Genomic DNA, 57,671 nt, shown 5'->3' with positions numbered 1-57,671 from the left:
CGTTTATCGAGTTTATGAAGGGTGACCCGGAAGGCTATGGAGAATTCTTCTCACAGCCGGTGCTGGTTACAACGGAGGAAGTTTATCCGATTCCAAATTATGGTTCAGCAATGACACCGTTTTACTCAATTCTTGCAATCTGGGTTGGAGGAACAATCCTTGTTGCCCTGATCAAGGTAAAAGCAGAACCAAAAGATTTAGAGAATGTAAAATCATATCAGCTCTTTTTCGGAAGATATCTGTTGTTTTTTGTGATGGGACAGTTACAGGCGTTGATCATAGTATTAGGAGATATCTATATCCTGCACTGTCAGATTTTGTATCCGGGATGGTTCTGGCTGGTGGCATCACTTGCCAGTGTTACGTTTACATTACTGATCTATTCCCTTGCACTTTCGTTTGGTGATGTGGGAAAAGCCCTTGCGGTTGTGATCATGGTAATCCAGATCGCGGGTTCAGGAGGAACATTCCCAATTGAACTTTTGCCGGCGGTTTACCGGAATATATACATATTTTTCCCGTTCCCGTATGCAATCAATGCGATGCGTGAAACGATCGGTGGTATGTATGGCAGCGACTATATGAAGAATCTGTCAGAATTGATGATCTTTGCCGTCGTAGGTCTCTTGATCGGACTGGTGATCCGTATTCCATTTGTGAAACTGAATCATTTTGTGGAAAAACGAATGGAAGATACAAAAATGATGTAACAGAAGCATAACGAAAAATAATTTTGTTATAGATAGCAGAATTGGAGAAAAAAGAATGGAAGAAAAAAGCAGATACGAGGAAATGTACGGAAAACTCGTTGCGTACGAACAGAATATCCATTTACAGAATCAAAAACGGATCAAGATCGGTCTTAAATGTATTGCAATCATTCCGCCTATATTTTTGATCCTTTTATTCTGGACAGACAGTAACAAGGTAGTTTTCCTGATCTTATGGATCGTATCATTATTTGCACTTGCAACTTATCTGATCCTTGTCGAGTATGTAGATTATAACCTGCAGGAAAAATTAAATGAGCTGCGGGATGAAGAGGATAAATCTGTGGATGTTCTTATGGGAAAACAGCTTGATGAAGTTGAGGAAAATATTAAAAATGCCATTCAGAAATTGGACGAAAAGTTTAATTCTGACGCAGAGATTCAGAAGATAGCAGAGAACGAGGAGAAAACGGAATGAAAAATATATTTAAAATCTTTATCTCCGATATGAAAAGGATCTTTCAGAACGTGGTTGCTGTTGTGGTTATCATGGGACTTTGTGTGATTCCATGCCTTTATGCATGGTTTAATATACTTTCAAACTGGGATCCATACGGACCAAGTGCAACTTCAAACCTGAAAGTTGCAGTGGTATCCGAAGATGAAGGTGTGAGTGTGGCTGGTATTTCTGTCAACATTGGTTCATCTGTTGTCGAAGCGTTACAGGAAAACAAAGCTATGGGCTGGGTATTTACCGACACATCTGATGAGGCGGTAGATGGCGTTTACAGTGGCGAATATTATGCAGCTCTTGTTATCCCGGACGACTTTACTGAGGAAATGATCAGTTTTCTTGGCGGGCAGATTGAACATCCAGACATCATCTATTATGAAAATGAAAAGAAAAATGCAATAGCTCCTAAAATTACATCAAAAGCAAAAACTTCGGTTCAGGAACAGGTGAATTCAAGTTTTGTGAGCACACTTGCAGAGGCAATGATGCAGGTTGGGGATGCAGTTGCAGGGACGGATGTTGACGGAGGTTCTCTTGCAGATACGATTACGCAGCGGCTGAATGACGTAAGTGGTGATCTGCAGAGTTACATTAATATCCTGAATTCATTTGCAAGTATTTTAAATTCTGCACAGAGTATAGTTGCGACCAGTCAGGTCATGCTTCCGGGACTTGATTCAATGGTTTCCACCGGTCAGGATACAGTAAACAGCATGGAAAGTCTGATCCTTGCCGGAAATGCGACGACAGATACGGTGACGCAGATGGTTACATACAGTTTTGATCTGGTTGAGAACAGCTTAAACAATGTGTCAATGGTTGTGTTAAATGACATGGAAAAACTGCAAAAATACGAGGATGCAGCAGGAAACGGACTGAATGCAACAATATCTGTGGTACCTTATCTGGAAAAAATGTTTAATGATTCAGTTTCGAGCTGGGAAGGCACAGCCGATGATGAAACAAGGATGCAGATTCAGAATGTCCGTGACAGGTTAAAGATGATCGAACTTGAACTGAACGGACTTGCAGAAAATGGAACTGCAACAGCGGAAGATATCAGTACCTTAAAGAGTCAGATAACAACAGAGATCGAAAACTGTAAGACAGCGCTGGATGCATTGCAGCATGCATTTGAGTATTCTGTAAAACCGCAGCTTGACTCTACAATGAATGCAATGCAGAATTCCATGATTGCGACAACATCGATTTTAAATGGTATCAATGCAGATTTTGGTGATGTGGAAAAAGTACTTTCAAAATACGAAGATACACTTGCAAACGGAAGTGCAGATTTGTATGAATCACTGGAAATGGCACAGGAATTATTTAATAAACTTACGCAGATCATCACAGATTTTACGACACTGCGTCAGGATGAACAGTACAAACAGTTTATGGAGATACTCGAGACAGATCCGCAGCAGCTTGGAAACTTTATCTCATCTCCGGTAAACCTTGATACGGTTGGAATTTATGAGATTGAAAATTATGGATCTGCCATGGCTCCATTTTATACGATACTGGCACTGTGGGTAGGGGCTCTGATCCTGGTGGCGATCATTCATGTAAAAGTAGAACCAGAAGAAGGAATCACAGATATCAAACCATACCAGGCATATTTCGGGCGTTATATTCTCTTTTTCCTGGTAGGGCAGGTGCAGACGCTGATCACAGTACTTGGAGATCTGTTTTATGTAAGGATACAGTGTCATAATCCGTTTTTATTCTGGGTTGCTGCCGCAGTCAGCAGTTTTGTTTTCACACTGTTTATCTATTCACTCACGGTTGCATTTGGAAATGTCGGTGAGGCACTTGCGATTGTTGTCATGGTTATTCAGGTAGCCGGTGCGGGTGGAACATTCCCGATTGAGACGCTGCCGCAGGTTTACCAGTCGCTTTATAAATACCTGCCGTTCCCATATGGAATGAATGCCATGAGAGAGACAATTGGCGGAATCTATCAGATGAATTACTGGATCTATGTCGGAAAACTTGCAATTTATCTGGTTATTTCACTGGTCATTGGACTTCTTGTAGCGATACCGTTCCGCAAATTGAACCATATCATTGAGAAGAGCAAAGAAAATACAGAGATTATGATATGAGTAAGCAATGAGCAGTGCCACATGAAAGTAAAGCAAAAAATGGCTGCTTGCAGACATTTTTTTGCTTTATTTTCATGTGATAGGGCAAATGCCCGTCAGTCCGGAAAATCATTGATTTTTCGGACGTGCACTGCAATCTAAAGTTTTGTGATATAAGATATAGGGAGTAAAAAATGTTATTGATTCGGATGGTATTACTTTTTACAGGACTTCTTATGGCAATCGTGCCAGGAGTATGTACAAGAAAAGACCAGAGGGGTGATCTGAATGCCGAAAAGCGGATCAGACAGATTGGTGTCTGGTTTGTTGCTGCTGCGGTTATATGGATCATTACCGCAAAATTTATCTGAAAATGAGACTATGTTTTTGACTGGACAAAAAAATTGTTTATTGACAAAAAATTTCGATGTGATATCATAGCTTTAGTGTGATGTGTGATTAAAGTATTAAACTATTGGAGATGCAGAATGAGAAAACAGGTATTATCTCTATTAGTGGAGAATAACCCGGGTGTGACAAGTCATATTTCAGGACTTTTCAGCAGAAGAGGTTACAACATTGACAGTTTTTCTTCCGGTGTGACCGCAGATCCGAGATATACAAGGATTACGATCGTTGCGACCGGTGATGAGCAGATCTTAGAGCAGATTGAGAAACAGCTTGCAAAGTTGGAAGATGTTGTTGATATCAAAAAACTTGAAAATGGCTCGTCAGTGACAAGAGAACTGATCTTGGTTAAGGTTCGTGCGAAAGATACAGAACGCCAGCCAATCTTAAATGTAACAGAGATCTTTCATGGGAAAGTTGTAGATGTGACCCATGATTCGATGGTAATCGAGCTGACAGGACATCAGGATAAGTTAGATGCTTTCCTTGATCTTTTGTCCGGATATGAGATATTAGAGCTTGCACGTACCGGACTGACCGGATTGTCGAGAGGCATTTCCGATGTCGTTATGTTAGACGAAGACGGCAAAAGAGTATCATTATAACAAAATAAGCAGATAAGAATATGCAAATGCATATTTTTTATTAAGAAACCAAAACTGGAGGAAATTAATTATGGCAGCAAAAATATTTTATCAGGAAGACTGTAACCTTTCACTTTTAGACGGAAAGACGATCGCAATTATCGGCTACGGCAGTCAGGGACATGCACATGCATTGAACTTAAAAGATTCCGGATGCCATGTTATCATTGGTCTTTATGAAGGAAGCAAATCCTGGGCAAAAGCTGAGAAGCAGGGATTTGAAGTATATACAACAGCAGAGGCAGCAAAGAAAGCTGATATCATCATGATACTGATTAACGATGAAAAACAGGCAGATATGTACAAAAAAGATATCGAGCCAAACCTTGAGGCAGGCAATATGTTAATGTTTGCACATGGTTTCAATATCCATTTCGGATGTATCGTACCTCCAAAGGATGTAGATGTTACTATGATCGCTCCGAAAGCTCCGGGACATACCGTACGTTCTGAGTATCAGGCTGGAAAAGGAACACCTTGTCTGATCGCTGTTGAGCAGGATGCAACAGGAAAAGCACAGGATCTTGCATTAGCATATGCACTTGGTATCGGTGGAGCAAGAGCCGGTGTTCTTGAGACAACATTCCGTACCGAGACAGAGACAGACCTTTTTGGTGAGCAGGCAGTTCTTTGCGGTGGTGTCTGTGCATTAATGCAGGCAGGTTTCGAGACATTATGCGAAGCTGGTTATGATCCAAGAAATGCATACTTCGAGTGTATCCATGAGATGAAACTGATCGTAGACTTAATCTACCAGTCAGGTTTCGAGGGAATGAGATATTCTATCTCCAACACAGCAGAGTATGGTGATTATATTACAGGACCGAAGATCATCACAGAAGATACAAAGAAGGCAATGAAACAGATCCTTTCCGATATTCAGGATGGTACATTTGCAAAAGACTTCTTACTGGATATGTCTCCGGCAGGACGTCAGGTTCACTTCAAAGCTATGAGAAAGAAAGCTGCAGAGCATCCATCAGAGCAGGTTGGTAAAGAGATCCGTAAACTGTATAGCTGGAACAATGAAGAAGATAAATTAATCAACAACTAATTTTGAATCGATTGAAAGAGTCATCACATAGTTACTGTTTGTGGTGGCTCTTTTTTGTTTCAATACTTGACAAAAACAGGGTATATGATAAAATAAATCATGTTGTGAATAAAATACATCAGACTTTGATAAGGAATAGTAAGAATTTTTTGCTTTCTCAGAGAGCTGCCGGATGCTGTGAGGCAGTAAAGTGAAATTCCCAACTCACCTTTGAGTCCTTTTGCCCAAGCTGCCAGTTACAGTGAGTAAGCAAAAGCGTGTTGTCCGCGTTAAGGATCATAAGAGCGTATTTTTATTTTCTATGAAATCATAAGAATACGAATTAGAGTGGTACCACGGAGTAAGACAGACTTCGTCTCTAAAGATATTTTTATTTGAAAATGTCTTCCGAGACGAAGTTTTTTTTCGCAAAACAAGGAGGAAAATCCTCTGCTCGTCAGAGGAAAATTTTACATGGTAAAATTGCATTTTCCTTCGGAAAACAAGGAGGAAAATCCTCTGCTCCTGCAAAGGCAGTCGCATTTTGCTCCGCAAAACAAGGAGGAAAATCCTCTGCTCGTCAGAGGACTCGCATTTTCCTTCGGAAAACAAGGAGGATTATATGTCAGAACTTTACAATCACAAAGTCGTAGAGAAAAAATGGCAGAAAGTCTGGGATGATAATAAGGCTTTTGCTGCGACAGACGACTACAGCAAACCAAAATATTACGCATTGGTAGAATTTCCGTATCCGTCAGGACAGGGACTTCATGTAGGTCATCCGAGACCTTATACAGCACTTGATATTGTTGCAAGAAAGCGCAGAATGCAGGGCTATAACGTACTTTATCCGATGGGATGGGACGCATTCGGACTTCCGACTGAGAACTATGCGATCAAAAATAAGATTCATCCGAAGATCGTAACTGAAAACAATGTAAAACGTTTCAAAGAGCAGCTTCATTCTTTAGGCTATTCATTCGACTGGGACAGAGAGATCAACACTACAGATCCGAGTTATTACAAATGGACACAGTGGATTTTCTTAAAACTGTTTAAAGCAGGACTTGCTTACAAAAAAGAGATGCCGATCAACTGGTGTACTTCCTGTAAAGTAGGCCTGGCAAACGAGGAAGTTGTGAACGGTGTCTGCGAGCGTTGTGGTGCTCCGGTTGTCCGCAAGGTAAAGAGCGAGTGGATGTTAAAGATCACTGATTATGCTGAGAAACTGTTAGAGGGCTTAAATGATGTAGATTATATCGAGCGTGTCAAGGTTTCCCAGAAAAACTGGATCGGTAAATCACAGGGTGCAGAGGTAGATTTTGCGATCGCCGGAAAAGAGGACAAACTTCGTGTTTATACGACACGTTGTGATACATTATTTGGTGCTACTTACATGGTTGTATCCCCGGAGCATCCGATCATTGATAAATATAAAGACGAGTTAAAGAACTGGGATGCGATTGCTGCATACCGTGAGGAAGCTGCAAAGAAATCCGATTTTGAACGTTCAGAACTTGCAAAAGATAAGACGGGTGTGGAGATTGACGGTCTTATGGCAGTCAATCCGGTAACCGGAAAGGAAATCCCGATCTGGATTTCCGATTATGTATTAATGTCTTACGGAACAGGCGCGATCATGGCAGTACCGGCACATGATGAGAGAGACTGGGAATTTGCCAAAAAGTTCAATATTCCAATGGTACAGGTTGTTGCAAAAAATGGTGAGGAAGTTGACATCAACGAAGCGGCATTTACAGATGTTGCAACCGGTGTTCTGATCAATTCTGAGTTCTTAAACGGACTGGAAGTAAAAGATGCAAAGGCAAAAATGATTGCGTTTTTAGAGGAAAAAGGTATTGGTACAGCAAAGACCAACTATAAATTAAGAGACTGGGTATTCTCACGTCAGCGTTACTGGGGTGAGCCGATTCCGATCGTTCACTGTGATAAATGTGGTTATGTGCCGATCGATGAGAGTGAACTGCCATTGATGCTTCCAGAGGTAGAAAGTTATATGCCGACGGATAATGGAGAGTCTCCACTTGCTGCGATGACAGACTGGGTAAATACAACCTGTCCTTGCTGTGGTGGTCCTGCAAAGAGAGAGACAGATACCATGCCGCAGTGGGCTGGATCTTCCTGGTATTTCTTAAGATATACCGATCCGCACAATGATGAGGCGCTTGCAAGTCCGGAAGCATTAAAATACTGGATGCCGGTTGACTGGTACAATGGAGGCATGGAGCATACAACACTTCATCTGTTATATTCCAGATTCTGGCACAAATTCCTGTATGATGAGAAAGTAGTTCCATGTCCGGAGCCTTACCAGAAACGTACATCCCATGGTATGATCCTTGGTGAGAACGGAGAGAAGATGTCAAAATCCAGAGGAAATGTCGTAAATCCGGATGATATCGTAAGAGAGTATGGTGCAGATACATTAAGAACATATGAAATGTTTATCGGAGCATTTGATTTAAGTGCATCCTGGTCTGAGGATGGTGTAAAAGGCTGCCGTCGTTTCTTAGAGCGTGTATGGAAGTTACAGGACATCATGACAGATGAAACCGGATATTCCAAAGAACTTGAGACAAAGATGCATCAGACCATCAAGAAAGTCAGCAGCGATTATGAGAATCTGAAATACAATACCGCGATCGCGGCAATGATGGCTTTGATTAACGAGTTCTATAAGAAAAATGCTGTGACTAAGGGCGAGTATGAGACACTCTTAATTCTGTTAAACCCGGTTGCTCCGCATATCACAGAGGAACTCTGGCAGATCATTGGCGGAACAGGTTATGTATACCAGCAGAAATGGCCGGAATTTGACGAGGCAAAAACAGTTGAAAATACGGTTGAGATCGCAGTACAGATCAATGGAAAAACGAAAGGAACATTGGCAATCGGCAGAAATGACGCAAAAGATGATGTTATTGCAAAAGCAAAAGAATCAATTGCAGATAAGCTGACTGGAAACATTGTAAAAGAGATTTACGTTCCGGGAAGAATTGTCAATATTGTAATGAAATAAGATGAAAAAAGGAACAAACTTATTAGAGGGTTCCATCTGGAAGGGGATTGTGTCATTTGCAATCCCCCTCTTTTTAGGAAACCTGTTTCAGCAGTTATATAATACCGCCGATTCTCTGATCGTCGGTAATTTTCTTGGCAGTGATGCTCTTGCAGCTGTCAGTTCTTCCGGTAGTCTGATATTTCTGATGGTCGGTTTTTTTAATGGAATTGCAGTTGGTGCCGGCGTTGTCATTTCGAAATATTTTGGAGCAGCAGATTATGAAGGATTGAAAAAAGCGGTACATACCAATATTGCATTTGGTCTGGTGTCCGGCTGTATTCTGACCGCGATCGGGATGATCCTAGCTCCCCAGATCCTTGTTCTGATGGGAACGCCGGAGTCGGTACTGCCAAATTCTATTGTATACTTCAGGGTATATTTTGCCGGATCGATCGCTTTTGTTATGTACAATATCGTGATGGGGATTTTGCAGGCAGTCGGAGACAGCAGACATCCGCTTTATTATCTGATTTTTTCATCCATCGTTAATATTATACTGGATTTATTATTTGTCGGATTGTTAGGATTTGGTGTCGGTGCTGCAGCACTTGCAACGATTATTTCACAGTTTTCCAGTGCATTTTTATGTATGATGCGTCTGATGCGGACCAAAGATGTTTATCAGGTGCAGATCTCGCAGATACGTTTTCATAAGGGAATGTTAGGACAGATCATAGGGATCGGACTGCCGTCCGGTATGCAGAATTCCATCATTTCATTTGCAAATATTATTGTACAGACGAATATTAACAAATTTGGAGTGATGGCGGTTGCAGGATGTGGTGTTTATTCAAAAATAGAAGGCTTTGCATTTCTGCCGATCACCTGTTTTGCTATGTCACTTACAACATTCATCGGACAGAATCTTGGCGCGAGGCAGTACGACAGAGCAAAAAAAGGTGCGTATTTTGGCATTACCTGTTCGACACTGCTTGCGGAAGTGGTTGGTGTGATCGTATTTTTTACGATACCGCAGCTTGCTGCAGCGTTCAACAGTGAAACACAGGTCGTTGAATTTGCAACCAAACAGGCACATATAGAGGCTTTTTTCTATTGTTTCCTAGCATTTTCCCACTGCATTGCAGGTATCATGCGCGGTGCGGGAAAATCTGCCGTGCCGATGTTCGTCATGCTTGCATCCTGGTGCATCATAAGGATCACATACATCACGGTTACTGTGCATTTTATTCCGAAGATCCAGGTCATCTTCTGGGCATACCCATTGACCTGGTCAATCAGTTCGGTGATCTTTTTGATTTACTTCTTAAAAGCCAACTGGCTGTATAGTTTTGAGAAAAAGTAAAGTTTGTTGCGCCAATTCGCTTTGCGAATATGGCTGTATAGTTTTGAGAAAAAGTAGAGTTTGTTGTGCCAATTCGCTTTGCCAACCTGGCTGTATAGTTCATGATAATAGAATGTTCGCGGAGCGTGCATTCTATTATATTGTATCTGTTAAAAGTTTTTATAAAACCGGATAAATTCGGCGAGTGTTTTGGAAGGTTTTGTTGTTGTCTTATAGGCAAAACCGACCTCACGCTTATGGATCGGGATTCCAAGAGGAATCTCCACTAAGGCGCCGGAGGCAAGATCCTCTTTTACAAAACTTTTGATGACGCATGCAACGCCGACTCCGATACGGGCAAAGTCGATCAAAAGATCCATGCTGGAGATATCGATGGATTCTTTGACCTGAATCTGGTTGTCGGAAAGATAGTCGTCGATATACTGGCGTGTCATATTGTTTTTATCGAGCAGCATCAGTGTTGAGTTTGTCAGAATCTGATCCTTGTGGACGCCGCGCGCACGCAAATTCCGCAGATAGTCTTTGGTGCAGACAAAGATATCTTCGATCTCCTCGAGAAAATCAAAATTGATATTTTTTAAATTATCCGGTTTTCCTACCAGACCGATATCGATCTTATTGTCATCGAGCAGTTCGAGTGTCTCGTTGGTCGACTGGCAGGTGATGGAGATAGAGACATGCGGGTTCTGTCTTATAAATTCCTGCAAATAAGGAAGCAGCAGATATTTACAGAGGGTTGCGCTGACACCGATCTTTAAGTGGCCGACACCGAGTTCAATGGAGCGTTTTAATTTTTCCTCACCGAGGGTTAAAGTCTCAAAGGCGCTGCTCACATGGTCGTAGAGCAGTTTTCCCTCATCGGTTAAGACAACGCCGCGGGAACTTCTAGAAAACAGCTTGCAGCCGACACCTTCCTCTAATTTCTGGATGGATTTACTGATGGCAGGCTGGCTGATGTAGAGTTCTTTTGCAGCCTTTGAAATGTTGCCGGTATTTGCAACGGTATAAAAAATCCGGTAAGATGATAAATTCTGGTTCATGATAAAATTCCTTTCTGATACTGGATACATCAATAATTTTTCTTATTATACCATGAAGTTTAGTTATGGCAAATATATTTATTATGTATTTTTATTATAGTAATACCTGTGTTAGAATAACATACAGATAGGACAGCGAGTGTTGTTCTACACACACATCACACAAAAAAGGAACGGGCACACACCATTCCTGACACAGATTTTAATTTTTTAGGAGGATATACCCATGGGGATGACGATGACACAGAAAATCCTTGCAGCACATGCAGGACTTCCATCAGTCAGTGCCGGACAGCTTATTGAGGCAGATTTGGATCTGGTTTTAGGCAATGACATTACTTCACCGGTGGCGATTCATGAAATGGATAAAATGAAGGTGGACGGTGTCTTTGATAAGGATAAGATCGCACTTGTGTTAGATCATTTTGTGCCAAATAAAGATATCAAATCTGCACAGCATTGCAAATGCGTCAGAGAGTTTGCCTGCCGGCATGATATTACAAATTATTTTGATGTAGGAGAGATGGGAATAGAGCATGCACTGCTGCCGGAGAAAGGTCTTACCGTGGCAGGCGATGTCATTATCGGTGCGGATTCCCACACCTGTACCTACGGTGCGCTGGGTGCATTTTCCACCGGAGTCGGCAGTACCGATATGGCGGCTGGTATGGCAACCGGAAAAGCATGGTTTAAAGTACCTGCAGCGATCAAATTTGTCCTGACCGGCAAACCGGCAAAATGGATCAGCGGAAAAGACATCATTTTACATATCATTGGAATGATCGGTGTGGACGGTGCACTCTACAAATCAATGGAATTTGTTGGAGATGGCATTTCCTACCTTTCAATGGATGATCGTTTTACGATTGCAAATATGGCAATCGAAGCAGGTGGAAAAAATGGTATTTTCCCGGTAGATGATCTTGCAAAAGAATATATGGAGGCACATTCCAAACGTCCATATGTTGTCTACGAGGCAGATGAGGATGCAGAGTATGAGGAGACTTATACAATCGACCTTAGTACTTTAAAACCTACTGTTGCATTCCCACACCTTCCGGAGAACACAAAGACGATCGACGAGGTCGGCGACATCAAGATCGACCAGGTAGTGATCGGTTCCTGTACAAACGGAAGAATGGATGACCTGCGTGTGGCAGCTTCTATCTTAAAAGGCAAAAAAGTAGCAAAAGGACTGCGTGTGATCGTAATCCCGGCAACACAGCAGATTTACCTTGATGCGATGGAAGAAGGGCTGCTTAAGATCTTTATCGAGGCTGGTGCAGTTGTGAGCACACCGACCTGCGGACCTTGCCTTGGTGGTTATATGGGAATCCTTGCAGAGCATGAGCGCTGCGTTTCCACCACAAATCGTAACTTCGTAGGAAGAATGGGACATGTGGAGTCTGAGATTTATCTTGCCAGCCCGGCAGTAGCGGCAGCAAGTGCGATCACCGGAAAACTTTCCGGACCGGATGAAGTAGCATAGGTTTAAGAAAAAGGAGAGTAAACATGAAAGCAGCAAAAGGTCATGTATTCAAATACGGAGACAACGTAGATACCGATGTCATCATTCCGGCAAGATACTTAAATTCTTCTGATCCAAAGGAACTGGCATTGCATTGTATGGAGGATATCGATAAAGATTTCATCAAAAATGTCAAAGCCGGAGATATCATGGTGGCAAATAAAAACTTTGGATGCGGTTCATCCAGAGAGCATGCTCCGATTTCTATAAAGGCAGCCGGAGTAAGCTGTGTTATTGCAGAGACATTTGCACGTATTTTTTACCGTAATGCGATCAATATCGGACTTCCGATCATTGAATGTCCGCAGGCAGCAAAAGAGATCGAAGCCGGAGACGAAGTGGAAGTCAACTTTGACACAGGAGTGATCACGGATGTGACAAAGGGTACCTCATATCGGGGCCAGGCGTTCCCGCCGTTCATGCAGAAAATTATTGACTGTGAGGGACTGGTCAACTATATTAACCAGAAATAAAATGAAAATCAATGAATAAGAAAATCCGTCAAAGACTGGGACTGCATTTCTATGCAGTGGGGCTTTGGCGGATTTTTTTGTTTTGTCGTAATAAAGAAAATGTGTATCATTTTGTGCATGAAATGATCAATTAAGTCTATATGTTTCTATAAAATTTTCAAATATAATAGGAATCATCCTGCATGGTTTTCGAATCTGTTTGTTTCAGTTTACGGTATTGTAGGGGTGACATACCTGTATTCTTTCGGAAAATCTGCGAAAAATACGACTGTGATGAAAAACCTGTGCTGGATGCAACTTCTGCAATCGAGCGACTGGAGCTGAGCAATAGTTCTTTGCTTGCAGCGAGTCTGGTTTCCATCAGGTAATTGATGGGGGATGTTCCAACATACTCCGTAAAAGAATGTGATAAATAAAATTTGTTGATATGGGTGATTTCAGCGAGCAGATCTAAAGTAATATTTTTTGCATAATTAGCATCAATATATTTTTTCGCAACAAAACATTCCTTTGATATTTGCAAAGTGGTATCAGATATGACAGAAAGATGCTGTTCGCGTGTAATATAAACAAGCAAAACCTGTAGGAGACCATGACAGATTGCTTCAAAACCTGGCTTTCTTGCATTAAATTCTTTTATCATAATCTGGGAAAAATTAATAAAGTGTGTTTTGGCGGAACCATAATTATAGTAGCTGTATCCTTTTGGGTTAGCAGCGTTTTGGGAATTAAAATAGAAAGCGAGCCCTTCTACACCAAATACAATATAGGTCATAGGATCGTTTGACATCGTTTTTTCCGTATGTTCAATATGTGGATTTATGATTATCAGATCGTCTGCACATACAGAAACCGTATCATTTTCAATGTAAAATACACCTTTTCCACTGATAACATAGAAAAGTTCAGAAAACTGATGGGTGTGAGGGTGGCTTTGCCAATCCCCTTCGTATTTAGAAATAGAAATATAACGAAGTTTAAAATCCGGATCGGGTACTCCTTTGTACTCAAAATTAATTAATTCATTACTCATTTGTATTATCTTCCTGTTGTATCAAATTTTATATCTTATAGATTAAAACCGCAATATTACTAAAATAATGTTGTGAAACTGATGAATAAAATAGCAATTAAATAGGGTTTCTTATTGCAAGTATACAGTAATTTATGATAAATGCAAATATTTTATTGAGCATAAAGCAAGATATATAAAAATTAGAGCAACATAAAAATTGAAGCAGTTGATGCAGACAGATATACTTAAAACATCAGGTGATGAGACAAGAAAGGAGAAGACGGGAATGACAAAACAAACAGGCAGACTGACATTGCCGACCGATGCAGACATTGTCGAGGAAACAATACGATTGAAAAATCTTCTTGGAGCAGATGCATTGCGTGACTGTGACGGAACGGAGATGCCGGATGCGTTATTGAATGAGCCGGTAAAGAAATATGCAACGTATTATACGACCAGAAAGGATAATGCCTGGGCCGAGCAAAATCCAGAAGAGATTCAACAGGAATACCTGATCAGCAATCGTGTAACTGCAAGAAGTGAAAAACTATGTATAAGATTGATGGAAGGATTTCATACACAGCAGTTAAAAGTCAATACGTTGGATGATCCCAAAAGATGGTGGGAAGTAATTGATCGCACAACGGGTGAAGTGGTTTCTGTCGATGACTGGGAATTTAAAAAAGAACGGGAAGAAGTTGAAATAAAAACCATTCCTTATCATGAATATACGGTAAGTTTTCTGGCGTTTTTAATATGGGATCCTGTACATATGTATAACTTTATTACAAATGATTGGAAAGATACACCACATCAACTGACATATGATGTGCGGCAGCCGAAAACCCAGAAGTACGTAAAAGAAAAATTAAAACGCTGGTGTGAAGAAAACCCGCAGATCGACGTGGTAAGATTTACGACTTTTTTTCACCAGTTTACACTTACCTTTGATGATAAAAAACGTGAAAAATTTGTAGAATGGTTTGGATATAGTGCAAGTGTAAGTCCATACATATTAGAGAAATTTGAAAAGTGGGCAGGGTATAAATTCAGACCGGAATTTATTGTGGATCAGGGATATCACAACAGCATGTTCCGTGTGCCAAGTCGTGAGTTTAAGGATTTTATTGAATTCCAGCAGCAGGAAGTTTGTGCGCTTGCCAAGGAACTTGTAGATATTGTTCATTCCTATGGAAAAGAAGCGATGATGTTTTTGGGAGATCATTGGATAGGGACGGAACCATACGGAAAATATTTTGCAGAAATTGGTCTGGATGCAGTAGTTGGTTCTGTTGGCAGTGGTGTGACACTCCGTATGATTTCAGATATAAAAGGGGTTAAATATACAGAAGGAAGGCTTTTGCCATATTTTTTCCCCGACGTGTTTGGAGAAGGCGGAGATCCCATAGGGGAGGCAAAGGACAACTGGATGAAAGCGAGAAGGGCAATTTTACGTTCTCCGCTTGACCGCATCGGATATGGCGGATATTTAAAATTGGCCAGTGAATGGCCGGGATTTATAGAAGAGATTCAAAGTGTTGTCGGGGAATTCAGACAGATACATGAAAATATGAACGGGACGAAATCTTATGTTGCACCATTTAAAGTAGCAGTTTTAAACTGTTGGGGAGGTTTGCGGAAATGGATGTCAAACCAGGTGCATCATGCAATATGGCACAGAGAAACTTATTCTGCAGAGGGAGTGCTGGAATGTCTGAGTGGAATGCCGTTTGATGTGGAATTTATCTCTTTTGATGATGTGAAAAAAGGAATCCCAAAAGATATCAGGGTGATCATCAATGTTGGAGATGCATATACGTCATTCAGTGGAGCTGAAAATTGGATTGATGAAGCAGTTGTAACAACGTTAAGACAGTTTGTGGATGAAGGTGGTGGATTTATCGGAGTAGGAGAACCGACAGCATATCAGCATCAGGGAAGATTTTTCCAGCTGGCGGATGTGCTTGGTGTAGATCGTGAGATGGGTTTTTCACTAAGTACAGATAAATATAACGAGAAAAATCCGCAGCATTTTATCTTGGAAGATATTGAAGGGGATATTGATTTCGGAGAAGGTACGACCCGCATTTATGCGCAGGGAGATCATTATCAGATTCTTGCAATGGATGGAGAATACAGCCAGCTGGTTGTTAATCAATACGGAAAAGGTCACGGTGTTTACTTTGCAGGACTGCCGTATTCCCCTCAGAACTGCCGTATTCTGCTTCGTGCAATTTATTATGCAGCGGGAATGGAACAGGAGATGAAACGATATTACGTAACAAATGTAGATACTGAGGTCACTGTTTTTCAGAAAACGCAAAAAATAGCTGTCATAAATAATTCAGGAAAAGAATGTCAGACAGATCTGTATATCAATGGCGATTTTATCGTAAGGTTGACACTAGAACCAGGAGAAATGCGGTGGTTGAATGAGACAATGTAACTATTGATAATTTATGAGTGGTATCATACCGTCATATTTTATAAAATAAAAAAATAATAATTTTTGCAGGGAGGTATTTTTTATGAAGAAAAAAGCATTGGGATTCATGTTGGCAGCAACTATGACAGTATCTGTGCTTGCCGGATGTGGTGGGAACCAAAATGAAGGAAACACGAACGAAAAAGAAAATGTTACGAACAGTAATGAGGATACGCAGAGTGTTTCCGCAGAAACAAATGAAAATGGAGATGAAACACTTACGGTATGGTGCTGGGATCCCACTTTTAATATTTATGCCATGGAACAGGCAGAAAAGATTTATCAGAAAGACCATCCAGATTTTAAACTGGATATTCAGGAAAATATTTATAATGATATTGAGACAAAGCTGATTACAGCTGCAACGTCAGGAGATTACAGTACTTTACCGGATATTTTTCTGATGCAGGACTATTCGTTCCATAAAAATATTGCCAATTTTCCTGGAATTTTTACAGAATTAACAGATTCCGGAATTGATTTTTCACAGTTTACAGAGGGAAAACTTGCAGATTCCACGGCAGAGGGAAAAAATTATGGACTTCCTTTTGATAATGGTGCAACGATTATGGCAATTCGTTCGGATATGGTAGAGGCGGCAGGTCTTACGGTTGACGATTTTAAGGATACTACATGGTCACAGTTTGAGGAACTTGCAAAAAAAGTAGTAGAGGCGAATGGAGTGCCAATGATCGCTTCCTCCGGGGGATCCGAATTACTTATGGAAATGCTGCAGTCGGCAGGAGCCTCACCAATTGTTGACGGAAAGGTTCATATTGCAGACAATGAAGCGTTAAAAAAGACAATGGAAGTTTATAAAAAATTAGTTGATGAGGGTATTATTGCCGAGTATACGGACTGGGATCAGTATATTGCCTCTATGAATGACGGAAAAACAGCAGGAGTGATCAATGGATGCTGGATCATGTCATCCATTCAGGCGGCAGAGGATCAGTCAGGAAAATGGGCAATTGTAAACATGCCAAAACTGGATGGAGTTGATGGAGCCACAAATTATGCAAATTGTGGTGGTGCAAGCTGGGCAGTATCTTCTAACTGTAAGAATACAGAACTTGCATTTGATTTCTTAAAATCTACATTTGGAAGCAGTGTGGAATTATATGATGATCTGTTGCCGAATGCAGGTGCGATTGCAAGCTACATTCCGGCTGCACAGTCTGATGTATATAATCAGGCATCAGATTTTTATGGTGGACAGGCAGTATATAAAGATATCGTTGGATATGCAGGTTCGGTTCCAGCATTTGACTGTGGTGCATACTATTCGGACATAAGAAGTGCATTGACAGATGCAATCACAAATGTTGTTCAGAATAATGCTGATATTGACGGTGAAATGAATAATGCACAGGAAACATTAGAATTTAATATTGAAAATTAAATATGTAAAGTGGTTTGTACCGGGAACAAATTTTATGTTCCCGGTATTACATTAGGAGAAAATATATGGAGAAAAAAAGAAAATTAAGTCTGGAAAGAAAACATAACCTCACTGGTTGGGCGTTTTTGCTTCCGGCAGCTATATTGATTTTTGTATTTTGTTTTTATCCCATGATACAGGCGCTTATGCTGTCATTTAAGAATGGTATGGGAGATTCTGTAAGGTGGGTTGGCTTTGCAAACTATGTCAGGATACTGAAGGACAAAACATTTTTGCAGTGCCTTTTCAATACAGTATTTTATTTTATCATACAGGTTCCAGTCATGTTGATCATTGCCCTTGTTCTTGCTCAATTACTGAACAATCCGAATATAAAGGGAAAAGGAATCTATCGAACTATGATTTTCCTGCCATGTGCAACATCACTGGTATCGTATTCTATGATTTTTAAGTCACTGTTTGCGCAGGATGGTCTGGTAAATCACGTTATTTCTGCGGTTGGACTTCCGACCGTAGACTGGTTTCAGAATGCATGGGCTGCAAGATTTGTAATTATAATCGCGTTGGTCTGGAGATGGACCGGTTACAATATGGTGTTTTATCTTGCAGGGCTGCAGAATATTGATTATTCCGTCTATGAGGCGAGTCGTATTGATGGGGCATCACCGTTTCAACAGTTTACAAAGATCACCATTCCACTGTTAAAGCCTACCATATTACTGACGGCTATTATGTCAACGTCTGGAACACTGCAGTTGTTTGACGAGTCTGTAAATTTAACGGCTGGTGGACCGGGAAAGTCAACAATGACATTGACGCATTATATTTATAACATTTCTTTTGTGGAGACACCAAAATTTAATTATGCGGCAGCACTTTCAGTGTTTATCCTTATTATAGTGGCAATTTTGTCTGCAATTCAAATGAAAGTAGGTGACAAACGTGAGTAAAGGAAAATTATGTATATCACATATTGTATTGATTTTTGCAAGTTTTTTGTCTGTATTTCCACTATATTACATGGTTTGTGGTGCAACCAATCAAAGTATTGATGTGGTCAGGGGAAAACTGTTTCCTGGAACATATTTAGTCGAAAATTTTAAGGCATTGATTGCCAATCAGAATCTGGGGCTGGCAATGATCAATTCATTTCGAAATGCGATTCTTATGACGATTATCACATTATTGGTCTGTTCAATTGCAGGTTATGGATTTGAAATTTATCATGATAAGGGAAAAGACATATTGATGAGTGTATTGTTGTTAGCTATGATGCTGCCATTTGTTGCAATCATGATCCCGCTTTTTAAAATGATCTCTTCCTGGAATCTGGTCAATAGCTGGATTGCATTTGTTTTGCCGTCTATTTCAACGCCATTTATGATTATGATGTTCCGTCAGGCGGCGCGGTCTTTCCCTCATGATATTATAGAGGCGGCTCGTCTGGAGGGGCTAAGTGAAATACAGATTTTTTTCCGGATGTTTGTGCCTGTTATGAAATCAACATATGGAGCTGCAATGACGGTTACTTTTATGAACGCATGGAATAGTTATCTGTGGCCAAAGATTGTCTTTCAAAATAATGATTCCATCACAATGCCAATGCTTGTGGCAAACTTAAAAAGCGGCTACAGTGTTGATTATGGGATGTTGATGCTCGGTGTACTGATCTGTACACTTCCGACGGCGATTATTTTCTTATGTCTGCAGAAAAGTTTTGCAAATGGAATTACGGGGGCTGTTAAATGATAGAAAAAAGATACTGCCTTACACCAGAAGAGTGGGCATATGCGAAAGCCGAACTTGTTCTTGCAGAAAAGCTGGGGTTGATTGAAAACGCCGATATAGAGGCGTTGGAAAAAAGATGTGCAGAAAAAAATGAAGAGAATGCCAGGCTTGAAATGGAGAAAAAGGTATTTTACGGACCGCGCAGATATTCATTGCCGATGTATCTACAGTATGAATTGACGCGTTTCCGGTTGGATTTCGTACAGCCGACAGAAAATATTAGAAAATCAGGAATCAGTCCGGAGATTACAGAAAATCAGAAAAAAGCTTTCTATGAGCGGAATAAAGATTTATTTGGAAGATATTTTGGAGATCTTTTTTCTTATGAAGAGGTAGAGCAGATCATTGAAAAAAGATTGCGGGAGGAAGTGTATGACAGACTTGTGCAGGAAATATTATGTCGATTCGATAAACGGAAATGATACCAATGACGGTTTGAGTGAAAACAGTGCATTCGCAAGTCTTTTTGCCGTCAATAGGCTTGCACTAAAACCGGGGGATCACATATTGCTTGCGTGTGGAAGTGTTTTTGAAAAACAGTTTTTACAGATTCGTGACAGCGGAACAAAGCAGATGCCGATTGTAATTGGAAGTTATGGATGTGGTGAAGATCCTCTGATAAAGACAGACGGACAGGGAATCTGGTATCAGGATTATGGAAAAGAACTGGATTCGCCGACGCATGTTTACCATGGTTATGTTTCCTCGGCAGTACTTCTATTTGATGCCGAGTATATTATCATACAGGATATTGAGATTACAAACAGTGCGGATAAAGTGATCGGCGAAAATTATTCACAGGCAGATAAAATGGAGCGTACAGGTGTTGCAGTCGTTGCAAAAGAGAAAGGTTTAAGATGTGGAATCACACTTCGAAATCTTAAAATCCATGATGTTCATGGAAATGTTTATGACAAGCATATGAATAATGGCGGCATCTATATGACAGCATTACAGCCAGCGGAAGAAGCAATGACAGGAGTGGCAAGATTTTCAGATATCCTGGTGGAGGGATGCTATGTATATCGTGTGAGCCGTTGGGGGATCGCAGTCGGGTATAGTTATGCACATGAGAAATTTGCGGGTGCAGAACTGGATAAAAAAAGGTTTTTGAAATATGGTCATGAGAATATTGTGATACGGGATAATTATGTGAAAATGGCAGGTGGAGATGGAATAACGGTCATGTATGCACTGCGCCCGTTTGTGGAACATAATATGACCGATTCTGTGGCATGTGAGATCAATGACCGTATTTATTGCAATCCGGGCAACCGTGGTGGAAAGGTTGCTGCGGCAATCTGGCCATGGAAATGTAAAGATGCGTTGTTTTGTTATAATGAAGTGGCAGACACGCGGCTGAATCAGGACGGGATGGCTTACGATGCAGATTCCGGGGATGGAACGGTGTATGAGTATAATTACAGCAGGCAAAATGAAGGCGGTTGTGTGATGTTTTGTATGCAGGAGGCCATTCATAACACATTTCGTAATAACGTCAGTTATGATGATTTAGGTGGAACCATCAGTCCGTCCGAAAACCCGGATGCACTGCTTACAGATAATATATTTTATGTTCGCAAGGGAGTTCCTTTTGTGAGAAAGAATATGGATGGTGGAAACTTTACGGAAGAAAATAATCAGATCATACAGTTATAAAATCCATACCATGGCAGATCATCACTCCATCACCTGATACGGAATTTTAGTCCCCATCCCCGAACTAAAATGCAATTCATAATCCTCCGTAATAAAAACGGCTTCTGTATTATCCAGACTTTCCACAAGCGCCATCCCGTCAGCTAAACCCAGTGCAAAACAGGTGGTGGAGAGTCCATCACCGTCCACGGATTCGTCCGTGATGATCGAAACACCCAGCAGTCCGTTATCATAGGGATATCCGGTAGCAGTATCTAAAATGTGATGATAGCGTTTGCCGTCCACCTCAAAATAGCGCTCATAAACACCGGAAGACACAACGGTCTGGTCGGTCACGGATACAGCGAGCATTGCAGCGCCCTCATCGTCAAACGGACGCTGGATGCCAATATTATAGGAAGAACCGTCCGGTTTTGCACCAAGACAGAGCACATTGCCGCCGAGGTTGATATAGCCGCAGGCGGCTCCTTTTTGATTCAGGTAATCTTTCATGCGGTCTGCAATATATCCTTTGGCAATTCCGCCGAGATCAATTTTAGCGGACGGATCTTTTAAGGTGACGGTATTGCCATCTACAACTACATTCTGATAGTCTACTGTCGTTAAAGCCTTTTTGATCTCATCATCAGATGGAATCATAGAGGCATCTGTTTTCTCTAATAAAGCCTTGGTAGAAACATCCCACAGATCCGATAATTTTCCAATCGTAATATCAAATTTTCCATTGCTCAGATCTCCGTAATAAAGCCCTTTTTTGATCAGTTCTGCGGTCTCTTCATGCACGGTGACAGGTGCACCGCCTGCTGCATTGATTTTTGACACATCGCTGTCTGCGATCGTGTTGGAAAAATAATTTTCATAAGTGTCTGCCAGAGAAAAACAGTCATCGAGCAGGGTTTCGTCTTTTGTTCCATATAAGGTGACGGTAATGACGGTATTAAAATAAAAACCCGATTTGGAGATCGATTCGCCGGAGCCGGAAGTTTTGCCAAAATTGAGCCGGGATGGCAGATCACAGCCGGATAGCAGTAAAACCGGCATAGACAGCAGTATACATAAAAATAATCGATAGTTTCGTTTCATAAAATTCTCCATTTTTACCTGATTTTCAAGGAAAACAACTTGAGTTGTCCGAACAACACTTTAGCATAAAAATAAAAATGCCACAAGTATACCATAATATATTATTTTTACTGCAATTCGTTGTAGATGTGCCAATGCAGAACAGATATTCTCTTTTTTTTCTTTGATATTTTGCATCAGATATGATAGAGTATAATACAGTGCATATGTTCGAAAAAGAATAATCAGAAATAAAGGGGATTCAATGGGAAAATGGACCAGAAAAGTTTTCACTTTCATGAGAAAAAAAGAGTTGTTGTTAAGATCGGTTCTTCTTCATTAAATTATGAGGAGACCGGCAGTCTGAATTTTACAAAACTAGAGCACTTAGTGCGCGAGCTTTGCAACTTAAGAAACAGAGGGATGGATGTCTGCTTAGTCAGTTCCGGTGCGATCGCAGTTGGAAGACAGTCGCTTGGCATGACAGAGCGGCCACGGGAACTTTCTACAAAACAGGCATGTGCAGCAGTCGGACAGGCAAGACTGATGATGATCTACCAGAAGCTGTTTGCAGAATATAACCAGGTGGCAGGTCAGGTGCTTATGACCAAAAATACCATGGTCAACCCAGTTTCCAGAGAAAATGCCAAAAATACATTTGATGAATTGTTCCGTTTAGGTGCGATCCCGATTGTCAATGAAAATGACACGGTATCTACCTATGAGATGCAGTTTGGTGACAATGACACGCTTTCTGCGATCGTTGCTTCCCTGATTGGAGCAGATCTTTTGATTTTGTTATCCGATATTGACGGATTATTTACGGATGATCCGCATAAGAATCCGGATGCAAAATTGATCGAAGTGGTCGAAAAGATGGATTCAGACATTCTTGGAATGGCAAAGAGTACGACCGGAAGCGATGTCGGAACCGGCGGCATGGCGACCAAGCTGACCGCGGCAAAGATCGCGACACTTTCCGGGACAGATATGATCATTGCAAACGGAGCAGATGTCTGTGTACTGCATCATATTTTTGATGACAGCTTTAGGGGAACCATTTTTAAGGCACAGAAGAAAGAAACATTCCGTATTGAAGATTTCATATTAGAAACAATCGGATAGAAAAAGATTTGTGTGAATAATAAATTTTTCATGCGCAGGAATGGAGATTTTAATGAAACAGGAACAGATTGACAGAATCAACGCACTTTACCGCAAATCACAGGCAGAAGGGCTTACCGCAGCAGAAAAAGAAGAGCAGGCAATGTTGCGCAAAGCCTATGTTGCAGATGTAAAACGCAATCTCGTAGCACAGTTAAATAACATTGATATGCAAAATCCGGACGGTACGGTCACAAATCTCGGAGAAGAATATGGAAACAAGAAAAAGCTCTCCTGACAAAAAAGAGATCCGGAAAAAGCATCTTGCCATCCGGGACGCAATGTCAGAATCTGAAAAACATGAAAAGAGCAGAAAAATCTGTGATAATCTGTTAAAATCGGACTGGTATGCCAAAACAGACTGGATTTTTGGATATTATCCGCTTGGAAAAGAAGCAGACTGCCTAACGTTTCTCAGACAGGCGTTACATGATGGAAAACATGTCGCGCTGCCACGGACAGGAACAGACTGTACCATGGAATTTTACGAGATCACATCTTTCGCACAGACATCGGAGGGTGCATTTCATGTCATGGAACCAACTGTGGAATGCCGCCGTATAAATCCCATGGATTTATACGACCAACAGGTTGCAGTCTTAGTTCCAGGAGTCGTCTTTACCCCCACTGGCAGCCGCTACGGCTACGGTAAGGGCTTTTACGACCGCTATTTTGCAAGATTTGCAAAGCTAAACCGCTATGCATTAGCTTACGAGAACCAGCTTGAACCAGAGTTGGAAGTACTTGATACAGATATAAAAATGTATCGTATCTATACCGAAGAAAGTGAATATAAGATAATCTGAGGCAATTCAAAGCGAAACTCTCCCAAAACCTTCGACTGTTGTTAAACAGGTGCCCGTTTTACAACAACCACAGCCTATCGCAGAGTTTCGCCCCAAGTATCGCCGCAACACCGTATAAACATTTCACAGAAAGGAAAGGTATCATCATGGAACTAGAACAAATATGCCAGAGAGCCAAAGCTGCATCCCGCACCCTTGCCACGTTAGGCACCAATGAGAAAAATCAGGCTCTTATCGCAGTGGCAGATGCACTTATTGCTGCATCTGCTGATATCATTGCCGCAAATGAAAAAGATCTTGAAAATGGCAGGAATAATCATATGCCGGAAGGACTCTTAGACCGTCTGATGCTAAATGAAGCGAGAATCGCACAGATTGCGGAAGGTCTGCAGCAGGTAGCAGCTTTAGATGATCCGATCGGGGAAGTCCTTTCCATGAAAAAACGTCCGAACGGTCTGATGATCGGAAAAAAACGTGTACCGCTTGGTGTGGTCGGCATGATCTATGAGGCAAGGCCGAATGTGACCGTTGATGCCTTCGGGCTTTGTTTTAAGACCGGGAATGCTGTGATCTTAAAGGGGGGAAGTGATGCGATCTATTCGAATATCGCGATCGTTTCGGTTATCCAGAAGACGTTAGAGCAGCTTGGTATTCCAGAAGAAGCAGCATCTCTGATCGAAGATACGTCAAGGGATACTGCGACAGCATTCATGAAAATGAACCAGTATGTCGACGTTCTGATTCCACGTGGTGGAGCAGGACTGATCCGTGCAGTTGTGAATCAGGCAACGATACCTGTGATCGAGACAGGAACCGGAAACTGTCATATTTTTGTGGATGAGTCTGCTGATTTTGACATGGCGGTAAATATCATTCTGAATGCCAAAACCCAGAGGATCGGTGTCTGTAATGCCTGCGAGTCGCTTGTCATTCATGAAAAGATCGTGGATGCGTTTATGCCGAAACTGACAGAGGCACTTCAGAAAAAAAACGTGGAGGTGCATGCAGATGAGAAAAGTTTTGCGGCAGCAGAAGCCGACGCTGCATTGAATAAAGAACTGATCAAACCGGCGGTGGAAGAGGACTGGGGCAGGGAATATTTAGATTATACGATCTCTGCAAAGACGGTAACTTCCGTGGATGAGGCGATCGCCCATATTAACCGCTATAATACAGGACATTCCGAGGCAATTATTACGGAAAATTATACCAATGCACAGAAGTTTTTAGATGAAGTGGATGCTGCCTGTGTCTATGTCAATGCATCCACACGGTTTTCGGATGGTTTTGAGTTTGGTTTTGGCGCGGAGATCGGTATCAGCACGCAGAAACTTCATGCGAGAGGCCCGATGGGCTTAGAAGCATTAACCAGCACAAAATATATCATTTATGGAAATGGTCAGGTAAGACCATAAGAAAAAGCAATAGAAATAGTGAGGATTTAACAGTTTTATGAGTCAGAAAGTTACAACGGGAGTGCGCCCGACATTGCGCATCGCAGATAAAAACCAGATTCCGGCAACGGAACCGGAACGTCAGTATTACTTTATGGATATTGCAAAAGAGTATTTAAGACAGCTTTCCGAGGAAAAAGGAAGTCCGCTGACTTTTCATGTATCCACATTCGGATGCCAGATGAATGCAAGGGACTCCGAAAAATTAGTCGGTATTCTGGAAAAGATCGGCTATGTGCAGGAAGATTCCGAGGAAGCAGATTTTGTTATTTATAACACCTGTACAGTTCGTGAGAATGCAAACAATAAAGTATACGGACGACTGGGATACTTAAACGGCTTTCAGAAGAAAAATCCATTTATGATGATCGGACTGTGCGGTTGTATGATGCAGGAACCGACAGTAGTAGAAAAGATTAAACAGAGTTACCGTTTTGTAAACCTGATCTTTGGAACACATAATATCTATAAATTTGCAGAGCTGATCGTTACCGCATTGGAAAACAGCTATTCAGAGCATGCGGCAGGTCATGGTACATCCATGACGATCGATATCTGGAAAGATACCGATAAGATCGTTGAGGATCTTCCGGTTGAAAGAAAATACTCCTTTAAATCAGGTGTTAATATTATGTTTGGATGCAACAACTTCTGTAGTTATTGTATCGTACCGTATGTGCGCGGCAGGGAGCGGAGCAGAGAACCCAAAGAAATCATCCGTGAGGTGGAGCGCCTTGCGGCTGACGGAGTTGTGGAAATTATGCTCCTAGGACAGAATGTCAATTCTTATGGCAAAAATTTAGAGCAGCCAATGACGTTTGCACAGCTTTTGCAGGAGATCGAAAAGGTGGATGGCATTGAGCGTATCCGTTTTATGACTTCCCATCCAAAGGACCTTTCCGATGATCTGATCGAAGTTATGAAAAATTCCAAAAAGATCTGTAAACATCTGCATCTTCCATTACAGTCAGGAAGCAGCCGTATTTTAAAACTGATGAACCGCCGCTATGACAAGGAACATTATTTAGAACTGGTAGATAAGATCCGTGCCGCAGTGCCTGATATTGCACTTACAACGGATATTATTGTCGGATTCCCTGGAGAGACAGAGGAAGATTTTGAGGAAACCATGGACGTGGTACGTAAAGTGCGTTATGACAGCGCATTTACATTTATTTATTCAAAACGTACCGGCACCCCGGCAGCTGTGATGGACGATCAGATCCCGGATGACGTGATCAAAGCACGTTTTGACCGTTTGTTAAAAGAAGTGCAGACTATTTCCGCAGAAAAAGCCGGAGCGCTGACCGGACAGACACTTCCGGTTCTGATCGAAGAAAAAAATGAGCAGGATGCAGCTCTTGTGACTGGCAGACTTAGCAATAACTCGGTAGTACATCTGCCGGGAACAGAGGATATGATAGGAAAAATCGTGGATGTGAAACTTCTGGAATGCAAAGGCTTCTACTATATGGGGGAGTGTGTGTAAAATCCTGAGAAGAAGCCTTCGGCTTCTACTATATGGGGGAGTGTGTATAAAATTCTGAGAAGAAGCCTTTGGCTTCTACTATATGGGGGAGACAGTGTAAGTGTAAAATTTTATGAAGAAAAGAGATATCATTTTTTTAAGTGTTATTTTTATTTGTCTGGCAGGGTTTGCGGCAGGTTTTTACCTGACACATCAGAATACCGGTGCAAGTGTGGAGGTTACGGTAGATGGAAAGGTTTATGGTACTTACCCGCTTGATGAGGATGATGAGATTCCAATCCGGAAAGATGGGAAAACAACGAATCTGCTTGTGATAAAGGATGGAAAAGCTGATGTGACGGAAGCTGACTGCCCGGACAAACTCTGTGTGCATCAGAAAGCTATTTCAAAAACAAATGAGACGATCGTCTGTCTCCCGAACAAAGTAGTGGTGCAGGTGATCGGTGCCGGAGAAAGTGAGTTGGATTCCATTGCGAGATAAGAAAAAAACAGCATATTTAGGTGTTTACCTGGCACTGGCACTCATCTGCAGTTATGTGGAATCACTGATTCCGTTTTATTTTGGAATACCAGGTGTAAAACTTGGACTAACAAATATAGTTGTGGTTCTGATGCTTTACTGCGTGGGAACGAAAGAAGCACTGGCAGTGTCTGCACTGCGTATTGTACTTTCCGGTTTCCTGTTTGGAAATATGTTCAGTATTTTATATAGTCTTGCAGGCGGACTGCTTAGTTTTCTTGTGATGTATCTGCTGAAAAAAACAAAATGGTTTGGTGTTCTGCCTGTCAGTGTGAGTGGCGGAATCTTTCACAATGTAGGTCAGCTTGTTGTGGCTGCTTATGTTGTGGAAAATTATAATATTTTTTATTATATGCCGGTGCTGCTGATCGCCGGTGCACTGACTGGATTTTTGGTCGGTATTGCGGCACAGGAAATGATAAAACGGATCGGAAAACGGATGGTGTAACAGGAGGATTTTAGCATGTATTCATACATCAAAGGTGTTTTGACGGATATGGACGAGGAGAGTATCGTGGTGGAGACCGGTGGGATCGGTTATCATATTTACACGACAGGACAGACATTCCGGTATCTTCCTTCTGTCGGGGAAGAAGTAAAAGTATATACTTATCTGCATGTCAGGGAAGATGCCATGCTGCTTTTTGGATTTCTGACAAAGGACGAATTAAAGATTTATAAGTTACTGTTAGGTGTCAGTGGAATCGGACCGAAAGGAGCACTTGCGATCTTATCCGTGATGACGACGGATGATCTCAGGTTTGCAGTTCTCGGTGATGATGCGAAAGCAATCGCTAAGGCACCGGGAGTAGGTGCAAAGACAGCCCAGAGACTGATTCTTGAATTAAAAGACAAACTGAGTCTGGAAGATGCATTTGAACAGAAATTTGAAAAGACAGGTGAGTCCACAGAAAATCATGCCAGTGGCACTAAGAATGAGGCGATACAGGCTCTGGTCGCGCTTGGCTATTCGTCTTCCGAAGCTCTTCGGGCATTAAACGGTATTGAGATCACGGAAGAGACGGATGTGGAAGAAATATTAAAGATGGCATTGAAGAAGATGGCATTTTTATAGAAATGTGGTGAAAATTTAAATGGAAAAAAGAGTCATTTCCACGCAGGTGCAGGAAGAGGATATCAAAATTGAAAAAAGCCTGCGTCCGCAGACGCTTGATGATTATATCGGACAGCAGAAAGCAAAGGAAAATTTAAAAATATATATTGAGGCGGCAAAACAAAGGGGAGAGTCCTTAGATCATGTGCTTTTTTACGGTCCTCCCGGACTTGGAAAAACGACGCTTGCAGGGATCATTGCAAATGAGATGGGAACACATCTTAAGGTGACAAGTGGCCCTGCAATCGGAAAACCGGGAGAGATGGCAGCTATCTTAAGCAATCTGCAGGAGGGGGATGTCCTGTTTGTGGATGAGATACACAGGTTAAACCGCCAGGTGGAAGAAGTTCTTTATCCGGCAATGGAAGACTATGTGATCGATATTATGATCGGAAAAGGGGCAACTGCGCGTGCAATCCGTCTGGATCTGCCGAAATTTACGCTGGTCGGTGCAACTACGAGAGCGGGGCTTTTGTCAGCACCGCTCCGTGACCGTTTTGGCGTGGTGCATCATCTGGAATTTTATACGGTGGAGGAACTAAAGACGATCATTCTTCATTCTGCAAAAACACTGGGTGTTGAAATTGATGAGGAAGGTGCATTTGAGCTTGCAAGACGTTCGCGTGGAACACCACGACTGGCAAACCGTCTGTTAAAGCGTGTCAGGGATTTCGCAGAGGTGAAATATGACGGAAAGATATCAAAGGAAGTTGCTGCCTTTGCGCTGGATCTCTTAGAGGTTGATAAGATGGGACTCGATCAGAACGACCGTAATATTTTAAAGATCATGATTGAAAAGTTCTCCGGTGGACCGGTGGGACTTGATACGTTAGCGGCGGCGATCGGTGAGGATTCCGGAACGATCGAAGATGTATATGAGCCGTATCTGGTGAAAAACGGATTTATCAACCGCACACCCAAAGGACGTGTGGTAACTGATTTTACGTATCAGCATTTCGGATTGACAAAATAGTTGATTTTAGCATTGAATGTCATTATAATATACCATATATTGTACAGCAGACCGGAGGAGAAGATAAATGGCAGAGAAAACAAGTGCAGAAGTTGTGATCGGCGGAAAAGTGTACACATTAAGCGGATACGAAAGCGAAGAATATCTTCAGAAGGTTGCAGTCTATATCAATGGAAAGTTAAATGAATTTGACAGTATAGAAGGATATCAGAGATTTCCGGCCGACATGAAAGCAACCTTGTTAGAGCTTAATATTGCAGATGATTATTTTAAAGCAAAAACTCAGGCTGAGAAGTTAGAACGTGAGATTGAGGCAAAAGAAAAAGAGATTTATGATCTGAAACACGATCTGATCGCAGAACAGATCCAGTCAGAAAATGATAAGAAAGAGATTAAGCGTTTAGATACAGAAAACCGTGAATTGCTATTGAATAAGGCGCGTTTAGAATCGTCATTAGAGGAGTCTCTTCTTGGAAAGATCGAAGAAGATGCGTCAGATGAAGATGAAACAGAACAGGAAGATACAACTGATTAATAACAGATGGATGCCTGCAGCAGAAATCTGTCATACAGGAAAAAGTGAGGGGACGGAGAGATTATTTTCGTCCTTTTATGTTTTTGATGGAGAGAATCAGAATGAACAGTAATAAACGATATCAGAATATAGAATTGTTAGCACCGGCAGGCTCCATGGAAACCTTTCGTGCAGTAATAAATGCCGGTGCAGATGCAGTATATCTCGGTGGAGGAAGATTCGGGGCACGTGCCTATGCTGATAATTTTACCGAGGAAGAACTGCTTTCGGCAATCGATTATGCGCATATCCATGGGAGAAAAGTATACCTCACGGTAAATACCCTGTTTAAGGAACGTGAATTGACCGAAGACTTATATTCATATCTGCTGCCTTATTATAAACAGGGACTGGATGCGGTTATCATCCAGGATATGGGAGCTTTTCAGATGGTGAGAGAGGCTTTCCCTGGATTATCCATACATACGAGTACACAGATGACAGTGACAAACCGCTACGGTGCCGCAATGATGAAGGAGATGGGGGCTGACCGTGTAGTGACAGCGCGTGAGATGTCGCTTACGGAAATACGTGATATCAGAGATCATGTGGATATTGAAATCGAAAGCTTTGTTCATGGGGCACTTTGTTACTGTTATTCCGGTCAGTGTCTGCTCAGCAGTATGCTGGGAGGACGAAGCGGAAACCGTGGCAGATGTGCCCAGCCGTGCCGCCTTTCCTATGAGGTTTTTGATGAAAAGAAGCATCCGGTAAAGACAGGGAAAAAAGAGCGTGATATCTATATTTTAAGCCCGAAGGATCTCTGTACCGTATCAATGATCCCGGATCTGATCGAAAATGGTGTTGATTCCTTTAAAATCGAGGGAAGAATGAAAAAGGCAGAATATGCTGCTGGTGTGGTATCTGTTTACCGTAAATACATAGATCGTTATATCAATGCATGTCTGCGCACGGATGAGGTGACTGCAAAGAAAGACTTTAAAGTAACGAAAGAAGATATGCAGCATCTTTATGATTTTGGAAACCGTAGTGGATTTACAGATGGGTATTATAAAAGACATAATGGCAGAGAGATGATCACATTTGATAAGCCATCGCATACAAAAGGAAATGAAGCACTCTGGGAAGAAATAAAAGAGCGTTATGTCCGGTCTGAAAAAAAAGAAAAAATCAATGGAACTTTAAGATTAAAAAAAGATTTTCCTGCTAAACTGGAAATTACATGGAATGATGTCCGGATCTCTGCGGATGGAGATGTGGTACAGGCTGCATTAAAACAGCCGCTTACAGAAGAAAAAGTGTCTGCAAGCATAAAAAAGACCGGGAATACGCCGTATGAGTTTGAAAAACTTGATATAGATATGGATGATGATATTTTCCTCCCGGTGCAGGCCTTAAATGTATTGCGGAGAAATGCATTGGAATTGCTGAGTGAAACACTGACTGCACCTGCACGAAGGGATAAAGCCGGGGCAGATGAAAAAATATCGGGTGAAGATCGACCAGTGAAATTGGTATCTGTACAAAATGAGAAAAATGCAGCATCCGGGAATGGAAAATCACAGCTTTCGGTTTCCATTGAAAACCGGGGTTTTATAAAAAAACTGCTTGATGAGTCCTGTGTGGATTCCATATATCTTGACAGCAGTTGTTATACAAGAGAAAACCTGTTTGCAGCATTAAAAGAAGATACAGTCCGTATTCATTTGTCAGGGAAAAAAGTTTATTATATTATGCCGGCAGTATTTCGTTTTCCTACGCTTTCTTTCTATGAAAAAAATCTGTCGGAAATGAAACAGACCGGGATAGATGGATTTGTAGTAAAAAGTTATGATGAACTTGCATTTATCAGGAAAAATCTTCCGGATACGGATATTATTTTAGATCACAATCTTTATATCTGGAATTCTTATGCAAAAAGGCAGCTCTGGGATATGCAGCCGGTTCGTGATACGGTTCCATTTGAACTTAACCGGAAAGAATTACAAAACAGGGATAATACACAGAGTGAAATAGTTCTTTATGGCAATCTGCCGCTGATGATATCTGCGCAGTGTGTACATGCCAATGCCGGGGCAGACCGGGGGTGTGATAAGGTTCGGACTGTCACCTATCTGAAAGATCGTTATGGGAAATATTTTCCGGTAAAAAATAATTGTACGGAATGTTACAATACGATTTATAATACAGCTCCGCTGATTTTATTCCCTTATCGTGATGAACTGGAAAAAATGGGAATCCATGCATACAGGATCAGCTTTACAACGGAGCAGGAATCACAGGTAAAACAGATATTAAATTTATATAAAACAGTCTTTTTAAATGGGAAAAACAGTCTGCAGGAACTGTATATGGGAGAATATACCGGTGGACATTATAAACGAGGAGTAGAATAACGGTATGGAAAATCTTATCGTAGAAGTTTCAAAATATCTGATGATCATATTGTTTGCGTGTTATGCGTATGAGTGTTTTTCGGCATTCCGCAGCAGAATCAGTACAGAAAAGAGAAATCATATATTTGACCGGCAGATATTTTTTATGTATCTGATCCATCTGGACGCGTTTTTAGTGCTCTATACAGTTACCGATGAAATTAATCTTATCATTCTTTATTTCCTTCAGGTAATTTTAGTGACGATCGTGATCGTTAATTATCAGTTATTGTATCCTAAGGCATCCAGGCTTGTGACAAATAATATGTGCATGCTTTTAATGATTGGTTTTATCATGCTGACAAGGCTTTCTTATGAGAAGGCGATAAGACAGTATGCGATCGCGATCTGTGCGTCGGTCATTACGATCGTGATACCGGTACTGATACGGAAAGTGCAGTCATTACGAAGACTGACGTGGCTGTATGCAATGATCGGTATTATTGGACTTGCTGCAGTTACCATATTTGGTTCTACCAGTTATGGTGCGAAGATATCGGTTACGATCGGTGGACTGTTTTCGATACAGCCATCTGAGTTCGTGAAAATTCTATTCGTGTTTTTTGTGGCAGGAATGCTTTATAAAAACACAGATTTTAAAACCGTCTGTATCACAACGATCGTGGCGGCAGTACATGTGTTGATCCTAGTGGCATCAAGAGATCTTGGAGGTGCATTGATCTTTTTTGTTACCTATCTGGTTATGCTTTATGTTGCGACCAGAAAATTGTTTTATTTTGCCGGCGGTCTTCTGGCCGGATGCATCGCCGCTGTTGCTGCCTATGGATTATTTTCACATGTCCGCGTCAGGGTTGTGGCATGGCGCGATCCGCTCAGTGTTATTGATAATGAGGGGTATCAGATATGCCAGTCCCTGTTTGCGATCGGAACCGGTGGATGGTTTGGCACAGGATTGTATCAGGGAACACCAAATAAAATACCGGTTGTTGAGCAGGATTTTATTTTTTCTGCAATATCAGAAGAATTAGGAGGTATTTTTGCAATCTGCCTGATCATGGTGTGCATCAGCTGCTTTCTGATGTTTTTAAATATTGCAATGCAGATGAAAGAACAGTTTTATAAACTTGTAGCGTTAGGACTTGGAACAGTGTATGCGTTTCAGGTATTCCTTACCATTGGCGGTGTGACAAAATTTATTCCGTCAACCGGAGTAACACTGCCGTTAGTAAGCTATGGAGGAAGTTCTCTGCTGGCAACCATGATGCTGTTTGCGGTGATTCAGGGATTGTATATTTTGAGGCAGGATGAAGGAGAGAACAATGCGAGAAAAAAACAGCGAAAGACCGGATATGAAAGACAACAGGTCGAAGAACTCTATTAAGACAGGTAAAAAGAAAAAAAATACAAAAAACCGGGAATTTGCGGTTATCACGTATTCGTTTCTGGCATTGTTTATCTGCCTGATGGGGTATTTTTCTTACTTTCAATTTTTTAAGAGTGAGGAATTTATCAATAATCCTTACAATACCAGACAGGAGACATTTGCCCAGAAAATCGTACGCGGTCAGATCCTGACAAATGATGGTCAGGTGCTTGCGGAGACGGTGACGGACAATGAGGGAAATGAGACAAGGAGATATCCATACGGCAGTATATTTTCACACATAGTCGGGTATTCTACCAAGGGAAAGTCAGGAATTGAGTCACTTGCGAACTTTAACCTGCTGCGTTCCAATACAGCTTTTTTAGATAAGGTCGGAGATGAGATGCAGGGTGAGAAAAGTCCGGGAGATAATGTAGTCACGACGTTAGATTATGGACTGCAGGCAACGGCATATGATGCGTTAGGATACTATAAGGGAGCAATCGTTGTATTAGAGCCTTCTACCGGCAAGATTCTTGCAATGGTATCAAAACCGGATTTTGATCCAAACACGATCGCTGCAGACTGGGATAACCTGACGGCGGACGATAACACAGATGCAGCACTGTTAAACCGTGCAACACAGGGACTTTATCCGCCGGGATCGACATTTAAGATCCTGACAACTTTAGAGTATATCCAGGAACATGCGGACTATGAAAATTACAGTTATACCTGTACAGGCAGCTATACAGTGGGAGATCATACGATTCACTGTTATGGAAATAAGAGCCACGGAACCCAGAATCTGCGTCAGGCATTTGCCAACTCCTGTAATGCATTTTATGCATCACTCGGAATGGAGCTTGATGTAGACAGGTTTGGACAGTTGTGTGATAAAATGTTGTTTAATACCAGTCTGCCGACGGATCTGCAGGCATCTAAGAGCAGTTTTGTATTAGAAAAGACAGATGGAGCTTCTGCAATTATGGCAACTTCCATTGGACAGGGACAGACGCTTGTGACACCGTTTCATATGGCGCTGATCGTAAGTGCAATCAACAATGACGGCATTCTGATGAAACCGTATGTGTTAGATCATGTAGAAAGCAGCGACGGAGTTTTAGTGGAGCAATACGAGCCGGAAGAATATGGCACGCTTATGTCAACGGATGAAGCTGCGATTTTAAAGGATTATATGAGTTATGTGGTCGAGACCGGTACCGGTAAGAAATTGAGCGGTCAAAATTACGAGGCGGCAGGAAAGACAGGATCAGCAGAGTATTCTACCGGAGCAGATTCTTCACATTCCTGGTTTGTAGGATATGCACACAGAGAAGATAAATCTGATATTGCGATTGCCGTAATCGTGGAAAAAGCAGGTGTCGGAAGTGAATATGCCGTACCGATTGCAAAAGAGGTCTTTGATGCATATTATAATGAATGAAATGTTGCATGTGCTTTTGAAAAGTATTATACTTATAAACATGATAGTATTATAAATGACCACATCAGGAGGTATTGCGATGATCGAGGCAACAAGTTGTGGTGGTGTGGTAATATTTCGCGGCAAAATATTGCTCTTGTACAAAAATTACAAAAATAAATACGAGGGATGGGTACTTCCAAAAGGAACTGTGGAAGCAGGAGAAGAATATAAAGATACAGCGATGAGGGAAGTATATGAAGAGACTGGTGTGAAAGCGACTCTGATGAAATATATCGGAAAAAGCCAGTATTCATTTACAGTACCGGAGGATGTTGTAGAAAAGACGGTGCACTGGTATCTGATGATGGCAGACAGTTATTACAGCAAACCGCAGCGTGAAGAGTATTTTGTCGATTCCGGTTATTACAAATACCATGAGGCGTATCATCTTTTGAAGTTTCCGAATGAGAAACAGATGTTAGAGAGAGCGTATGAGGAATATCAGGAATTAAAGAAGAATAATCTGTGGGGCAGCCACAGGTATGAATAAACAAAACACATCAGAAAGATGGAGCAGGATGTATGATATGGTATAAGGATTTGTATGTGGGGGAGAGTATTGTACATAAGACAAAGAAAGTCAAGTGGAAGATTATGCACAATGCCGGACAGATCGGGATTTATGTGATCACATTGGCCTCTAACAGACAGAATCTGCTTGATATCATACCATCATATGAACTGATGCAAAAGGAATATCCTAAAAAAGATATGGTAATCGTGGGATTGGCAAAGGGTTACGATGAAGCAGTTGAGGTCGCAGCATCCATTATAGATGAGGTGTACCGTAGCACAGGTACATTTGCCGTCCGCACATATCTTGCAGAAAAACAGGGTTAAGGAGCTTGAAATGTCGGTTGTATTGCTCATATTAAAAATAATCGGATGGATTCTGCTGACACTGCTTACGTTTTTTCTACTGATCGTTCTTCTCGTGCTTTTGGTGCCGGTTCGTTACCGGATGGAGGGAATCATTGAAGAAAATGTCCGGATAGAGGGAAAAGTACACTGGATGCTTCATATTTTATCCTTTATGTATTCCTATAATGAAGAAGGACTTTCTTATAAGCTGAAGTTGTTTGGAAGGAATATTTCTCTGGGTGAGAAACTGGAGGACGAAGCGGAAGAAACGATTGCAGACAGCACAGACGTGGCAGTTCATGAGAAAAAAACAGAGGATGAAAACGGAATTTTTTCAGATATAAAAAAGCAACAGCAGGATGCTGAATCGAAAAATATAGCAGAGTTGCAACAGAAAGACTCAAAAGATGACACACAGACAACGGAGCTGGATTCCGCAGCACAAAGAAATACAGAAAAGACATCTTCTGGAAAGATATCGCCTGGACAGAAGATAACCGGTAAATTTCACAGTGCCATTGAGAAAATCAAAGGTGTTCGTAGAAAATGGGAAAATCTGTCCGACCGGGCAGGAAAGATAAAAGATGTATTGACCGATGAACATAACCGTAATAGTGTTTCTGTAGTTTGGAGAGAGATTAAATATCTGTTGAAACATTCTCGCTTTCGAAAGATCAATACAGAATTGAATTTTGCATTATGGGAACCATCAGCGACTGGACAGGCACTTGGAGTCCTCGCAATGTTTCCGGCAGTTTATCAATATGATGTTGGAATCTATCCGGATTTTGAAGCAGATAAAGCGTATGTGGAAGGTACTTTTTTCGTAAAAGGACATATACGTCTGATACATGTACTTATATCCGGTATCCGCCTGTTAAAAGAGTGTGATATCCGGAATTTGATAAAGAAAGTTTTTAAATAAAATAGCAGAAAGAAAGGCAGGGTTTCATTATGGCAGACAATAGTTTTCATACAACAGTAGAATCTTTATTTAAGGGGATGGACAGTTTTATCACAACCAAGACGGTAGTAGGGGATGCGATCCATATTGGGGATACGATCATTCTTCCACTGGTTGATGTTTCGTTTGGTGTTGCAGCTGGTGCTTTTTCACAGGAAAAGAAAAATAACGGTGCCGGTGGTATGGGTGGAAAGATCATGCCAAGCGCAGTTCTTGTGATCCAGAATGGTACAACCAAACTGGTAAATATTAAGAATCAGGACGGAATCACAAAAGTGCTTGATATGGTGCCGGATTTTGTAAACAAATTTACTTCAAAAAATGATGCATCTTCTGAGAATGTTACTGAGAATCAGACAGATGCTGCTGCAAAGGCAGCAGCCGGAAAAGAGATGGAAGATATCTTAAAGGATTCTGTGAATAAATAGGAATCACAGGTTTCATGTTTCATAAATGGTGGATGGTCATAAAAAGTTTTTAAAACAGTATAAAAAACAAGAAGAAACGCATATATTATCAGTAATATATGCGTTTCTTTATTGGAGTCTGCCATGAAACGGATGCTTGGATTCGCACTGTTTTGCTTTGCAATGGGAATGCTTGTGATGATCGTGATTCACAACCGTTTCTGTGGGTTTGTTCTCATGATTTTATGTATGCTGGCAGGGTATTATCTGTTCTGCTGTGATGATTGCTAGCCGATCAGTTCCTTTACGCAGGCAGCGATTGCTTCGTCTTTACAGTTTGCAAAGAAATACTCGCTGAAATGATCGCCACTTAAAGCGCCAATGACAAGGTCGCGGTCAAGTTCTTTTAAAATAGATACAAGATCACGATGAGTTATTTTTTTAACCTCGTCTAAGATTTTTTTATTGCGCTGTTCCGGTACGACACGTTCCTTTGGATATCCGCCGCCACCCGGAGCACAGAACAGCTTTTCAAAGATATAGGTAAGATTTAATTCTCCACCCCAGCCAAAATTCTCGGCGAATGGGAGAGCAATGCAGTTTCCGTCATTGACCTGTGAGAACAGATAAGCGTCAAGTGGGGACTCGATATGTCCGCAGAGTACCTGTGGGAAAGCGTTGCATGCAAGCATAGCGCCCTCGCCGGTTCCGCAGCCTGTGATGACAAAATCAGCGGCACCGGAGTTTAATAAAACTGCTGCAAGAATACCATTCTGCACATAAGTAAGCTGGTGTATATCTTCTGCAGAATACATGCCGTAGTTGAATACCTCATGTCCCATTGGTTCTACGACAGATTTTAAAGTAGCACAGATCATTTCATTTTTTGCTGCCTGGCTGTTTTCGTTGATTAATGCAATTTTCATGAATATCCTCATTTCTGTACTGCCGGTATATTGTTTTGCCGGAATACTGGCAGTACGTCCGTATTCCGGCATTATATCTGGTTCTTAAAAATGTATATCTGTAAATATACGATAGGTTATTACATTAAATCTTTCATTGCAACATCATCCATATCATCAAAGTCCTGATTCTCGCCAACCATTCCCCAGATGAAAGTGTATGCCTGTGTACCGCATCCAGAGTGAATGGACCAGCTTGGAGAGATAACAGCCTGTTCGTTGCGCATAACGATGTGTCTTGTCTCGGTCGGTTCGCCCATGTAATGCATTACAAGTGCATCTTTGGGCATATCAAAGTACAGATAAACTTCCATACGTCTGTCATGTGTGTGGCATGGCATTGTGTTCCATACGCTGCCCGGTTCAAGTTTTGTCATACCCATTTCAAGCTGACAGCTTTCTACCTGTCCCGGAAGAATATATTTGCAGATCGTTCTGTGGTTGGCTGTCTCTAAAGAACCGAGCTCAACTTTGTTACAGTCCTTTACAATGACAACACCGTTTTCCGGTGTACCCTCCGGTTTGATCAGTACGGTAGGATAAGTCATATGGGCAGGAGCGCTGTTTAAGTAAAATTTTGCAGGGGAATCTGCGTTTTCACTTGCAAAAGAAATATCCTTTGAACCCATGCCGATATACATGCCTTCTTTATGGGCAACTTTGTATTCTTTTCCATCGATCGTGATCACACCGGCACCACCGATATTGATCACACCGAGCTCACGGCGTTCGCAGAAATACTGTGCACGCAGCTCATCGCCGGCGGTTAATTTTAAAGTTTCTTTTACCGGAACAGCAGAGCCTGTGATGATACGGTCGATATGGCTGTATACAAGTTTGATGACTTCCGGCTGAAACAGGTCGTCAATTAAAAATTCCTCTCTTAAACGTTCGGTTGTGTAATGTTTGACATCTCTTGGAGATGCTGCAGTACGAAGTTCCATAAAATGTTCCTTTCCTGCGCATTTCAGTGCGCATAACAAATTGGCTTCCTGATTAGCAGGTTTTTAAGTTAAATCCAAAGTAATTTACAGAGTTGTTGTAGCAGATACCTTTGATAATCTCCTCTAATGTATCATAATCTGCCGGGAACTCACCGTTTTCTACCCACTCACCAATGAGGTTGCAGAGGATTCTGCGGAAGTAATCATGGCGTGTATAGGATAAGAAACTTCTTGAGTCAGTCAGCATGCCGACAAAACCGGAAAGATTTCCGAGGTTTGCAAGGGAGATCATCTGATCCTGCATACCGGTCTTGTGATCGTTGAACCACCATGCGGAACCCTGTTGGATCTTTGCAACAGCGGTGGAATCCTGGAAGCATCCTAAGATAGTGCCGATTGCCTGATTATCGTTCGGGTTTAAGCTGTAAATGATTGTCTTTGGAAGATTGCCATTCTTATTTAAAGAGTTTAAGAAATCTGCCATTTCGGAAGACGGAGCATAGTTGTTGATGCAGTCATAACCGGTATCCGGTCCAAGGTGGTCAAACATCGGAGTATTGTTGTCACGTTTGCATCCATAATGAAGCTGCATTACCCAGTTGCGTTTTGTATATTCTGTGCCGACAAATAACATAAATGCGGTTTTGAATTTTAATTCTTCTGCGCGTGTAACACCTTCGCCGGAAAGACGTTTTGCAAAAATAGCCTCGATCTCATCATCAGAAGCAGGAGCATACATTACATATTCCAGAGCATGGTCAGATACGCTGCATCCCATGGAAGCAAAGAAATCCATGCGGTTTGAAAGAGCTTTCTTTAAAGCCGCAAACGTATCTATCTTGATACCAGAAACTTCAGATAACTGGGAGATATAATCTAAATAAGTAACTTTTTCAATGTTCATTGCCTTGTCAGGACGCCATGCAGGAAGTACCTGTACATCAAAGGAATCATCCTCAGCGATTTTTTTATGCCACTCTAAGGAATCAACAGGATCATCTGTGGTGCAGATTAATGTAACATTGGATTGTCTGATAATGTTGCGGACAGACATATCTTTCTCTGCAAGTCTCTTATTACATAATTCCCATACTTCCTCAGCGGTTTTCTTATTTAAAACACCATTGTAGCCGAAATATTTTTTTAACTCCAGATGACTCCAGTGGAAGAGCGGGTTACCGATGGCTTTTCCGAGAACTTCTGCCCATTTTAAGAATTTTTCCTTGTCAGAGGCATCGCCGGTGATATATTTCTCGTCTACACCACAGGAACGCATAAAGCGCCATTTGTAATGATCGCCGCCTAACCATACCTGGGTAATATTCTCAAACTGGCGGTCTTCATAGATTTCCTGCGGATTGATGTGGCAGTGGTAATCTAAGATCGGCGCATCTGCTGCGTAAGAATGGTAAAGTTTCTGTGCGGTCTCGCTCTGAAGCAAGAAGTTTTCGTCCATAAATTGTTTCATTGTTTTTCCTCCATTATGTTTGTTTTAGAATAAGGTAGTTCCACGTTTAATTAATTTGCCGGAAAAAATAGATTTTTTCGGCATTTCTTCACCAGAAAGAACTCCCACTAAGGTCTGCACTAACTGATGTGTCTGTGTTTCCAGGCGGTTGTCCACGGAAGTAAGTTCCGGAATACAGCAGGTTGTCAGCATGGAATTGTTGTACCCCATGATGGATAGATCATCGGGTACGGAAATATGATTGCGCTGCGCATATTTGACTACACCGACGGCGAGTACATCGTCGGCAGCGATCACTCCATGAAAAGGAGGGGCCTCTTTTGCAACCTGATCCATAAAGTCAGCAATTTCGTTAAACTGCTGGGAATCTCCGTCGTATTTGTGGATTCTGTTTTCTATATCAGAGATGCCATGTTTTTTTAAAGCATCTTTGAAACCGTTTAATTTTTTGCGACCACTGTATGAAATGGAATTATAAATATAGACTGGATCGGCAATCCCGGAATCCAACATAGATTCTGTTGCCTCAAACATGGTCGTATAGTCATCACATAAAGTGCTGTAAACGTTTGGATAATCGAAAGAAGCGTTTAACAGCATGATCGGTACCTGTGAGGAAATATCCTTAATGTACTGGTTTTCATCTTCGGTAGTACCGATGAAGTTAGAACCGACAAGAATGATACTGTCTACTTTTTTGGAAAGGATCAAATTCAGGTAATTCTGTTTGATCTCTAAATTATAACCGGTACAGCAGAGCAGTGACTCATAACCGTTTGCCTGCAGTTCCTGTTCTAAATAATAAACCGCCTTTGCAAGAAAAAGATCAGAGGAATCTGCACAGAGAATACCGATCGTCTGCAGGGAGTGAAGTCCCATGCCGCGTGCAAAAGCGTTTGGTGTATAATCATATTTTTCAATGATATCCATGACTTTTTTCTTTGTAGAAGGTCGGACTTTGTCGCTGCCGTTTAATACACGGGAAACAGTCGCGATGGATACACCGGCTTTTTTCGAAATGTCGTATATTGTCATAAATAAAATCCCTTTAATATGTTAAAATCGCTTCCTGTATTACATCTTATAAAGAAATGTAAAAGAAAATGAAAGCAGTTTCATTGCTACTGGTCTGATTATACAATAACAAAAAAAAGAAAGCAATATCAGATTTTGTAAAATATAGAAAAAATGTAGAAGAAAAAGTGACGATTTTAAAGAAAAATAATAAAAATCACTAAATTGTGCAAAATTACATATTGACGAAACGGTAAAAAGGTGTAAGAATACAAATTGTAAACGCTTACAAAATGACAAGGTGCAGTAATGATCTGATAATCAGGAGGAAATCATGGATTTATTAAACAGAAAAAAAACAGGAAAAGTAGAAAGACCAGTTAAAGTATTACAGTTTGGAGAAGGAAATTTCCTTCGTGCGTTTGTTGACTACATGATCGACATTGCAAATGAGCAGGGAAAATTTAACGGAGACATCGTACTTGTAAAACCGATTGAGTTCGGAAGTCTTGACAGATTTCACGATCAGGAGTGCCAGTATACAGTACAGTTAAGAGGAATCGTGGATGGAGAGCCGAAGCGTATTAACCGTATCGTAACCAGCGTTGCAGATGCAGTAGATGCTTATGGTGAATATCAGAAATATGCAGATTATGCAAAACTTGACAGCTTACGTTACATTGTTTCTAATACAACAGAGGCAGGTATCGTTTATGATGATACAGACAGATTAGAGATGGAGCCGCCGAAGAGCTATCCGGGTAAATTGACCAAATTCTTATATGAAAGATATAAACATTTTAACGGAGCAATGGACAAAGGTCTTGTGATGCTTCCGGTTGAGCTGATCGATGATAATGGTATCCATTTAAAAGAGTGTGTAGAGAAACTTGCAGTACTCTGGAACTTAGAAGAAGGATTTAAGAAATGGTTAGATGAGGCATGTGTATTTACATCCACATTAGTTGACCGTATTGTAACCGGTTACCCAAGAGATGAGGCTGAGGAACTTTGCAAAGAGTTCGGATATCAGGATAACCTGATTGTAACAGGTGAACCATTTGCTCTCTGGGTTATCGAGAGTGCAAAAGATATCAGCAAAGAATTTGCACTTCCGGATGCAGGACTCCCGGTTATCTTTACTGACAATCAGAAACCTTATAAACAGAGAAAAGTACGTATCTTAAATGGTGCCCATACTTCTTTTGTACTGGCATCTTATCTCTGTGGTAATGATATCGTGTTAGAGTCCATGCAGGATGAATTGATCTTCAACTTTATGAAAGCAACGATCTTTGATGAAGTTATTCCTACATTAACACTTCCGAAACAGGATCTGATCGATTTTGCAGAGGCAGTTATTACAAGATTTAACAACCCATATGTAAAACATGCATTATTATCCATTTCCCTGAACTCTGTTTCAAAATGGCGCGCAAGATGTATGCCGAGCTTCTTAGAGTACATTAAGAACGAAGGAAAACTTCCGACACACCTGACATTTTCACTGGCTGCCCTGATGGCATTCTATACAGGTACAGAGATTCGCGACAAAGCATTGATCGGACATCGTGATGGTGCTGAGTATCAGATCTTAGATGACGCAGCGGTATTAGAGTTCTTTGCAGAAAACAGTTCAAAAGATGCAGCAGAATATACACATGCAGTATTATCCAATGAGCATTTCTGGGGTGAGGACCTTACAAAATTAGCAGGAGTGGAAGAGGCTGTAACTGGTTACATGGAAGATATCCGTGCACTTGGAATGAGAGCAGCAATGGAAAAAACTTTTAACGCATAAGCAGGAGAATACTTATGAAAGATTTTATCAAAATTAATGAAAATGATAATGTCATTGTTGCCATAAAGGAAATTGCGGAGGGAGAAAAAGTCGCTGTTGATGGAAAAGAATTTACAGCGGCTGAGATGATCCCTGCCGGTCATAAGATGGCGATCAGTGATATTCCGCAGGGCGGCGATGTGATCAAATATGGTTTCCGTATCGGAAATGCAAAAGAGGATATCAAAGCCGGTCAGTGGGTGCATGTACATAATATCAAAACTGCTCTTGGTGATCTGCTTACCTATACCTATGAGCCGGTAAAAACAGAGAAAAAAAAGACAGAGGATCGTACTTTTATGGGATTTTCACGTCCGGATGGAAGCGTCGGTGTGCGTAATGAAGTCTGGATCATACCGACGGTCGGCTGTGTGAACAACATCGCAACAGCGATGGCAAAACGTGCCAATGCAAAGGTTCATGGTTCTGTGGAGGAAGTCATTGCATTTCCTCATCCATATGGATGTTCCCAGATGGGAGACGACCAGGAACACACCAGAACAATCCTTGCAGATCTCGTAAAGCATCCGAACGCAGGTGGTGTTTTAGTACTTGGACTTGGATGTGAAAACAGTAATATTGGTGAACTGAAGAAATACATTGGTGATTATGATGAGAACCGTGTGAAATTTTTAGTCTGCCAGGAATGTGAAGATGAGATGGAAGAGGGCGAAAAACTCTTAGAAGAACTGATCGATTATGCTGCTGGATTTTCCCGTGAGCCGATCAGTGCATCCAAACTCATCATTGGCATGAAGTGCGGTGGAAGTGATGGATTCTCCGGAATTACAGCAAATCCGCTGGTTGGTAAGTTTTCTGATATTTTAATCGGAAAAGGTGGAACGACGATCCTGACAGAGGTGCCAGAGATGTTTGGTGCAGAAACATTGCTGATGAACCGCTGTGAAAATGAAGAACTGTTCCATCAGACCGTAGATCTGATCAATGATTTTAAACAGTATTTTAAAGATAATCATCAGACGATTTATGAAAATCCGTCACCGGGAAATAAAAAAGGCGGTATTTCAACTTTAGAGGATAAGTCTTTGGGATGTACGCAGAAATCAGGAAGTGCTGCAGTAAAAGGCGTTCTTTCCTACGGCGAGCGCGTACATACATCGGGATTAAATCTTCTCAGCGCACCGGGCAATGACCTTGTTGCTGCAACTGCATTAGCAGCCAGCGGTGCACATATTGTACTGTTTACGACCGGACGCGGAACACCGTTTGCATCCCCGGTTCCAACAGTAAAGATTTCCAGCAACAGTACTCTTGCCGGAAAGAAAAAGAACTGGATCGATTTCAATGCGGGTGTTCTTGTGGAAGATGCAGAGTTAGAAGAAACAGGTCAGAAATTATTTGACTATGTGATCGATGTTGCATCCGGTAAGAAAGTACGCAGTGAAGAAGCAGGATTCCATGATATGGCAATTTTTAAACAGGGAGTCACTCTGTAGAGATGACATACTGGCAATAGACAATAAAATGAATATTCATAAAAACATGTAATCATTGTGTCACATGTTTAATAATTTAGACAACAGAATATTTGCACAGGATTCAATTTGTCATTTCAGAAATATTGGGCAGAAAACGCAGAAACTGGATTCTTATTTATAGAATCTTAAACATAACACAAAAAAGGAGATAGAAATATGTCATTTTTAAACAATTTCTCATTAGAGGGCAAAATTGCATTAGTAACAGGCGCATCTTATGGTATCGGATTTGCAATCGCATCTGCTTATGCAGAGGCTGGCGCAACCATCGTATTTAATGATATCAAACAGGAGCTGGTTGATAAAGGATTAGCTGCATATGCAGAAAAAGGTATTAAAGCTCATGGTTATGTATGTGATGTTACAAATGAGGAACAGGTAAACGCTTTCATTAAGAAAGTAGAAGAAGAAGTTGGTGTGATCGATATTCTTGTAAATAATGCAGGTATCATCAAACGTATCCCGATGTGCGATATGTCAGCGGCAGAATTCAGACAGGTAATCGACGTTGACTTAAATGCACCGTTTATCGTATCAAAAGCAGTTATCCCGTCTATGATCAAAAAAGGTCACGGAAAGATCATCAACATCTGCTCTATGATGAGTGAACTTGGTCGTGAGACTGTTTCCGCTTACGCTGCTGCAAAGGGTGGATTAAAAATGTTGACAAAGAATATTGCATCTGAGTATGGTGAATTCAATATCCAGTGTAACGGTATCGGACCTGGTTATATCGCAACACCTCAGACTGCACCTCTTCGTGAGATCCAGCCAGATGGTTCCAGACATCCGTTTGACCAGTTCATTATTGCAAAAACTCCGGCTGCAAGATGGGGAAATGCAGAAGACTTACAGGGACCGGCTGTATTCCTTGCATCTGATGCATCTAACTTTGTAAATGGTCATGTGCTGTATGTAGACGGTGGTATTTTAGCTTATATTGGTAAACAGCCACAGTAAAAATGGCAGCTTATAGTTAGCATCACTTTGGTGTTGGCTGAGCCTTGGGGCGTGCATTGGAACCATAAAATTGCCGGTTCCGGTGCACTGTCGGCGAGCCTTAGTGCACTGGAGCCGGAAGTTTTGTGGTGAGATATGCTGGCTTTTAAAAGCGATAATTTATATTTTTCGCTCCATAAGAATATATTTTCCCTCGTTGATTAACGTGAAAGTTATTTTTGACCAGAAAGCATTAAATAGCAATTAAAGATTCCTTTTCAAAAAAACCAACGTAGAATTTATCATCATAACTTTTTCCTGATGGTAGTGCTTTCATGTCTTTTAATATACTTTCTTTTGTGACAAAGGGAGGATGATATTGATAAAAAACAGGATTCCCACAACACAAATCAAAAATAATATCCAGGTCATTTTCGTCTAATTTACGTACATAAAACTTTTGTGATAAAGAGTTCACGTCCAAATCAATCACCTCATAAAAATCAAATTACTAACTCTATTTTACCATTGAGAATTAAGACTTGTGTTGCTATCCATGGCAACGCAACACTGCGTTATGAACCGGTAAAACAAGATTTCCTAATTTTCTCCCAAAGTCACAAAATTAGTTACGGCTTTGTGAAATCTGCCAGCCGCTAAGTTGCGAATCACCTTTTGACACCCGAATCTTATTAAGAAAATGTAGGTATAACATAGTTTTACCTGCAGTTCTAGCTAGCCAATCGTCCCGAACAGATGTCCCTGAAACTCCCCAAACAAACTTTCTTCCTGTTTCTTCATAAACACTGTCACATCAGATTCCCCAAACACCACCTCAAAATGGACACTTCCCACAAATGCATCCATAATATGCGCCCGCACATACAAAGTATTCTCCGATACCCAGATACCGCTGGCGGCATATTTCTGATCATAGATTGGAAACTGTCCGCAGACAAGTTTTCCGAAACCAAAATGGATCGAGCATGTCTGGTCATGCAGTGTAAATGTAAAACATCCCTCATCATTTGTAAAATCCACCGTAAAATCCGCAAACTCACCGTCATTTTTTTCAAACACATATCGCTTTCCTAAGATATGCGAAACAGCGGGAGCTGTGCTTGATCCGTTGTCCAGAGGTGAAATCGCAAGGGAAGAGAGCACAGAAAGAAGCTCTGTATGCGATTTTTGATCCTCCGGGAGTGGATTTGCCTGTATGTAAGGAAGAATCTCGTCATACAGAGCATCATAAATCAGTTGATTTCCACCCGCAAGTCCCTGTGTGTCCGCAGTAGTGACAAAGAGCAGATCATAATCCGGAAGGTAATGGATAAACTGACCACCCATGCCATAGCAGACAAAACCATTCTTTTCACTGCGCCAGATCTGGTATCCATAGCCACAGGCTTCACTTGGAAGGGGAGCTGTTATGCGGGTATCGGAGAGATATGAGGCAGCTGTTTTGATATAAGAAGCTGGAACGAGCTGTTTTCCGTTAATATTTCCATTATGAGCTAAAAGATAACCGAATTTTAAAAGGTCAGATGGAAGTGCAACAAGACCACTGCCACCCATGGAGATACCAAAGGGATCGGTCAACATATAGGACTCGCTTGATAATTCCAGAACGGACAGTTTTTGTTTCAGGTAATCGAGCATTGACATTCCGGAAAGCCGTTCTACGAGTGCACAGAGTGTATGTGCAGAGGAAGTGTCATAATGAAAGAGCTTTCCTGACGGATGAGTTGGCGGTACTGTAAAGAAACTTTCTACCCAGTCATTTTTCATATTGACTTTATAAGTTGTGGATGCATGACAGGTACGCATCATGAGCATGTCGCGGATCGTCATTTCTGCGATCCATGGATGTACATTAGATGGAACTTTATCCGGAAAATATCTGACAATGGGATCATCGAGAGATAATTTTCCCTCTGCTTCTAACAGACCGATCGCAATGGAAGTAAAACTTTTACTGATGGAAAACATGCGATGCAGGGTATCTTTTTGGTAGGGAGCATAATAGCCTTCAGCAATCAGGGTATCATGCCGCATCAGAAGAAAACTATGCATGGGAATCTGTTTTTTCTGTAAACGTTCCAGAAATTTAAGAAGGCATCTGGAAGGGATGCCAACACTTTCTGGAGAATCTTTTTTGAAATCAAACATTGTATACTCCATTTCTGCGTTAATTTACGCTGTTATTGTTTTTAATTTAAGACTGAACACCGAAACTGCTCGGTGTAACGCCAAATTTTTTCTTAAATGCACGCCGGAAAGAAGTCTGGTTATTATATCCAACTTCCAATGCAATCTCATTGATGCCGGATTCACCTTTTTCAATCAGATGGGCTGCTTCTGTAAGGCGCAGATCTTCCAGATAAACGGAAAAGTTTACGTTCATATTTTCCTTAAACATATGAGAAAAATAACTTTCTGATATATGAAACTCATCAGATATCTTACTTAAACAGAGAGCCGGATTTTTATAATTTTCACGGATATAAGTTACAATACTGTCGATCAGGTTATTTTTCTCGGACTTTGATGCAAAGAAATCACACAGCCTGATGCTGATATCTTCACAGAGACGGAAGGTAAGCTCATCCTGTGAAAGCAGGGTGTCGATTTCCATGATCTCCGGGGTAATTTCTCCGGTGTAGGTAAATCGAGCTTTCAATAAGGTATTGCGGATGTCGGTAAGTAAAAAGCGCAATAACTGGAACGGAAGGGAACGTTCTTCAATATTTTCCTGATGGATCAGGTTAAAAATCTCGATCACCTGCGTCTTATTGCCTCCGGTAATGGAGCGGATCAGACGGGTTGAAAATTCTGCCGGATAGTAATAAACATGCGAATCTTTTTTTAACATTTCATATGGAAGGAAAATATAGTTCTTGCTGGTATAGCCGGCTGCATCTTTCGCCTGCTGGTAGGATTCCCAGATGTTGGTAAAGGAACAGGAAAGACCTATTCCGGCAAAAAACCAGATTGAATATTCTTCTAACAGCTCACTGTGAAATTTTAAAACCTTTTCCTGAAGAGAGATCAGCATTTTGTCTGGTTTTTCATGAAAAGGAATCAGTAAAGTGTAAATATGTTTCTTTGGCGAACAAAGATATAAATTGTTCTCGTAGGAAAAATATCTTGCTAAGAGATTTGTTATGATATCTTTTGCGTTTTCAGAACTATCGGAAGCTGTATTTTCATTCGGAAAAGTATCAATGGTAGGATCATTTTCATAAGTTACACCATATAAAACATAATAGTGAAGCGAGGAATCCTCTAAATGCAGATAATTCTGGATAAATGCAAATTCATCAGGGGTAGTAATAACACCACTCATCAGCTGTCTTAAATAATTGTCATATAAAACTGGACGGATCGCAGCGGCTTCCTCGATCAGCTGCGTATTTGCGTGCAGTGTTTCCTTAAGCTGGCCGTCTAAGTGAAGAATCGGGCGCATATTGTTACGGACTAAAATAAATATCATGATAAGTCCACCGACAACTGCTGCAAAAAGGATGAACAGGAAAATAATCTGATAGTCGGACGGATAAATAGATTCCGGCTGTACCAGATAAAAAGTCCAGTCATTTGTTTTTGAAGCCATTCGCATGATATGGGTGTCGTCGTGAATACAGGTATTATTGCCATCGTAAGATAAGGATAATACAGATTCTGCAAGCGTGGATAAATTGTCCTCAGAAGACTGAAACTCATCTCCACAAAGGGAAAATACCGGCTGGTTTTGATCATCAACTGCAAGAATGTAACCGGTATCACCTAATGAGACACCATTGAAAATTTTGCGAAAAGTCTGTTCACTAATATGAAATGCCACAGTGGCAGGAATATCTTTGTAGGTCAGAACATCCATATTCAAAACATAAAGATAAGCGTTATCACTTTCCGGAAGCATAAAATCGGAAAGAGGATAAATCGCGGCATCTTTTGTAAGATTATTGTTAAGCAGATCATGCCATTCATTAAAATTAGCCCCGGAAGATAAATAGTTTCTTATATAATAGAGCTGTTCTGAATTGAAAGTGTTTACACTGATAATATAGCCACTGTTTCTCAGATAAACAAAATATGTACTAAATGGAAGTTCATTGTAGGAATACATATAAGAAGCAAGAGACTGCTTCATGGCAAGACCGGACAAGTAGAAATCATTATCGTCAGTGGACGTCATGGTAGCAAGACGGTATAGTTTTGTATTCATACTGAGCTGTCTGGTAATAGAGTCCATGGTGGTAAAATTATTATCTAAAAGAGATACAGCGCTTTCAAAGGTAGACTGATCCTGATCCCAGAAATCCTGTTCGGAACGTGTTGTTGAAACGCGGTGGAGATATACCATCAGAAGTAAAATGATAAGCAAAAAGACACTGTATGTGACAGCAAAGCGAATCATAAGAAAAGTAGTGGATTCATTTTTTGCTGTGGTATCTGATGTGTGATTCAAATTTATTCTCATAGGTGATAAATGTCCTTTTTGGATGTATTTTAATCGTACTTTTTTTATTTTATCATAATATGGGAAAATTACAACAGAAACCGAAAAAACCAGTAAAATCAATGGGTTGCGAGGCACAAAAACAAATTTTGTACCCCCTGTCAAATATTGTTTCTTGCTGAAAATCCCATAAGATGGTAATGTATGAACAAGACATGAAAGCACTTACATCAGAGCAGTGTCGAAACAAATTTTTCCTAATAAGGAGGTTCTTATGAAAAAGAAGGTAGTATCAGTCCTTATGGCTGCCGCTATGGTAGCTGGTATGGCAGGATGCGGTTCCAGCAATACTGGTAACGCAGGAACAACAAATTCAAATGCTTCTACTAATAATGAAGCAACCACAGAAAGCGGTGATGCTTCCGCAAGCACAGCAACCGATTCTGATGTTGAGAAACCAGAAGAAATCACCATTATGGTAGATGGAACTGTTTTCACACAGGAAAACGGACAGGCAGAGTTCATTGCCAAATTAGAGGATCTTCTTGGAATGAAGATCAATGTGATCCAGCCGGATCATGATGCTTACTACGATGTAGTAGGACAGACAGTTGCAAGTGGTGACTGGCCAGATGTTATGATCTTATCTTCAACCTATTATGCAGGTTATGCAGAGCAGGGAGTTCTGTGGGATATGACAGACGCTTATGCATCTTCTGATTTAAAAACAAGACAGGATGCATACGGCAGCACAGGAGTTATCGATGGTGTAAGACTTGATGGTAAGTTATACGGTATGCCTGCAGCTCGTGGTAACGGATGTGTTACATATGTTAAGAAAGCATGGTTAGACAACTGCGGACTTGATGTTCCGACAAACTATGATGAGTATCTTGCAATGCTCGAAGCATTTACAACCGGTGACCCGGATGGAAATGGTGTAAACGGAGATACCTACGGTGTATCTGCTGCTGGTTTCATCGGAACAGAGGCTCCATATACAAACTACTTACCAGAGTTCTATCAGGATGCAAACCCAAGCTTCTATAAAGCAGAAGACGGAACATGGAAAGATGGATTCACAGAGGATTCTATGAAGAGCGCACTTGAGAGAATGGCAGCTGCTTACAAAGAGGGCGTGATTGATCCTACCACATTAACAAATGGTACATCTGACTGCCGTAACAAATTCTATGATGACAGCTTTGGTGTATTTACTTACTGGGCAGGTACCTGGGCAACCAACTTAAAGACAAACCTTGAAGCAAACGGTAAAGACGGTGAGTTAGTAGCATTACCTCCGATCGCTGAAGTAGGTCAGTACCTTGACCGTGTTCCACCAGTATGGTGCATCACATCTGCATGCGAGAACCCGGAAGGCGTATTCAAATACTTCATCGAGCCGATGCAGGATGGCGGAGACGTTCAGTTCTTATGGACATACGGTGTAGAAGGCATTCACTGGTCAACAGCAGCAGAGACATTATTTGCTGGAACAGAGAACGAGAAAACTTATGCTGATGGTGAATTCCATATGTTAGAGAACCGTGAGAAAGAGGGTACACAGTACACCAAAGCTCACATCGATCCAATGCTTGCTTTAGTTGAGCTTGCTAACGATCCTCAGGAAGAATCTGTAGCAGCAGAAGCAAAAGAGTCTGCGCAGTTATTCAATGATAACTGCAAAGCTGCTGATCTTGTTCCTACAACAGATGAGATGAGCGAGTACAACGGTGATTTAACAACATTAAAGAACGAGCTGATCGCAAAAGTTGTTATGGGTGAGATTACAGTTGATGATGCATATGCACAGTTTGAGTCAAATCACGGTGCAGAGTGGTCACAGGCAATCGTTGATTCTTTAAACAAATAATAAAACTTTCCGGTAAACGGAACTAAGAACTATGATCTGTGCCCTGACTGCGGATATCCGCAGCCGGCACAGATCATGGATCACAAATTCATGTTTGATTGAAAAGGAAGAACAGATATGAGAAAAAGTAATGAAAAATCAGCCGTAACGGCTACAACCGGTGGAAAGAAGAACCACCTGGCAGCAAAAATCTATAAATACAGAGGATTCTATCTGATGTTTCTTCCTGTATTAATTTTTGCATTAATATTCTTTTATTTGCCAATGCTTGGAATCCGTTTCGCATTTACCGATTATAACGGAATCAAAGAGGCAAGTTTTGTTGGTCTCAAAAATTTTCAGAAAATGTTTTCCATGCCAAATTTCTGGACGGCATTCTGGAATACCTTACAGATTAGTATTATAAAATTGTTTTTGACAACAGCAGCAGCTGTTATTGTTTCTATCTTTTTAAATGAGATTGCAAATATTCATTTTAAAAAGATCGTGCAGACAATTATTTATCTGCCACACTTTATGTCATGGGTAGTTACCGCATCCGTCTTTACTTTGATCCTGGCACCGACAGCAGAAGGTCTTGTAAATACATTCCTGATCAACGCTGGTGTACTTGATTCCGGAATTTATTTCCTGGGGGATTCAAAATGGTGGAGACTTGCGTACTATATCATTAATATTTGGAAAGAAACCGGTTGGCAGACCGTTATCTTTATGGCTACGCTTGCCGGAATAAATACAGAGCTTTATGAAGCTGCAGCAATGGATGGTGCAGGACGCTGGGGCAAGATGAGATATATCACATTCCCGGCATTACAGAATACGATCCTTACTGTTTTAATCTTAAACCTTGCAAAGGTTATGAACCTGTTCGAGTCCGCATTTGTAATGCAGAACGATGCTGTTTTAGGTACAGCAAACGTACTTGAAACTTATATTTACTATCAGACCTTCAACAGTGGTGCGATTCCAAATTACGGTTATACGACAGCCGTTGGTCTGTTCAAATCTCTGGTTGGTTGTGTACTGGTACTGTTCTGCAATCACTTAAGCAAGAAAGTACGTGATGGACGCGGAATCGTCTAGGAAGGAGCAGCAGATATGAAAAGCAAGAAAAAAATAGAAGTTTTCCCGATCGTAAACGGGTTAATATTTATTATCTTAAGTTTACTGATTATCATCCCGATGTGGAAAGTATTAGTTGACTCATTCGATTTAAAAACCGCATATGGTATGAAATTATGGCCGGAGGAATTTGGCCTTGCAGGATACATTTCCGTATTCAAAAACCCGACGCTGTCCCATCCGTTAATGATTTCTGTAATCACGACGATTGCAGGTACGATCATCGCCTTGATCTTATCTACATTTGGTGCATATGTATTGATCCAGTGGGATATGCCGGGACGTAACTTATTTGCAAACTTATTACTATTCACTATGATTTTCCAGGGTGGTATGATCCCTACCTACCTCGTATTAAAATCATTACATTTAACCAATACCATCTGGGTCGTTATCTTATTCCCGGCACTGAACGTGTATAACCTGGTATTGATGAGGAACTTCTTCGAAGGTATTCCTGCCAGCCTGTTTGAGTCGGCAACACTTGACGGATGTACTCCGATGCAGACATTTATCCGTATCGTACTTCCGATGTCAAAAGCTGCGTTAGCATCTATCGGTCTTATGTTTGCCGTTACATACTGGAACGACTATACACATTACAAACTTTATATTACAGATTCAAATCTTTATAACTTCCAGATGAAGTTAAGAAGTATCATCATGGGTAGTGATCTTCCGCAGGCAAATGGCGGTGCAACTGAGAACACCGTAAAGAATGCAGCAATCATTGTTATCATCATTCCATTCATGATCGTATATCCGTTCTTACAGAAATACTTTGTAAAAGGTGTAAATATCGGAGCTGTAAAAGAATAAGGAGGAAATGTTTGTATGGCGACTATTTTCTGGGCTGGAGATTCTACCGTACAATACAATGACATTCTTACATTTCCGCAGACCGGCATAGGACAGGTGATGAACCTGTTCCTAAAGCCGGAGGTGCGGGTGGAGAACCATGCCAAAAACGGCAGAAGCACAAAGAGCTTTATCGATGAGTCGAGACTGACACCGATTTATGACAGGATAACCGCAGGAGATTTTCTTTTTATCCAGTTTGGACATAATGATGAGAAAAAGAATGATCCACAGCGGTATACAGATCCACATTCGGATTACATGGTGAATCTGGAGAAATTTGTAAATGCAGCAAGAAACAAAGGGGCATGGCCGGTTTTTATTACACCGCTTGAGCGCAGATGTTTTATTGATGAGGAACATTTAGATATCGGGGAACATACCGATTATGTGGCGGCAATGAAACAGACGGCTGAAAATTTAAATGTTCCGCTGATCGATCTTTACAGTATGAGCCGCGCAGAAATGCGAAAGGCTGGAGCTGAAAAAACCAAAGAATGGTACATGCATCTGCCGGCAGGTGTCTATCCGTCCCATATGGACGGGCTGACCGACAATACGCATCTGAAATATATGGGTGCAGTTGTCTACGCGGGATGTATAGCGAGAGGTTTAAAAGAACTTGGCGGTATCTATAGTGATTTATTAGTGGCTTGGGAGTGATCCCTTGCCATTTTTGTATCAGGAAATAAAACCAGTATTTAGGAGGATTTTAAAGTTATGTCATTGTTATGGAAATCAGATCAGGAAGATGGGACTTATAAAAATCCGATACTTTTTGCAGATTATTCCGATCCGGATGTGATACGCGTAGGGAATACCTATTATATGACGGCATCCAGCTTTAACTATGTGCCGGGACTGCCGATCTTAACATCAAAAGATCTGGTAAACTGGGAACTGAAAAATTATGCGATCGAAAAGATCGATGAGCCGGGCTATGATCTGCCGCAGCATGCAAAGGGCGTATGGGCACCTGCGATCCGTTACCATGAGGGATATTTTTATATTTACTACGGAATGCCGGATGAGGGCATCTACATGGTGCGCACAAAAGACGCACTTGGAATCTGGGAAAAACCGGTACTTGTGTTAGCCGGAAAAGGTCTGATCGATTCCTGCCCGTTCTGGGATGAGGATGGAAATGCATATATCATCCATGGTTATGCGAAGAGCCGTATTGGATTTAAGAGTCATCTTGGCATATTCCCGATGTCATGGGATGGAACAAAGGCAACAGGGGAGGATCATATTCTCTACTGTGGACTTAAGACACAGCCGACGATTGAGGGACCTAAAGTATATAAACAAAATGGATATTATTATATTTTTGCCCCGGCAGGCGGTGTAAAAACCGGCTGGCAGGTTATTTTGCGTTCGAAAAATATTTACGGGCCTTATGAAGAAAAAAATGTGCTTCATCAGGGCAACAGTATCATAAATGGACCACATCAGGGGGCTCTGGTGGATACAGTGAATGGAGATGAATGGTTCATTCATTTTCAGGACAGAGGACTTTACGGACGAATCGTCCATATGCAGCCGGTTACATGGGAAAATGACTGGCCGGTTATGGGGATCAACGCAGTGGATGGCTGTGGGGAGCCATGTATCATCCATAAAAAACCAAATACCGGAATCACGGAGACACCTTGTTATCTTGCGGCGGGAGATGACTTTTCATCGGAAAAAATCGGCTTGCAGTGGCAGTGGCTTGGCAATCCGAAGGATGATTTCTATTCTTTGAAAGAGAGAAAGGGATTTTTGAGATTATACTGTAAAAATCCATCAGGGAAAGTGGAGCCGATCCTCTGGGAGTGTTCGAATGTGCTGACGGAAAAACTGGTCTGCCCATATTTTGAGGCATCTGCCTGTGTTGACATTTCTGCCCTGTCTGAACAGGAGCAGGCAGGAATGGTTATGATGGGCGGTCACTATGCATACCTCGCAGTCCGCGTAATCAGAGGTCAGAAACGTCTGATTCTTGGAAAATCCTATGACAGTGAGGATGGAATGCGCGAGAAGGCAGAGCAGCTTTTGGTACTGCCGGAGGGACAGGAACAAGTTTATCTGATCTTTGCGATGCGCGAGGGAGATAACGGCAGTGCATTCCATTGTTATTATTCATTGACTGATGATACAGATAGTGCATCATGGACGGAAGTGAGAGCAGAGTTTACACCGTCTGATCATACCTGGGTAGGTGCGAAGATAGGGCTGTTTGCGAATGTCATCGGGGAAAAGGAACTGGGAGGCTATGGAGATTTCGAGTATCTGCATGTAGAGGCACTGGAAGATTAGATTATGGGACTTCAAAAAGAATTAGAAGCAAAAAATTTAGATGGTGTGATCCGTGAACTGACAGAAAATCCATCCTGCATTGATGATGTGACGGAAAAAGGTGTACCGCTTGCTTTGTATGCAGCGGAACTTGGAGATTTTTCTATTGTAAAGTATATTGTCGAATATTCCAGAGCAAGTATGAATACGGTGGATGAAAATCATAGAAATATTCTGCATTATGCAGCGGCGTCCGGTAATCTGGAAATGAACCGTTACCTTGTGGAAAAAGTTGGAATGGATATTACGGCAGGAGATGGTAAATGTGTGACACCGTATCAGATTGCATATGAAAGAAAAGATGAGAAACTTCTTTCTTACTATAAAGAACGAACAGGTGCATCTTATGAGGGGATGTATCATAATCCGATACGCTGTGGAATGTTCCCGGACCCGTCTATTGTGCGTGTCGGGGAAGATTATTATATGGTGAATTCATCATTCATATTTTTCCCCTGTATCCCGGTTTCGCACTCGAGGGATCTGATACACTGGGAGATCATCGGTCATGCGATCACAGATCCACAGTGGGCGGCACTGGATGAACTGGAAGGCGGCAGAGGCTACTGGGCACCG

Annotated in this window: 53 protein-coding genes and 1 other annotated feature (2 of these 54 only partly in view); of the genes, 43 read left to right on the top strand and 10 right to left on the bottom strand. The window is 41.3% G+C overall.

From position 1 onward, the window contains the following. The 8 genes from H8S51_RS10785 to H8S51_RS10750 all read left to right on the top strand — a co-directional run. Positions 1–710, top strand: partial view of a YhgE/Pip domain-containing protein gene (locus tag H8S51_RS10785; RefSeq protein ID WP_186898716.1) — the final stretch only. Its footprint begins 1,510 nt before the window's first position; only the last 710 of its 2,220 coding nucleotides appear in the window; its start codon lies off the left edge, out of view; the stop codon is at positions 708–710. 55 nt (positions 711–765) lie between these two features. Next, complete coding sequence (locus H8S51_RS10780) at positions 766–1,188, top strand: hypothetical protein (protein ID WP_186898717.1); 423 nt, start codon at positions 766–768, stop codon at positions 1,186–1,188. Further along, positions 1,185–3,332: a YhgE/Pip domain-containing protein gene (locus tag H8S51_RS10775; protein WP_117918930.1), complete on the top strand. Its 2,148-nt coding sequence runs from the start codon at positions 1,185–1,187 to the stop codon at positions 3,330–3,332. The genes H8S51_RS10780 and H8S51_RS10775 overlap by 4 nt, the downstream gene beginning before the upstream one ends. Before the next feature lie 173 nt (positions 3,333–3,505). Continuing rightward, positions 3,506–3,682 (top strand): permease, encoded by a 177-nt coding sequence (locus H8S51_RS10770; RefSeq protein WP_241070681.1) that lies wholly within the window; start codon positions 3,506–3,508, stop codon positions 3,680–3,682. A 117-nt stretch (positions 3,683–3,799) separates the two neighbouring features. Then, positions 3,800–4,324: an acetolactate synthase small subunit gene (gene ilvN, locus H8S51_RS10765; protein WP_186898718.1), complete on the top strand. Its 525-nt coding sequence runs from the start codon at positions 3,800–3,802 to the stop codon at positions 4,322–4,324. A 70-nt stretch (positions 4,325–4,394) separates the two neighbouring features. Beyond that, positions 4,395–5,417 (top strand): ketol-acid reductoisomerase, encoded by a 1,023-nt coding sequence (gene ilvC / locus H8S51_RS10760; protein ID WP_117918928.1) that lies wholly within the window; start codon positions 4,395–4,397, stop codon positions 5,415–5,417. 116 nt (positions 5,418–5,533) lie between these two features. Next, positions 5,534–5,780: a binding site (T-box leader), on the top strand. Positions 5,781–6,018: 238 nt separating this feature from the next. Continuing rightward, positions 6,019–8,436: a leucine--tRNA ligase gene (gene leuS / locus H8S51_RS10755; RefSeq protein ID WP_022112728.1), complete on the top strand. Its 2,418-nt coding sequence runs from the start codon at positions 6,019–6,021 to the stop codon at positions 8,434–8,436. Position 8,437: 1 nt separating this feature from the next. Further along, on the top strand, positions 8,438–9,781 hold the full coding sequence (locus H8S51_RS10750) for an MATE family efflux transporter (RefSeq protein ID WP_118208793.1): 1,344 nt from the start codon (positions 8,438–8,440) through the stop codon (positions 9,779–9,781). 149 nt (positions 9,782–9,930) lie between these two features. Here the strand turns inward: H8S51_RS10750 and H8S51_RS10745 are convergent, their stop codons facing one another. Next, entirely contained in the window at positions 9,931–10,821 is an 891-nt protein-coding gene (locus tag H8S51_RS10745; RefSeq protein ID WP_186898719.1) for a LysR family transcriptional regulator, read from the bottom strand. Positions 10,822–11,047: 226 nt separating this feature from the next. On the opposite strand from H8S51_RS10745, the gene leuC reads away from it, so the two are divergent. Together leuC and leuD are read left to right on the top strand one after the other, a co-directional pair. Next, the gene (gene leuC / locus H8S51_RS10740; RefSeq protein ID WP_186898720.1) at positions 11,048–12,310 is read left to right on the top strand and encodes a 3-isopropylmalate dehydratase large subunit; all 1,263 of its coding nucleotides are present in this window, start codon (positions 11,048–11,050) and stop codon (positions 12,308–12,310) included. 23 nt (positions 12,311–12,333) lie between these two features. Further along, positions 12,334–12,822, top strand: coding sequence for a 3-isopropylmalate dehydratase small subunit (gene leuD / locus H8S51_RS10735; RefSeq protein ID WP_186898721.1), 489 nt, complete (start codon positions 12,334–12,336; stop codon positions 12,820–12,822). Between the two features lie 157 nt (positions 12,823–12,979). Here the strand turns inward: leuD and H8S51_RS10730 are convergent, their stop codons facing one another. Beyond that, positions 12,980–13,855: a helix-turn-helix domain-containing protein gene (locus H8S51_RS10730; protein ID WP_006858760.1), complete on the bottom strand. Its 876-nt coding sequence runs from the start codon at positions 13,853–13,855 to the stop codon at positions 12,980–12,982. A 268-nt stretch (positions 13,856–14,123) separates the two neighbouring features. Between H8S51_RS10730 and gnpA the strand changes: the two genes are divergently transcribed. The 6 genes from gnpA (at position 14,124) to H8S51_RS10700 (ending at position 21,174) form a co-directional block, all read left to right on the top strand. Further along, entirely contained in the window at positions 14,124–16,286 is a 2,163-nt protein-coding gene (gene gnpA / locus H8S51_RS10725; protein WP_006858761.1) for a 1,3-beta-galactosyl-N-acetylhexosamine phosphorylase, read from the top strand. A gap of 82 nt (positions 16,287–16,368) precedes the next feature. Beyond that, a complete protein-coding gene (locus H8S51_RS10720; protein ID WP_015560606.1) occupies positions 16,369–17,727 on the top strand; it encodes an ABC transporter substrate-binding protein in 1,359 nt (452 codons plus the stop codon). 65 nt (positions 17,728–17,792) lie between these two features. Next, a complete protein-coding gene (locus tag H8S51_RS10715) occupies positions 17,793–18,677 on the top strand; it encodes a carbohydrate ABC transporter permease (protein ID WP_186898722.1) in 885 nt (294 codons plus the stop codon). 70 nt (positions 18,678–18,747) lie between these two features. Further along, complete coding sequence (locus tag H8S51_RS10710; protein ID WP_015520676.1) at positions 18,748–19,476, top strand: carbohydrate ABC transporter permease; 729 nt, start codon at positions 18,748–18,750, stop codon at positions 19,474–19,476. After that, positions 19,473–19,937 carry a hypothetical protein gene (locus H8S51_RS10705; RefSeq protein ID WP_006858764.1) on the top strand — a complete coding sequence of 155 codons (465 nt, stop codon included), beginning with the start codon at positions 19,473–19,475 and terminating at the stop codon, positions 19,935–19,937. The genes H8S51_RS10710 and H8S51_RS10705 overlap by 4 nt, the downstream gene beginning before the upstream one ends. Next, positions 19,888–21,174 carry a right-handed parallel beta-helix repeat-containing protein gene (locus H8S51_RS10700; RefSeq protein WP_186898723.1) on the top strand — a complete coding sequence of 429 codons (1,287 nt, stop codon included), beginning with the start codon at positions 19,888–19,890 and terminating at the stop codon, positions 21,172–21,174. The genes H8S51_RS10705 and H8S51_RS10700 overlap by 50 nt, the downstream gene beginning before the upstream one ends. A gap of 21 nt (positions 21,175–21,195) precedes the next feature. Here the strand turns inward: H8S51_RS10700 and H8S51_RS10695 are convergent, their stop codons facing one another. Next, entirely contained in the window at positions 21,196–22,257 is a 1,062-nt protein-coding gene (locus H8S51_RS10695; RefSeq protein WP_118596958.1) for an FAD:protein FMN transferase, read from the bottom strand. A gap of 252 nt (positions 22,258–22,509) precedes the next feature. Here H8S51_RS10695 and proB point away from each other — a divergent pair, with 252 nt between their 5' ends. From proB to H8S51_RS10605, 18 genes are all read left to right on the top strand, one after another. Further along, positions 22,510–23,361: a glutamate 5-kinase gene (proB, locus tag H8S51_RS10690; protein ID WP_117918915.1), complete on the top strand. Its 852-nt coding sequence runs from the start codon at positions 22,510–22,512 to the stop codon at positions 23,359–23,361. 52 nt (positions 23,362–23,413) lie between these two features. After that, positions 23,414–23,638, top strand: coding sequence for a DUF896 domain-containing protein (locus tag H8S51_RS10685; protein ID WP_186898724.1), 225 nt, complete (start codon positions 23,414–23,416; stop codon positions 23,636–23,638). After that, on the top strand, positions 23,613–24,206 hold the full coding sequence (locus H8S51_RS10680) for a 5-formyltetrahydrofolate cyclo-ligase (RefSeq protein ID WP_118592492.1): 594 nt from the start codon (positions 23,613–23,615) through the stop codon (positions 24,204–24,206). Before H8S51_RS10685 ends, H8S51_RS10680 begins: the two co-directional genes overlap by 26 nt. A gap of 146 nt (positions 24,207–24,352) precedes the next feature. Next, positions 24,353–25,621, top strand: coding sequence for a glutamate-5-semialdehyde dehydrogenase (locus tag H8S51_RS10675; protein ID WP_186898725.1), 1,269 nt, complete (start codon positions 24,353–24,355; stop codon positions 25,619–25,621). A 37-nt stretch (positions 25,622–25,658) separates the two neighbouring features. Next, complete coding sequence (gene miaB, locus H8S51_RS10670; protein ID WP_186898726.1) at positions 25,659–27,149, top strand: tRNA (N6-isopentenyl adenosine(37)-C2)-methylthiotransferase MiaB; 1,491 nt, start codon at positions 25,659–25,661, stop codon at positions 27,147–27,149. Between the two features lie 112 nt (positions 27,150–27,261). Then, positions 27,262–27,630 carry a NusG domain II-containing protein gene (locus H8S51_RS10665; RefSeq protein WP_117921843.1) on the top strand — a complete coding sequence of 123 codons (369 nt, stop codon included), beginning with the start codon at positions 27,262–27,264 and terminating at the stop codon, positions 27,628–27,630. Next, complete coding sequence (locus H8S51_RS10660; RefSeq protein ID WP_117921844.1) at positions 27,620–28,117, top strand: Gx transporter family protein; 498 nt, start codon at positions 27,620–27,622, stop codon at positions 28,115–28,117. The genes H8S51_RS10665 and H8S51_RS10660 overlap by 11 nt, the downstream gene beginning before the upstream one ends. Before the next feature lie 15 nt (positions 28,118–28,132). Continuing rightward, positions 28,133–28,744 carry a Holliday junction branch migration protein RuvA gene (gene ruvA, locus H8S51_RS10655; protein ID WP_186898727.1) on the top strand — a complete coding sequence of 204 codons (612 nt, stop codon included), beginning with the start codon at positions 28,133–28,135 and terminating at the stop codon, positions 28,742–28,744. A gap of 19 nt (positions 28,745–28,763) precedes the next feature. Further along, a complete protein-coding gene (ruvB, locus tag H8S51_RS10650) occupies positions 28,764–29,756 on the top strand; it encodes a Holliday junction branch migration DNA helicase RuvB (protein ID WP_186898728.1) in 993 nt (330 codons plus the stop codon). A gap of 67 nt (positions 29,757–29,823) precedes the next feature. Continuing rightward, the gene (locus H8S51_RS10645; protein WP_186898729.1) at positions 29,824–30,291 is read left to right on the top strand and encodes a cell division protein ZapA; all 468 of its coding nucleotides are present in this window, start codon (positions 29,824–29,826) and stop codon (positions 30,289–30,291) included. Between the two features lie 77 nt (positions 30,292–30,368). Beyond that, complete coding sequence (locus tag H8S51_RS10640; RefSeq protein WP_186898913.1) at positions 30,369–32,687, top strand: U32 family peptidase; 2,319 nt, start codon at positions 30,369–30,371, stop codon at positions 32,685–32,687. Between the two features lie 4 nt (positions 32,688–32,691). Further along, positions 32,692–34,068 carry an FtsW/RodA/SpoVE family cell cycle protein gene (locus H8S51_RS10635; RefSeq protein WP_186898730.1) on the top strand — a complete coding sequence of 459 codons (1,377 nt, stop codon included), beginning with the start codon at positions 32,692–32,694 and terminating at the stop codon, positions 34,066–34,068. Further along, positions 34,007–35,497, top strand: a complete 1,491-nt coding sequence (locus tag H8S51_RS10630; RefSeq protein ID WP_186898731.1) for a peptidoglycan D,D-transpeptidase FtsI family protein — start codon at positions 34,007–34,009, stop codon at positions 35,495–35,497. Before H8S51_RS10635 ends, H8S51_RS10630 begins: the two co-directional genes overlap by 62 nt. Positions 35,498–35,576: 79 nt before the next feature. Beyond that, positions 35,577–36,029 (top strand): NUDIX hydrolase, encoded by a 453-nt coding sequence (locus H8S51_RS10625; RefSeq protein ID WP_006856003.1) that lies wholly within the window; start codon positions 35,577–35,579, stop codon positions 36,027–36,029. A 32-nt stretch (positions 36,030–36,061) separates the two neighbouring features. After that, on the top strand, positions 36,062–36,379 hold the full coding sequence (locus H8S51_RS10620; RefSeq protein ID WP_117921851.1) for a hypothetical protein: 318 nt from the start codon (positions 36,062–36,064) through the stop codon (positions 36,377–36,379). 10 nt (positions 36,380–36,389) lie between these two features. Next, positions 36,390–37,325 (top strand): hypothetical protein, encoded by a 936-nt coding sequence (locus H8S51_RS10615; protein ID WP_186898732.1) that lies wholly within the window; start codon positions 36,390–36,392, stop codon positions 37,323–37,325. 29 nt (positions 37,326–37,354) lie between these two features. After that, the gene (locus H8S51_RS10610; RefSeq protein WP_117921853.1) at positions 37,355–37,792 is read left to right on the top strand and encodes a GerW family sporulation protein; all 438 of its coding nucleotides are present in this window, start codon (positions 37,355–37,357) and stop codon (positions 37,790–37,792) included. Positions 37,793–37,915: 123 nt separating this feature from the next. Next, positions 37,916–38,062, top strand: coding sequence for a hypothetical protein (locus H8S51_RS10605; RefSeq protein WP_006856007.1), 147 nt, complete (start codon positions 37,916–37,918; stop codon positions 38,060–38,062). Here H8S51_RS10605 and H8S51_RS10600 read toward each other — a convergent pair. The 4 genes from H8S51_RS10600 to H8S51_RS10585 form a co-directional block, all read right to left on the bottom strand. Next, complete coding sequence (locus tag H8S51_RS10600; protein ID WP_186898733.1) at positions 38,059–38,697, bottom strand: RpiB/LacA/LacB family sugar-phosphate isomerase; 639 nt, start codon at positions 38,695–38,697, stop codon at positions 38,059–38,061. The genes H8S51_RS10605 and H8S51_RS10600 overlap by 4 nt on opposite strands. A 119-nt stretch (positions 38,698–38,816) precedes the next feature. Further along, positions 38,817–39,680 (bottom strand): 5-dehydro-4-deoxy-D-glucuronate isomerase, encoded by an 864-nt coding sequence (kduI, locus tag H8S51_RS10595; protein WP_186898734.1) that lies wholly within the window; start codon positions 39,678–39,680, stop codon positions 38,817–38,819. A gap of 52 nt (positions 39,681–39,732) precedes the next feature. Beyond that, positions 39,733–41,148 carry a glucuronate isomerase gene (gene uxaC / locus H8S51_RS10590; protein WP_186898735.1) on the bottom strand — a complete coding sequence of 472 codons (1,416 nt, stop codon included), beginning with the start codon at positions 41,146–41,148 and terminating at the stop codon, positions 39,733–39,735. Between the two features lie 24 nt (positions 41,149–41,172). Further along, positions 41,173–42,183 (bottom strand): LacI family DNA-binding transcriptional regulator, encoded by a 1,011-nt coding sequence (locus H8S51_RS10585; RefSeq protein WP_117921856.1) that lies wholly within the window; start codon positions 42,181–42,183, stop codon positions 41,173–41,175. Between the two features lie 313 nt (positions 42,184–42,496). Here H8S51_RS10585 and H8S51_RS10580 point away from each other — a divergent pair, with 313 nt between their 5' ends. The 3 genes from H8S51_RS10580 (at position 42,497) to H8S51_RS10570 (ending at position 46,461) form a co-directional block, all read left to right on the top strand. Beyond that, the gene (locus H8S51_RS10580) at positions 42,497–43,963 is read left to right on the top strand and encodes a tagaturonate reductase (protein ID WP_117921857.1); all 1,467 of its coding nucleotides are present in this window, start codon (positions 42,497–42,499) and stop codon (positions 43,961–43,963) included. A gap of 14 nt (positions 43,964–43,977) precedes the next feature. Further along, positions 43,978–45,459: a UxaA family hydrolase gene (locus H8S51_RS10575; protein WP_186898736.1), complete on the top strand. Its 1,482-nt coding sequence runs from the start codon at positions 43,978–43,980 to the stop codon at positions 45,457–45,459. Between the two features lie 198 nt (positions 45,460–45,657). After that, on the top strand, positions 45,658–46,461 hold the full coding sequence (locus H8S51_RS10570) for a gluconate 5-dehydrogenase (protein ID WP_015560591.1): 804 nt from the start codon (positions 45,658–45,660) through the stop codon (positions 46,459–46,461). 232 nt (positions 46,462–46,693) lie between these two features. Here the strand turns inward: H8S51_RS10570 and H8S51_RS10565 are convergent, their stop codons facing one another. From H8S51_RS10565 to H8S51_RS10555, 3 genes are all read right to left on the bottom strand, one after another. Further along, positions 46,694–46,918, bottom strand: coding sequence for a hypothetical protein (locus H8S51_RS10565; RefSeq protein ID WP_186898737.1), 225 nt, complete (start codon positions 46,916–46,918; stop codon positions 46,694–46,696). 257 nt (positions 46,919–47,175) lie between these two features. Beyond that, entirely contained in the window at positions 47,176–48,609 is a 1,434-nt protein-coding gene (locus tag H8S51_RS10560; RefSeq protein WP_186898738.1) for a serine hydrolase domain-containing protein, read from the bottom strand. 46 nt (positions 48,610–48,655) lie between these two features. Beyond that, the gene (locus H8S51_RS10555; RefSeq protein WP_186898739.1) at positions 48,656–50,923 is read right to left on the bottom strand and encodes a helix-turn-helix domain-containing protein; all 2,268 of its coding nucleotides are present in this window, start codon (positions 50,921–50,923) and stop codon (positions 48,656–48,658) included. Positions 50,924–51,176: 253 nt separating this feature from the next. On the opposite strand from H8S51_RS10555, the gene H8S51_RS10550 reads away from it, so the two are divergent. The 6 genes from H8S51_RS10550 to H8S51_RS10525 all read left to right on the top strand — a co-directional run. Next, complete coding sequence (locus tag H8S51_RS10550; protein WP_022112705.1) at positions 51,177–52,775, top strand: extracellular solute-binding protein; 1,599 nt, start codon at positions 51,177–51,179, stop codon at positions 52,773–52,775. Positions 52,776–52,892: 117 nt separating this feature from the next. Continuing rightward, the gene (locus tag H8S51_RS10545; protein ID WP_006856019.1) at positions 52,893–53,858 is read left to right on the top strand and encodes an ABC transporter permease; all 966 of its coding nucleotides are present in this window, start codon (positions 52,893–52,895) and stop codon (positions 53,856–53,858) included. A 15-nt stretch (positions 53,859–53,873) separates the two neighbouring features. Continuing rightward, the gene (locus H8S51_RS10540; RefSeq protein WP_006856020.1) at positions 53,874–54,716 is read left to right on the top strand and encodes a carbohydrate ABC transporter permease; all 843 of its coding nucleotides are present in this window, start codon (positions 53,874–53,876) and stop codon (positions 54,714–54,716) included. Between the two features lie 15 nt (positions 54,717–54,731). Continuing rightward, positions 54,732–55,418 carry a rhamnogalacturonan acetylesterase gene (locus H8S51_RS10535; protein WP_186898740.1) on the top strand — a complete coding sequence of 229 codons (687 nt, stop codon included), beginning with the start codon at positions 54,732–54,734 and terminating at the stop codon, positions 55,416–55,418. A gap of 57 nt (positions 55,419–55,475) precedes the next feature. Beyond that, positions 55,476–57,056 (top strand): glycoside hydrolase family 43 protein, encoded by a 1,581-nt coding sequence (locus H8S51_RS10530; RefSeq protein WP_186898741.1) that lies wholly within the window; start codon positions 55,476–55,478, stop codon positions 57,054–57,056. A 3-nt stretch (positions 57,057–57,059) separates the two neighbouring features. Beyond that, positions 57,060–57,671: the 5' end (the start) of a family 43 glycosylhydrolase gene (locus tag H8S51_RS10525; RefSeq protein WP_186898742.1), read on the top strand. The gene runs 1,281 nt beyond the window's last position; only the first 612 of its 1,893 coding nucleotides appear in the window; its start codon is at positions 57,060–57,062; its stop codon lies off the right edge, out of view.

The organism is Roseburia rectibacter, from assembly GCF_014287515.2.
GTDB classification, from domain to species: domain Bacteria; phylum Bacillota; class Clostridia; order Lachnospirales; family Lachnospiraceae; genus Roseburia; species Roseburia rectibacter.
The sequence above is the reverse complement of the archived record's forward strand: the minus strand, read 5'-3'. Positions and strand labels throughout refer to the sequence as shown.

Bases quoted from the DNA above. Each gene is read 5' to 3' on its own strand.
- H8S51_RS10630 (WP_186898731.1), top strand. From the start codon at position 34,007: ATGCGAGAAAAAAACAGCGAAAGACCGGATATGAAAGACAACAGGTCG.
- H8S51_RS10560 (WP_186898738.1), bottom strand. From the start codon at position 48,609: ATGTTTGATTTCAAAAAAGATTCTCCAGAAAGTGTTGGCATCCCTTCC.
- kduI (WP_186898734.1), bottom strand. From the start codon at position 39,680: ATGGAACTTCGTACTGCAGCATCTCCAAGAGATGTCAAACATTACACA.
- proB (WP_117918915.1), top strand. From the start codon at position 22,510: ATGGACCAGAAAAGTTTTCACTTTCATGAGAAAAAAAGAGTTGTTGTT.
- H8S51_RS10635 (WP_186898730.1), top strand. From the start codon at position 32,692: ATGGAAAATCTTATCGTAGAAGTTTCAAAATATCTGATGATCATATTG.
- H8S51_RS10685 (WP_186898724.1), top strand. From the start codon at position 23,414: ATGAAACAGGAACAGATTGACAGAATCAACGCACTTTACCGCAAATCA.
- H8S51_RS10665 (WP_117921843.1), top strand. From the start codon at position 27,262: ATGAAGAAAAGAGATATCATTTTTTTAAGTGTTATTTTTATTTGTCTG.
- H8S51_RS10605 (WP_006856007.1), top strand. From the start codon at position 37,916: ATGAAACGGATGCTTGGATTCGCACTGTTTTGCTTTGCAATGGGAATG.
- uxaC (WP_186898735.1), bottom strand. From the start codon at position 41,148: ATGAAACAATTTATGGACGAAAACTTCTTGCTTCAGAGCGAGACCGCA.
- H8S51_RS10600 (WP_186898733.1), bottom strand. From the start codon at position 38,697: ATGAAAATTGCATTAATCAACGAAAACAGCCAGGCAGCAAAAAATGAA.
- H8S51_RS10580 (WP_117921857.1), top strand. From the start codon at position 42,497: ATGGATTTATTAAACAGAAAAAAAACAGGAAAAGTAGAAAGACCAGTT.
- H8S51_RS10570 (WP_015560591.1), top strand. From the start codon at position 45,658: ATGTCATTTTTAAACAATTTCTCATTAGAGGGCAAAATTGCATTAGTA.
- ruvB (WP_186898728.1), top strand. From the start codon at position 28,764: ATGGAAAAAAGAGTCATTTCCACGCAGGTGCAGGAAGAGGATATCAAA.
- H8S51_RS10620 (WP_117921851.1), top strand. From the start codon at position 36,062: ATGATATGGTATAAGGATTTGTATGTGGGGGAGAGTATTGTACATAAG.
- H8S51_RS10730 (WP_006858760.1), bottom strand. From the start codon at position 13,855: ATGAGTAATGAATTAATTAATTTTGAGTACAAAGGAGTACCCGATCCG.
- H8S51_RS10710 (WP_015520676.1), top strand. From the start codon at position 18,748: ATGGTTTGTGGTGCAACCAATCAAAGTATTGATGTGGTCAGGGGAAAA.
- miaB (WP_186898726.1), top strand. From the start codon at position 25,659: ATGAGTCAGAAAGTTACAACGGGAGTGCGCCCGACATTGCGCATCGCA.
- H8S51_RS10705 (WP_006858764.1), top strand. From the start codon at position 19,473: ATGATAGAAAAAAGATACTGCCTTACACCAGAAGAGTGGGCATATGCG.
- H8S51_RS10700 (WP_186898723.1), top strand. From the start codon at position 19,888: ATGACAGACTTGTGCAGGAAATATTATGTCGATTCGATAAACGGAAAT.
- H8S51_RS10750 (WP_118208793.1), top strand. From the start codon at position 8,438: ATGAAAAAAGGAACAAACTTATTAGAGGGTTCCATCTGGAAGGGGATT.
- H8S51_RS10535 (WP_186898740.1), top strand. From the start codon at position 54,732: ATGGCGACTATTTTCTGGGCTGGAGATTCTACCGTACAATACAATGAC.
- gnpA (WP_006858761.1), top strand. From the start codon at position 14,124: ATGACAAAACAAACAGGCAGACTGACATTGCCGACCGATGCAGACATT.
- H8S51_RS10695 (WP_118596958.1), bottom strand. From the start codon at position 22,257: ATGAAACGAAACTATCGATTATTTTTATGTATACTGCTGTCTATGCCG.
- H8S51_RS10575 (WP_186898736.1), top strand. From the start codon at position 43,978: ATGAAAGATTTTATCAAAATTAATGAAAATGATAATGTCATTGTTGCC.
- H8S51_RS10540 (WP_006856020.1), top strand. From the start codon at position 53,874: ATGAAAAGCAAGAAAAAAATAGAAGTTTTCCCGATCGTAAACGGGTTA.
- leuD (WP_186898721.1), top strand. From the start codon at position 12,334: ATGAAAGCAGCAAAAGGTCATGTATTCAAATACGGAGACAACGTAGAT.
- ruvA (WP_186898727.1), top strand. From the start codon at position 28,133: ATGTATTCATACATCAAAGGTGTTTTGACGGATATGGACGAGGAGAGT.
- H8S51_RS10555 (WP_186898739.1), bottom strand. From the start codon at position 50,923: ATGAGAATAAATTTGAATCACACATCAGATACCACAGCAAAAAATGAA.
- H8S51_RS10770 (WP_241070681.1), top strand. From the start codon at position 3,506: ATGTTATTGATTCGGATGGTATTACTTTTTACAGGACTTCTTATGGCA.
- H8S51_RS10550 (WP_022112705.1), top strand. From the start codon at position 51,177: ATGAAAAAGAAGGTAGTATCAGTCCTTATGGCTGCCGCTATGGTAGCT.
- H8S51_RS10585 (WP_117921856.1), bottom strand. From the start codon at position 42,183: ATGACAATATACGACATTTCGAAAAAAGCCGGTGTATCCATCGCGACT.
- H8S51_RS10610 (WP_117921853.1), top strand. From the start codon at position 37,355: ATGGCAGACAATAGTTTTCATACAACAGTAGAATCTTTATTTAAGGGG.
- H8S51_RS10780 (WP_186898717.1), top strand. From the start codon at position 766: ATGGAAGAAAAAAGCAGATACGAGGAAATGTACGGAAAACTCGTTGCG.
- H8S51_RS10775 (WP_117918930.1), top strand. From the start codon at position 1,185: ATGAAAAATATATTTAAAATCTTTATCTCCGATATGAAAAGGATCTTT.
- H8S51_RS10625 (WP_006856003.1), top strand. From the start codon at position 35,577: ATGATCGAGGCAACAAGTTGTGGTGGTGTGGTAATATTTCGCGGCAAA.
- ilvC (WP_117918928.1), top strand. From the start codon at position 4,395: ATGGCAGCAAAAATATTTTATCAGGAAGACTGTAACCTTTCACTTTTA.
- H8S51_RS10675 (WP_186898725.1), top strand. From the start codon at position 24,353: ATGGAACTAGAACAAATATGCCAGAGAGCCAAAGCTGCATCCCGCACC.
- H8S51_RS10745 (WP_186898719.1), bottom strand. From the start codon at position 10,821: ATGAACCAGAATTTATCATCTTACCGGATTTTTTATACCGTTGCAAAT.
- H8S51_RS10680 (WP_118592492.1), top strand. From the start codon at position 23,613: ATGGAAACAAGAAAAAGCTCTCCTGACAAAAAAGAGATCCGGAAAAAG.
- H8S51_RS10530 (WP_186898741.1), top strand. From the start codon at position 55,476: ATGTCATTGTTATGGAAATCAGATCAGGAAGATGGGACTTATAAAAAT.
- H8S51_RS10715 (WP_186898722.1), top strand. From the start codon at position 17,793: ATGGAGAAAAAAAGAAAATTAAGTCTGGAAAGAAAACATAACCTCACT.
- leuS (WP_022112728.1), top strand. From the start codon at position 6,019: ATGTCAGAACTTTACAATCACAAAGTCGTAGAGAAAAAATGGCAGAAA.
- H8S51_RS10545 (WP_006856019.1), top strand. From the start codon at position 52,893: ATGAGAAAAAGTAATGAAAAATCAGCCGTAACGGCTACAACCGGTGGA.
- H8S51_RS10720 (WP_015560606.1), top strand. From the start codon at position 16,369: ATGAAGAAAAAAGCATTGGGATTCATGTTGGCAGCAACTATGACAGTA.
- H8S51_RS10640 (WP_186898913.1), top strand. From the start codon at position 30,369: ATGTTTTTGATGGAGAGAATCAGAATGAACAGTAATAAACGATATCAG.
- H8S51_RS10615 (WP_186898732.1), top strand. From the start codon at position 36,390: ATGTCGGTTGTATTGCTCATATTAAAAATAATCGGATGGATTCTGCTG.
- leuC (WP_186898720.1), top strand. From the start codon at position 11,048: ATGGGGATGACGATGACACAGAAAATCCTTGCAGCACATGCAGGACTT.
- ilvN (WP_186898718.1), top strand. From the start codon at position 3,800: ATGAGAAAACAGGTATTATCTCTATTAGTGGAGAATAACCCGGGTGTG.
- H8S51_RS10645 (WP_186898729.1), top strand. From the start codon at position 29,824: ATGGCAGAGAAAACAAGTGCAGAAGTTGTGATCGGCGGAAAAGTGTAC.